The following is a 56,840-nucleotide window of genomic DNA, read 5'->3' as shown; positions in this document are numbered from 1 at the left end:
AGCTTCGGGAACCTCGACAGCGCAGCGGCGAGGAACTCAGTGAGGGCATCCGCAGCCGAGGTGTTGCTGGCCATCCTCACGTGGTCGGCCTGACCGTCGCGGTGATGGCGCAGCATGTCCACCAGCCCCTCGGCCTGAGCGAGGAGCTGGCCACCGCGCACGATGAAGTCCGCTCCGGCGGAAGTCGGCACGACTCCCCTCCGGCTTCTGATCAGCAGATTGACGCCCCGGCTCTTCTCCAGAGCCGTGATGCGGGAACTGGCCGCCGAGAGCGAGAGTCCGAGCGCCCGAGCGCCTTCGGTGATCGACCCGTGGTCCGCGACGGCGACCACGAGTGCCACATCCCGGAGGTCGAATGTCACTCTTTCACCTTTCGCTGTACCGAAGGGGCCTTCTGATTCTAGCAAGCTGAGAGGTGACATCTCCTGCCACTCTGGAGACGCCCCACGGTTCGCGAACGGGAAAGGCTGGCCGAGCATGCCGACCGACTGGCTTCAGGTGCTGGAATGGGCGGCTGTCGTCGGCGCCGGATTCCTCGCCGGTGGGGTCAACGTCATCGTGGGCGCAGGCACACTGGTGTCATTCCCGATACTGGTACTTCTGGGAATGCCGCCGCTGGCTGCGACGATCGCCAACACGATCGGCATCGTGCCCGGCAGCATCTCCGGCGCCATCGCCTACCGGCGTGAACTGCGCACCCATGCTTCTGCAGTGAGGGTGCTGCTGCCGGCGTCGGCCCTCGGCGCCATCGCAGGGGCCTCCCTGCTGCTCCACTTCTCCGCCGAGGTCTTCGCGAGAGTCATCCCCTGGCTCATCGGCATCGGCACGCTGCTGGTCATCGCCGGCCCGACCATCAGACGCCGCTTCATGCGGACACGCTCGGATGCGCTCGGCGAGCCCCTCCGGCCCAGCGGCGACAGGCCGTTCCCGACCCGGATGGCCACGGTCACCTCGCTCTCCGCCGCGTTCCTCCTGGGCGTCTACGGCGGATACTTCAGTGCAGCCCAGGGGATCCTGCTGATCGCGCTGCTCGGAATCACATCGTTGCTCCACATGCAGGAACTCAACGCGATCAAGAACCTCACGGTCGCTGTGGTGAACATCATCGCCGCGAGCATCTTCATCATCGTCTCCCCGGAGATGATCTCGTGGTCCACCGTCGCGCTGATCGCTGCAGGCTCGACCCTGGGTGGCCTCGTCGGTGGGCGCCTCGCCCGTCGGCTGTCGGCCGGTGTGTTCCGCATGTTCGTCGTCATCGTCGGTGCCGCCACCGTCATCGCCATGACGATGAACAGCTGATCCTCCTGCTCACGGGAACTCTGATAGACGGACCCACGTCAGTCCTGCACCCGCAGGCAGGAACAGACGAGTGATCAACGGACTCATGTCGCCTGACGCGACATCGTCGCAGGTCAGAGGCTTGTCAGGTATCGTCGCCGGGAGACGGAACATCCCGGACCGGACACTCCGCCGGGGCAGAACTCCGATCCTGGAGGAACCTATGACTGACCGAGGACGCGACGACGGCACACCTCCGTCGGCCGGCGAGAATCCGAACCTGGACCCTGAGCCGCAGGCCGACCCGGACCTCGACTCCGGCGGAGGCCTTCCGCCGGGCAGCACTCCCCCGGACTCCCAGTCGGCCACCGCGACCCCGCGCCATGAGCCGGTTCGTCGGCCTCCGAAGGTCTGGCTCGGTCTGGCGGCTGTGGGAGTCGGCGTGGCCTTCCTGCTGATGGTCTTCGTGGGGTACATCGTCGGCATCCTGAGCTGAGCACCGCACAGGCCGGTCCCGCCGGCGTAGACTGACTGCCCGTGACGACCAGCCCCGAGACGCGCTCCTGGCTCTGGGTCCTCATCGGGGCGGCGCTGCTGAACCAGATCACCGTGCATCTGGTCCGTCCCACCACCACGTATAAGCTCGTCGCCCTCGACGCCGACGCCACGACGGTCGGACTGGTCTCCGCCGCCTACTCGCTGCTCCCCCTGCTGGCGGCGATGAGCCTCGGCTCCCTCGCCCAGAGGCTCCCCAGCCTGACGCCGCTGCTGATCGGCGGCACCGTCGCCACCGGTTCGGGCGCCGCCGTGGTGTCCTCCGCCGAACACGTCATGGGCATCGCCGCGGGCACCACTGTCATGGGTGTGGGTCAGCTGGTGTTCATCATCGCCGGACAGTCCGCCGTCGCCCGATACTCAGCCGGTTCGGAGCTGGACAGGGGCTTCGGCTGGTTCACCGCAGGATTCGCCGGGGGCCAGCTCGTGGGACCGCTGGTCGGAGGCCTGCTCCTCGACGGCGCCACCGCCGGGGAGCCCGCCTCGCTGCCCACGATCGACCTCGCCCTGTGGCTCGGGACGGCCGCCTGCCTGCCCGCGGCGATCCTGCTGCTGCTCCTCCGCCCTCCGCACAGGGAGAGGCGGTCCGTGTCACGAGCAGAGTCCTCCGGACGGTCCCCCGACTCCACGAAGCCGAAGATCTCTGCGATCCTGGGGCGCCCCGGCATCGGCTCAGCCATGCTCGCCTCACTCTGCCTGGTGGCCACCGTCGACATCCTGACAGCGTTCCTGCCGCTGATCGGCGCAGAGGCGGGGGTCTCGCCGGCCTGGATCGGTGCGCTCCTCGCCGTCCGGGCGGGCACCACCATCGCCTCGAGGTTCCTGCTGCCCGCGCTCCGTCGCCGCGTCAGGCGATCGACCCTCGTCGTGGCGGCCCTGACGGGCTCCGCCCTCACGCTGGCCCCGATCCCGCTCACGATCACCTCGACCCTTCTCTCGGCGACGACGATGGCCGCCGCCGGGTTCTTCCTCGGCCTCGGCCAGCCCCTGACCATGTCCCAGGTCGTCGAAGCGGTCCCCCGCACCTGGCAGTCCTCGGCCCTGGCCCTCCGACTCTCGGGCAACCGTCTGGGCCAGGTCGTCGTCCCCCTCGCCGCCGGTGCCGCCGCCGCGCCGGCCGGTGCCGGCGGGGCGGTCTGGCTCTCCTGTCTGCTGCTGGCCGGCTCCGGGATCGAACAGCTCGCCCGGCGTCGGCACCGCTGACCGCCTCACACTCGTAGCGAACCGCCCGCACAGCGACGCCCCACCACGGTGCGATCGCTCTGACATGGGGCGATGCCGATATAGTGTCGTCGTCGGGGTCGTTCGCCCTCCCCGTCCGACTCCCGCCCGCGTCCCAGTCAGCATCTCCAGGAAGGTCCCCCATGCCCCTCACCGGTGCAGCCCGTCAGAGCACGCTGGCCGACATCGTGGACTACACGCTGCTGCTCATCCACGACACCGAGCTGCAGGAGCCCCGGACCGACCGCTACATCCGCTTCCTCCGCAACCGGGGCAGCTACTACGACGTGGTCGCCCTGTATCTCGACGTCTACGACTCGCTGAGCGGAGAGCATCGGGAACCCGTGGCCGAGGAGGAGCTCCACCGACGCGTCGAGGAGATCCTGTCCGACGACTCCGACGTCATTCCGACCTGGCTGACCCCCGGAGTGCTGACGGCCTGTCGGTACGCCGGGTGGACGATCGCGGCCTTCGTCGTACAGGCCGCGGAGGAGATCCTGCCCGACGGGCGCCGCCTGGAGATGCGGCGCCGCACGGAGGAGAGCTCGGACTGAGGCTCGTCCCATCCCGTGCATAGGCCGCTGACGAGGTGTTACGGTGAAGACATGAGCATTTCGCCCATCCACAGCGCCACTCCGGCGACGCTGGACAGACGTCACAGATGACACTGCGGAGTCGATGACTCCGGCGGACTCTCACCGCGCATCGAGCACAGGACTCTGCGCCCCCGGCACGCCCGCCGACCCGCTCTCACCGCATCCGACCCCCCCACGGGGCCTGATCGGCATGCCCACACCCCAATTCACGTCTTCCCGCCACGAAAGGAACCGACATGACGACACGCGACGACCTCCGCGCCTCCAAGGCCCTCCAGGGAGCCGACTTCCCGGCCTCCAAGCAGGCCCTCATCGACTACGCGCAGAGCCGCGGCGTCGACCAGAAGTCCCTGCAGGCCCTGCACGCCCTGCCGGACCGTGAGTTCGAGTCCAAGGACGACGTGACCGACGCGGTCCCCCAGGAGCCCGAGGGCGAGGACGCCCCCGGCGGCACCGCCCGCTGAACCGGGCGGAGCCCGGCTCAGTCCCCGGAGACGAAGCACAGACCGAGTACAGACCGAGTACAGACGACGAGACATACCTGAGGAGTACAGACATGCGTACCGACGAATTCATCGCCAGCGTGAGCGAACTGGGCGGACCGACCGACCGCCAGGAGGCGGAGAAGGTCACCCACGTGGTCCTCGAGGACCTCGGCAAGCGCCTCAAGGGCGGCGAGCCCGGCGACCTGGCGGCTCAGCTGCCCGAGGAGCTGAAGGCCACCCTGACCGCCCATGACGGCAAGCAGCCCGTGGACGACGACGTCGACACCTTCCTGCGTCGCGTGGCGGACCACTCCGGTCAGGACGTGGATCCCGACCAGGCCCGCCGGAACGTGCAGGCGGTGCTGTCCACCATCGCCCGGTCCATCTCCGACGGAGAGGTCCAGGCGCTGAGGTCTCAGCTGCCGGCCGGCTTCGGTCCGCTGTTCGAGGCCTCCGCCTGAGCAGCGCCCAACCCCTGATGTACTGATCGGGAACGTTGATCAATCGTGAGAAGGGCGGCTGGTTGCCGCAGGCCGTGTGGGGACGATGCTGGTTGTATTGGTGGAGCCAGGCTTCGAGAGAGTCGCGGCGTTCCTGCTCGCTGATGTAGCAGCGGGCGTAGGCCCACCCGTCGGCCATGGTGCGGTGGAACCTCTCGACCTTCCCGTTGGTCTGCGGCCGGTACGGACGAGTCCGCTTCGGGGTGATCGACAGTGCTTCGCAGGTGTCGCGCCAGAGGTGCGATCGGTACGCACCACCGTTGTCTGAAAGCACTCGCTCGATCGCGACGCCGCGGTCGGCGAACCAATCAACGGCCCGACGCAGGACAGCGACAGCGGTGAAGGCGGTCTCGTCGTCGTGGACCTCGGTGTAGGCGACTCTGGAATGGTCATCGATGACGGTATGCACGAATGCATATCCGAGCTTCGGATTGCCATAGACGTTGCGTGACTTGTCCTGCGTCGCGGCGCGGTTCTTCTCGCCTTGGTGGCGACCAACGTAACGCCAGCCGCCACCGTCGGGGATGTTGCCGAGCTTCTTCACGTCTACGTGCACCATTGATCCCGGATGATCGTGCTCGTAGCGGCGGACGGGCTCACCTGTTTCGCGGTCGACATGAGAGAGTCGGTTCAAGCGGGCTGATCGCAAGATTCGATGAACCGTCGACGGCGCGATGCTGAGTCTCGCAGCGAGCTGGACCGGACCTTCCCGCAGACGCATTCGTAGGCTGACGCACCTCTTAGTCACGGTCTTGGACGTCTTGCCAGGAGACCTCCGTGGCCGCGAGGAGCGATCCTGCATCGATTCGCCGGCGAGGTATCGATCGACCCAGCGCTTAACTGTCGGCCAGGACACTTGAAAGCGGGCCGCCACTTCACTGATCCGCCACCCCTGGTCGACAACCAGCCGGGCAACTTTCAGTCTGTGGCGCGGGGTGAGAGCCGCATTCGCATGGCTCATTGAGACACACCTCCAGGCGGGGGCTCGACGTCGCCGCTGGCCTCCCTTGCTGTGGTCCGCAAATCAGTGTCGCTCGCGAACAGGGGCCTGCAGGGTGACGTGTCCCGTCACGCTGTTGACCTGCCGATAGATGCCGAAACTGGTCAGGTGTCGCTTCTCTAGCTCGGCATCGATCAGGACCCAGGCATCCCCGATGCTCTCTGGCGGTCCATCGAAGGTGACCGTTACGCCTTCCGAGGCCTCCGGCACGACGATCCTGCTGACCGCCTCAGATTCGGGGCGCGTCGTAATCCCGGCTGAGACGGTGATCTGGTCGTCGTCCGTACCGTCATACAGAAGCACGATCTCTTCATCGGTGTGAGGGAGGTCCCGGTGCAACTGTTGGACGGCGTGACCGATCTCGGTCTCGTCAAGGACGGTGGTGCTCAGCCCCCAAATATTGAGGCTGGGCAGTGCGGTGATGGACAGATTCATGATGATCTCCATGGACTTGCTCTGGATGATGTCCAGCCGGTGCTGAACGTGGACCAGACGTGTTGAAGCCTCGGTGATCTGCCGCTGCAGGGCGTCTACCTGGTGAGTGAGAAGCACTTCCAGAGTGGACTGCTCAAGATGCGGATCGAGCAGCTGCCCGATCTCGGCCAAGCCGAACCCCAGCGCGCGCAGTTCCGCAATGGCACGCACGCGCCCAAGCTGGCTGTCCTGGTAGCGCCGATAGCCGGTTACAGGGTCGGTAGTAGCTGGGGTCAGCAACCCCTCGCCTTCCCAGTGCCGCAGCATGCGCCGCGAGACACCAGTGCTATGCGCGATCTCTCCGATACTCAACATGTCGACCCCCACCAGACCGCATCACACAGTGTCAAGGTCAATGCTCCCAGAGAGAGTCGCTCTACCAACGTCTCCGGTCAGTACACCTAGAGGAGGGGCTGGGCGGCGACCCCCGCCGACGACGAGGGGCCGGACACCTGTGAGGTGTCCGGCCCCTCTCTCCGTGCGGACGCTCTGCCGGGTCCCCGCGGCCAGGACCGCAGCGTGCGTCCATGGTGCTCCCAGACCGAGCACCTAGGATGCTCAGGTGCTCTCCGCCCATGCCCTGCCCCCGGCCGCCGGTTCCACCACGGATGCGTTCACCGGCTTCACCGGCTGGGTCGTCTCCGTGATGGAGGCCCTCGGCGTCGCCGGCGTCGGACTCCTGGTGGCGCTGGAGAACCTCTTCCCGCCCATCCCCAGTGAGGTCATCCTTCCCCTCGCCGGCTTCACCGCCTCCCAGGGTTCGATGAACCTCTGGCTGGCGATCGTCGGCGCCACGGTGGGATCGGTGGTCGGCGCGGCGGCGCTCTACTGGCTGGGCGCCGCCTTCGGCCTCGCACGGCTGCGCTCCTGGGGCGCGCGCGTCCCCCTGGTGGACGTGGCCGACATCGACCGGACCGTGGACTGGTTCCACCGGCACGGACGCCCCGCCGTCCTCTTCGGTCGCCTGGTCCCGATCGTCCGTTCGCTGATCTCGATCCCCGCGGGCATCGACCGGATGAACCTTCCCCTGTTCCTCATCCTCACGACCGTCGGTTCCCTGATCTGGAACAGCGTGCTCGTCGGGGCCGGGTTCGCCCTGGGTGAGAACTGGCACGTGGTGGAGCTGTACGTGGGACGGCTGCAGTACGTGGTCATCATCGGCGTCGTCCTGCTGGTGGCATGGTTCGTGGTCCGGAAGTTCCTCGCCCGACGCACCGCGTCCTGATCAGCCCCGGACGGGACGGATCGCCAGCTCCTCGACCATCGACTCCGGGGGCATCTCGATCGCCGTGCGCACGGTCGCGGCCACCGACGCGGGGGCGATGTAGCGTGCACCGTCGTAGTCGGTGTTCCCAGCCGCGGCCTGCAGGGCGACCTGCATGTCGGTGTCCACACGACCGGGGTGGATCGACGTCACCCGCACTCGACCGCGCTCTTCGTCCCGCAGGGCATCGGTGAGCGCACGGAGGGCGAACTTCGACGCCGAGTAGATGCCCCCGCCGCCGCGGGAGCTGTATCCGGAGCCCGAGTTCAGCGCGACGACCTGTCCCCCGGCGGCACGCAGGGCCGGCAGGAGCAGCCGATTGAGCTCGGCCACCGCGTAGACGTTGACGGTGAAGGTGTCCCGCCAGACCTCGGGGCCGGACTCGGCCATCGTCCCGGTCACCGCGACGCCGGCCGAATGCACCAGCACGTCGAGCCGCTCCGGAACGGACCGCGTCGCCTCAGCCAGGGCTTCGAGGTCCCCGAGGTCGGCGACGAACGGCTCTGCGCTGGGCAGCTGGTCCACCAGCTCCGCCACGCGTGCGGCGTCGGTGCCGCCGACCAGGATGTGATGGTCCTTCCCGAGGTCCTCGGCGATCGCGCGGCCGATCCCTCGGGTCGCGCCGGTGATCAGCGCGACCGGACGCTGTCCGGTCGCGGAGACGCTCTGGGTCATGGCTTGTCCTCCGTAGGACGCTCCTCCGCGAGGTCGCCCTCATCCTGAGCGTCATCAGCGTGTGCGTTGTCATCCTGAGCGTCGTCAGCGTGCGCGTCCTCGGCCGGGGCGTCGTCCTCCCGCTCCTCGGGGGTGGAGCGTCCCCGCGCGGCCCGGCGTCCGACCTGCAGGAACAGACCCAGTGCCAGGACGACCATCCCTCCGACGGAGATCATGATGTCGGGGTAGATCAGGAGCACCCCGCCGACGATCAGCAGGACCCGCTCGACCACGGTGGCACGGACCAGCAGCTGGCCGGCCATGCCGGCGGCGAGAGCCACCATGCCCACGATCACCGTCAGCAGGGACGTCGCGAGGTCCTGGAAGCTGCCCTCCAGCAGCAGCGCCGGCTGGAGGACGAAGACGTACGGGATGACGAATCCCGCGATCGCCAGTCTCATCGCGGTCACCCCCGTTCTGAGGGGGTTCGAATTGGCGATGCCCGCCCCGGCGAACGCGGCCAGACAGACCGGAGGAGTGATGTCGGCGAGGATGCCGAAGAAGAACACGAACATGTGGGCGGCGATCAGCGGAACGCCGAACTCCACGAGGATCGGGGCCGCGACAGTGGCGGTGACCACGTAGTTGGCCGTGGTCGGCAGACCCATGCCCAGGATGATGCAGGCCAGCATGGTGAACAGCAGCACCAGCAGGAAGTGGCCGCCGGCGAGGTCGATGATCCCGCGCCCCAGACGCTGTCCCAGCGGGGTGTTGGTCACGGTTCCCGCGACGATGCCCGCCGTCGCACAGGCCGCGATCACCGGCAGGGCGGTCCGCGCACCGGCGATCATCAGCTCCACGATGCCGCGAGGTCCCAGGCGCGTCTCTCGTCGCAGGAAGCTCAGCACGAATGCGGTGGCGATCCCCCACAGGGCGGCGCGGGCCGGAGAGCTGCCCTCGAGCAGCATGAACACGATGACGAAGAGCGGGAGGATCAGATCGGCGCGGGTGATCAGCGACAGCGCAGTGGGCAGCTCCTCCTTGGCCATCCCCCTGATCCCGTTGCGCTTGGCGTCGAAGTGCACCGAGAGCATCACACCGAGGAAGTACAGCACCGCCGGGATGATCGCGATGATGATGATCTCGCTGTACGGGATGCCGGTGTACTCGGCCATGATGAACGCGGCCGCACCCATGATCGGCGGCATCAGCTGCCCGCCGGTGGAGGCGGTGGCCTCCGTCGCGGCCGCCACGTGGGGGCGGAACCCGGACTTCTTCATCATCGGGATCGTGAACGATCCGGAGGCGACGGTGTTGGCCACCGACGACCCGGAGACCATGCCCTGCAGACCCGATGCCGCGACGGCGGCCTTGGCCGGACCACCCGAGTACCGGCCCGCGGCCTTGAACGCGAGGTCGGTGAAGTAGGTGCCGATGTTGGTCTGGATCAGCACCACGGCGAAGAGCAGGAACAGGAAGATGAACGTCGAGGACACCTGGATGGGTGTGCCGAAGATCGACCCGGTCTCCAGGAAGGTCGTCGCCGCGTAGGAGGTCAGATCATTGCCCGAGTGGGTGAAGAACGGGCTGTGGTTCCCCCAGACCCCGTAGGCGAAGGCCGTGGCCGCGACGATGACGATCGGCAGACCCACACACCGTCGAGTGGCCTCGAGGACCAGGACGATGCCGAGCATCGCGACCGCGTAGTCGATGTCGTCGTATCCGAAGATCCCCGGCTGCGGGCTGCGCAGGAAGTCGTACCGGTAGACGATGTAGAGGTTGGTGGCCAGTCCGAGGGCGGAGAGCACCACGTCGTACCACGGAACGCCTCTGCCGCGGCCGACGAGCAGGTCCTTCCACAGCACGCCCGTGGCCGGTCCCAGCGGCTTCTTGTGCGCCGGATAGAGCAGGAAGATGATCGACACCGCCGCGCCGACGTGGATCGCTCCCTGGATGATGGTGGGCCGAGACCCCGTGACCGCGGTGTAGAGGTGGAACAGCGTCAGCGCGACGGAGAGGCCCCCCACGAGCCAACCCCACCAGCCCAGATCCGTACGGAACCGGCTGGCGGTGTCATGCTCGCGGAGGACCTCGTCGACGCGCTCATCCGACTCTCCGGCGTTTCCGGCCTGAGTCACGGGCGAGGCGTTCACGGCAGTTCGACGTCCTGCTCCTCGTAGTACCGCTCGGCGCCCGGGTGCAGCGGAGCGTCCCCGATGCCCAGGAGGGCGTCCTCGTGGGAGATGAAGTCGCTCTGCGGGAGCGTGATGTCATCGGAGTGCTCGAAGATCGCGGCGGTGATCTCGTAGGCGAGGTCCTCGCTGATCTGTGTGGTCGAGCCCAGCACCGCGGCCGAGACCGAGAGGGTCTGGACGTCGTCCTCGAGGAAGTCGTAGGCGTCGGCCTCGATGGTGTACTCGTCGAAGTAGGTGTCGTCGGCGACGTCTGCGGCCACGTCCTCGTCCAGCCCGAGCAGGGTGACGTCGGTGGTCGCGGCCATCTCGTTCAGCGAACCGGTGGGCGTGCCGACCACGAAGATCGAGGCGTCGATGTTGCCGTCCTGCAGCAGCGACTGAGAGTCGTCGAACTCCTCCTCGTAGGCGTCGTAGTCGCCCTCCTCGATGCCGTAGGCGGCGAGGATCGCGTCCGAGACGGCACGGGTGCCGGATCCGGGGGCGCCCACGGCGATGTTGGCGCCCTCCAGGTCCTCCATGGACTCGATCCCGGATCCCTCGACCGTGACGATGTGCGCGGCCTCGGGGTACAGTCCGGCGATCCAGCCGACGTTGTCGATCTCCGCGTCCTCGAAGTCGTCCTCGGCGTTGATCGCGGTGATGAAGGTGTCGGACTGGGCCAGTCCGAGCTGCATCGACTCCTGGCTGATCTGACCGATGTTGTACACCGAGGCGTCGGTGGAGATCGCGTCGACCGAGATGTCATCGATGTTGTCCTCGAAGATCTGGGCGTACTCGCCGCCCAGCGGGTAGTAGACGCCCGCGGTGCCGCCGGTGCCGAAGGTCAGGTCGGTGACGAAGTCGTCCTCGTCGCCGATCTCCAGGTCCTCGTCCTCTGCGGCGTCACCGTTTCCGTTGCCGTTGCCGCAGGCCGCCAGGACCACCATGGCCGCGGCCGATGCTGCGGCTGCCGATGTACGACGGATGCCCATCGTGTCTCCTCCTCATGATGCGGGTGAATGCTGCGAACGCCGGTGCAGACCACAGACGGACTCGCCCGGACCCCCTCAGGCCCGTTCCCCACACCCTATGCAGGAGGTCACACCGATGCGGGCCGCCCGGCCTCTGCCGCACCGATCGTTACAGAATCGTCATAGGCATCACGTCCGAGGGCCGGACCCGGTCCGGAGGTCAGCCGAGCCAGCGTCGCAGGCCGGCGAGGCACTCCCGCAGCGCCTCCGCGGAGACGTGCTCGTCGTCCGTGTGGGCCAGCAGCGGGCTTCCCGGCCCGAAGTTGACCGCCGGGACTCCGAGGGCGGAGAACCGGGCGACGTCGGTCCAGCCGTACTTGGGCATCGGGGTGCCGCCGACCGCCTCGACGAAGGCGGCCGCCGCCGGATGGTCCAGGCCGGGACGGGCACCCGAGGAGGTGTCGGTGACCCGCATCTGCGCGTCGTCGACCCCGGCGCCGCGCATGACCTCCCGGACGTGCTCGTGGGCCTGCTCCTCGGTCTTGTCCGGGGCGAAGCGGTAGTTGACGGTGACCGTGCAGGAGTCGGGCACGACGTTGCCGGCGATGCCCCCGTCGATGCCGACCGCGCTGAGCCCCTCGCGATAGGCCAGACCGTCGACCTCGACGGTGCGCGCCCGGTACTGCGCCAGGGCGGTCAGCACCGGCGCCGCCGCATGGATGGCGTTCACGCCCTTCCAGGCGCGCCCGGAGTGCGAGGCGACGCCGGGGACGGTGACCTCGATCCGGCAGGTCCCGTTGCATCCGCCCTCGACCACACCGTCGGTCGGTTCGAGCAGGACGGCGAAGTCCGCCGCGAGCAGATCGGGGGTGTTCCGCAGCACCCGGCCGAGCCCGGACTTCGCGGCCTCGACCTCTTCGTTGTCGTAGAAGACCCATGTGACGTCGCGGGCCAGCGCCTCCCCCGGCCCCAGCTCGGCCAGGCGCGCGGCCACGTCGGAGGCGAGCACCAGCTGGACGGCCACACCGCCCTTCATGTCGGTGGCGCCGCGGCCGTACAGGGTCTCGCCCTCCCAGCTCGGCGGGACGGTGCCGCGGGAACCGGGCACCGTCGGCAGCGGGACGGTGTCGAGATGTCCGGCGAGCACGATCCGCTCGGGCGCCCCGGTCCGTGTGCGGGCCACGACGGTGTCGCCGTCGCGGTGCAGGTGCAGTCGTCGCGCGGAATCGGTCGACTCCCCCGGGTCGAGTCCGTGCAGGAACGCCTCGACGGCGTCGGCCAGCACCGCCTCCTCCCCCGAGACGGAGCGGATCGCGAGCAGCTGTTCGGTGAGGGCGACGACGTCGCCGGCCTCGAGGTCCGTGGGGCGCATGAGCCCCACTGTAGTCCGTAGGATGGGACCCATGAACGCTGCTGACACCACCGCTGAGAACGGCGCCCCCCGCATCGCCTCCGGCCACGGACTGGCCACCGTCACCGCCTCCGGCACCGTGCTGGACACCTGGTTCCCGAAGCCGGTGCCGGCGCCGCTGGCCGAGAACGGCGACGACGGACTGCTCGAGTCCCTGCGTGCGGCCGCCGGAGAGGACCCCGACCGCGGGGTGCGCACCGAGGTGGTCTCGGTGGAGGCCGACCTCGGCGCCGAGGCCGCGGGGACCTCGGACGTGTGGCTTCGGCTGCATCTGCTCTCCCACCGCCTGGCGCGGCCGAACAGCATCAACCTGGACGGCATCTTCGGACACCTCACCAACGTCGTGTGGACCAACTTCGGCCCCTGCGCCCTGGAGGACTTCGAGAGCACCCGCCTGCGGCTGCGCGCACGCGGCCACGTCACCGTCTACTCCATCGACAAGTTCCCGCGGCTGGTGGACTACGTCACCCCCCAGGGCGTACGCATCGGCGACGCCGACCGGGTCCGACTGGGCGCCCACCTGGCGGAGGGCACCACCGTCATGCACGAGGGCTTCGTGAACTTCAACGCCGGCACACTGGGCGCCTCGATGGTCGAGGGCCGCATCTCGGCCGGCGTCGTGGTCGGCGACGGCACCGACGTCGGCGGCGGCGCCTCCATCATGGGGACACTCTCCGGCGGCGGCAAGGAGCGCATCACCCTCGGCGAGCGGGTGCTGCTGGGCGCCAACGCCGGGGTGGGGATCTCACTGGGCGACGACTGCGTCGTCGAGGCGGGGCTCTACCTGACCGCCGGTACGAAGGTCACCGTGCTCCACGAGGACGGTGAGGTCTCCGCGACGACGAAGGCGGTGCACCTCTCCGGAGTCTCCGGCCTGCTCTTCCGCCGCGACTCGGTCTCCGGTCGTGTGGACGCCGTCCCGCGCCGGGGGCAGAAGGTCGCGCTGAACGAGGCGCTGCACAAGAACTGAACCTGGTCGACCGCAGAAGGGCGGCGTGACCCCTGCCGCTGCATGGGGTCACGCCGCCCTTCTGCGGTCGCGGCGGAGGTCCGCCTCAGACGCCGGGGTAGTTCCGCTCCGCGGCGCCGGTGTAGAGCTGACGCGGGCGACCGATCTTCGTCGAGGGGTCCTCGATCATCTCGCGCCACTGGGCGATCCAGCCGGGCAGCCGACCGAGGGCGAAGAGGACGGTGAACATCTTCTCCGGGAAGCCCATGGCCTTGTAGATGAGCCCGGTGTAGAAGTCCACGTTCGGGTAGAGGCGACGCTCGACGAAGTAGTCGTCCTCCAGGGCCTTCTGCTCGAGGCGCTGGGCGATGTCGAAGAGCTCGTCGTCGCCGCCCAGACGGCCGAGCAGGTCGTCCGCCAGCTGCTTCACGATGCGTGCCCGCGGGTCGTAGTTCTTGTACACGCGGTGGCCGAAGCCCATGAGGCGGATGCCCGCCTCCTTGTTCTTGACCTTCTCCATGAAGTCCTCGGGCTTCATACCCTCGGACTGGATCTCGCGCAGCATCTTCAGCACCGCCTCGTTCGCGCCCCCGTGCGCGGGACCGAAGAGCGCGTTGATGCCTGCCGAGATGGAGGCGAACATGTTCGCCTGGGAGGAGCCGACCAGACGCACCGTCGCGGTGGAGCAGTTCTGCTCGTGGTCGGCGTGGAGGACCAGGAGGGTGTCGAGCGCCTTCACGATCTCGGGGTCGAGCTCGTAGGGCTCGGCCGGCACGCTGAAGCAGCCGCGCAGGAAGTTCTCGACCAGGGTCAGCTCGTTGTCCGGGTAGAGCATTGGCTGGCCCATGGACTTCTTATAGGCGTAGGCCGCGATGGTGGGCACCTTCGCCAGCAGGCGGTAGGTGGAGCGCTCCACCTGGTCCGAATCGTACGGATCCAGGGAGTCCTGGTAGAAGGTGGACAGCGCCGAGACCGCCGAGGAGAGCACCGGCATCGGGTGCGCGTCCCGCGGGAACCCGCCGAAGAAGCCCTTGAGCTCCTCGTGCAGGAGGGTGTGCCGCCGGGTCAGGGTGTCGAAGTCCGAGAGCTCCTGGGGCGTGGGCAGCTCGCCGTAGATGAGCAGGTAGGTGACCTCGAGGAAGCTGGAGTGCTCGGCGAGCTGCTCGATCGGGTAGCCGCGATAGCGCAGGATGCCTTCGGCGCCGTCGATGTAGGTGATCGACGACTTGGCGTTCGCGGTGTTCATGAAGCCGGGGTCATAGGTGACCGTGCCGGTCTCCTTCAGCAGCGGGGCGATGTTGAGCCCCGAATTGCCCTCGACGGCGCCCTCGGCCGGGAGCTCCAGCTCCTGGTCGCCGAGCGTCAGGCGGGCAGATGGCTGCTCAGTCATGCGGACTCCTCTGAAGTGCCCGATCGTCTCGGCCGGATGCGCACCGGAACGGGGCACACGTCATGTGCGGTACACCGCAAACCTACCCGCTGGTCGGTGCCCGGTGCCACTTCAGGACAGGCGGGCGACGGCGGCGTCGATCCGCTCGTCCGACGACGTCAGCGCGATGCGGACGAATCCGTCTCCGCGCTCGCCGTAGAAGATGCCGGGGCCGACGATGATGCCCTGGTCGGCCATCCGTTCCACCTGGGCCCAGGAGTCGGAGACGCCGTCGGTGCACCACAGGTACAGGCCGGCCGCAGAGTCTCGGACGTCGAACCCGGCGGCTCGGACGGCGGGCAGCAGACGCTCCCGACGTCGACGGTAGACCTCCCGCTGGGCGGCCACGTGCTCGTCGTCGGACATTGCGACCCGCAGGGCCTCCTGCACCGGAGCCGGCATGATCATCCCCGCGTGCTTGCGGGTGTTCACTAACCCGGCGATCAGCCGCGGGCAGCCGGCGGCGAACGCGGCCCGATAGCCGGCGAGGTTCGACTGCTTCGACGCCGAGTAGACCGCCAGCAGACCCTCGTGGTCTCCCCCGCAGACCCGCGGGTCCAGCACGGAGGGGACTTCGTCCACCGTCCAGGCCAGCTCGGCGTAGCACTCGTCGGAGGCGACGACCGCGCCGATGCGGCGCGCGAGCCGCACCACCTCGCGCATGTGCTCCACGGAGTCCACCGCGCCGGTGGGGTTCGACGGGGAGTTCAGCCAGATGAGCCGCACCCCTGCCAGGCCGGCCTCGTCGAGGTCGGTCGGATCGTCGACCGCGAGCGGCGTCGCCCCTGCGATCCGCGCGCCGATGTCGTAGGTGGGGTAGGCGACCGTGGGACGCAGGACGACGTCACCGGGCCCCAGACCCAGCAGCGTGGGCAGCCACGCGACGAGCTCCTTGGAGCCGATGGTCGGCAGCACGGCCTCGGGGTCGACGTCGGGGGCGCTCCGGCGTCGCGCGAACCAGTCCGCCACCGCCTGCCGCAGCTCCGGCCGACCGTGGGTGGTCGGATATCCGGGGGCGTCGGCGGCGGCGGCCAGCGCCTCGCGGACGACCTGGGGCGTGGGATCCACCGGGGTCCCGATGGAGAGGTTCACCGCACCGTCGGGGTGGGCTCGGGCCCGCTCGACGTAGGTCGCCATCGCATCCCACGGGTATTCCGGCAGAGTGAGCATCAGGGGCTCGTCCTCAGTGTTCCTGGGGAGGCAGCGCCTCGACGATCTCGTGGTCCTTCTCGATCAGACCGAGCTTCGCCGCTCCGCCGGGCGATCCCAGGTCGTCGAAGAACTCCACGTTGGCGCGGTAGTACTCGGACCACTCTTCGGGGGTGTCGTCCTCGTAGTAGATGGCCTCCACCGGACAGACCGGCTCGCAGGCGCCGCAGTCGACGCACTCGTCCGGGTGGATGTAGAGCATCCGCTCACCCTCATAGATGCAGTCCACCGGACACTCATCGATGCAGGCCTTGTCCTTCAGGTCCACACAGGGAAGGGCGATGATGTAGGTCATGGCGTCAGTCTATCGGCCCGGTGCAGGGCCTCGTCGCGTGCGACGATCCACTTGACCAGCACCATGGTGATCAGGGTGACCGCCGCAGAGCCCAGCCACCAGATCAGTGAGGCGATGGTGGGTCCGGGGAGCATCTCCATGGCCTCGGGGCTGTAGGGCACCACCAGCTGGTCGGGTCCGGGCCACAGGTAGGCCGCTGTGGCGACGGTGAAGGTGGTGATCCCCATGACCGCCGTATCGACGAGCGACCCGCTGCGCAGTCCGACCCACAGCTGAGCGAGCAGGCAGATGAGCAGCGCCAGGGCGGCTCCCCACGGGAGGACGAATCCGTCGCGGACGTCGCCGATCATCCAGATGCTGCCGTGCAGGGCGGTGCCGATGACCCCGAGGACGGCGCCGAAGGAGAAGGCCGCCCCGAGCAGGGCCGCACGTCTCACGCGTTGATGCTCTTCCTCTTGCGGGCCTCCTTCAGCCGGTCGGAGGAGGAGAGGGTGACCTTGCGGATGCGGATCGACTCCGGAGTGACTTCGACGCATTCGTCGCCTGCGGCGAATTCGAGGGACTCCTCGAGGGTCAGCTTGGTCGGCGGAGTGAGGCCCTCGAAGTTCTCGGCGCTGGCGGCGCGCATGTTCGTGAGCTTCTTCTCCTTGGTGATGTTGACCTCCATGTCCTCGTTGCGCGAGTTCTCACCCACGACCATGCCCTCATAGACCTCGTCCTGCGGGTCGATGAAGAAGGTGCCGCGCTCCTGGAGGTTGATCATCGCGAAGGGGGTGGCCGAGCCGGACCGGTCGGCGACCAGGGACCCGGAGATCCGGTACTCGATCTCGCCCTTCCAGGGCTCGTAGCCGGCGGCGTAGGAGGAGGCGATGCCGGCGCCGCGGGTCTCGGTGAGGAACTTGGTGCGGAAGCCGATCAGTCCGCGGGCCGGGACCATGAACTCCATGCGGACCCAGCCGGTGCCGTTGTTGGTCATCGTGTTCATCAGCCCGCGGCGCGCGGCCATGAGCTGAGTGATCGCGCCCATGAACTCCTCGGGGGCGTCGATGGTCATGTTCTCCATGGGCTCGCACAGCTGGCCGTCGATCTCCCGGGTCACGACCTGGGGCTTTCCGACCGTCAGCTCGAAGCCCTCGCGACGCATCTGCTCGACGAGGATCGCCAGGGCGAGCTCGCCGCGTCCCTGGACCTCCCAGGTGTCGGGGCGCTCGGTGGGCAGCACCTTGATGGAGACGTTGCCGATGAGCTCCTTGTCCAGGCGGTCCCTGACCTGTCGGGCGGTGACCTTCGCGCCCTTCACCCGTCCGGCCATGGGGGAGGTGTTGATGCCGACGGTCATGGAGATGGCCGGGTCGTCGACGACGATGTTCGGCAGCGGCTTCGGGGCATCGAGGTCGGTCAGCGTCTCCCCGATCATGATGTCGGCGATGCCGGCGACGGCGACGATGTCCCCCGGGCCCGCCTCGTCCGCGGAGACCCGTTCGAGTCCGCGGGTGGCCAGCAGCTCGGTGATCTTGACGGTCTTGGTGCTCCCGTCCTTGCGGGCCCAGGCGACCTGCTGATTCTTGCGCAGGGTGCCGTTGAAGATGCGCAGCAGCGCCAGACGACCCAGGAAGGGAGAGGCGTCGAGGTTGGTGACGTGGGCCTGGAGCACCTCGTCGGCGTCGTACCGGGGTGAGGGGACGTGCTCGAGGATGGTGGAGAACAGCGGCTCGAGGTCCTCGTCCTCGGGCAGGCCGCCGTCGTCGGGCTGGGTGGTCGAGGCGCGTCCGGCCTTGCCCGAGGCGTAGACCACCGGGACGTCGAGCACGGCGTCGAGGTCCAGGTCCGGGTGGTCCTCGGCCACGTCGGAGGCCAGTCCGAGGAGCAGGTCCATGGTGTCGGAGACGACGCCGTCGATGCGGGCGTCGGGGCGGTCGGTCTTGTTGACGACCAGGATGACCGGCAGCTGGGCGCTCAGCGCCTTGCGCAGCACGAAGCGGGTCTGCGGCAGGGGCCCCTCCGAGGCGTCGACGAGCAGCACGACGCCGTCGACCATGGACAGTCCCCGCTCGACCTCGCCGCCGAAGTCGGCGTGCCCGGGGGTGTCGATGACGTTGATGGTGACATGGTCGGAGCCGGCCTTGTCGGCCGCGGAGGGTCCGGAGTAGAACACGGTGGTGTTCTTGGCGAGGATCGTGATCCCCTTCTCCTTCTCCAGGTCCCCGGAGTCCATGACCCGGTCCTCGAGGTCACCGTGGCCGCCGACGGCGGCGGTCTGGCGGAGCATGGCGTCGACCAGGGTGGTCTTGCCGTGGTCGACGTGGGCGACGATGGCGACGTTGCGCAGATCGCGGCGCTGATCGGTGCCGGTGGTCACGCGTGCGGCGGCTGTGGTCATGAGGGTCTACGACGCCTTCCGGGTAGTGCAGGGACAACCTGTCCAGTGTACTGGCACTCCCCCACGCATCGAGTCCCCGATCTCCGGCGCACTTTGGACCGTTCATGGCCCGACACGCGGCAGAGATCGGGGACTCGATGTCCCTGGTGGTGGGTGGGGACCTCAGTCCAGGTTCAGTCCCTGTGCGGCCAGCAGCTGACGACGGGCGTCGCGCCGCTCGGCCTGCTCCTGCGGATGCGGCACCGGAGCGGCGGCCAGGAGCCGCTGGGTGTAGTCCTCATGCGGGTGACGCAGGATCTCATCGGTGCTCCCCTGCTCCACCGCGCGGCCGTTCTGCATGACCAGGACCTTGTGGGCCAGGGTGTCGATGACGGCGAGGTCGTGGCTGACGAACAGGCACGCGAAGGAGTACTCCTCCTGCAGCTCCTTGAACATGTCCAGCACGGCGGCCTGCACGGAGACGTCGAGCGCGGAGGTCGGCTCGTCGGCGATGAGCAGCGTCGGGCTGAGCGTCAGGGCGCGTGCGATGCTGATGCGCTGGCGCTGACCGCCGGAGAGCTCGTGCGGGAAGCGGTTGACCACGCTGCGCGGCAGACGCACCGCGTCCAGCAGCTCCTGCGCACGGTTAAGCCGCGACCTCTTGTCCCCCACCTTGTGCACGACCATGGGCTCGGTGATGATGTCGCCGATCGGCATCCGCGGGTCCAGCGACGCCGCCGGGTCCTGGAAGACTACGCCGATCTCACGCTTCAGGGCCTTGCGCTCCCGACCCTTCAGCGCCGGCATGTTCTTCCCGCGGACGTAGAGCTCCCCCTCGGGGACGTCCAGCAGGCCGAGGACGGCCTTGGCGACGGTGGACTTGCCCGATCCGGACTCACCCACCAGGCCCATGATCTCGCCGGGCTCGACCTGGAAGCTGACGCCCTCGACCACCCGGGTCGCCTTCCGGCGGAACTTGTACTCCAGGGCGATGTCCTTGGCCTCGAGGGCGAAGGGGTCGCCGGAGGCGGTCCGCCCCGGGCCGGACTCCGTCGTCTCCGAGGCTGACGTTCCGGGACGGGCGTCCGTCTCCGGCTCGGTCACCGAGACGGTCGCACCGTCGGGGTCGACGTGCTCGCCGTGGACCTCCTCGGCCTCGTGGACCGTCTCCTCGAGGTCGTGGGAATCCTGCCGCAGCTTGGGCATGGCGTCCAGCAGCCGCTGGGTGTAGGGGTGTCGGGGGCTGAGCATGACCTCACTCACGGGGCCCGTCTCGACCACCTCACCGTGGAGCATGACCACCACACGATCGGCCATATCGGCGACCACGCCCATGTTGTGCGTGATCAGCAGGATCCCGGTGTTCAGCTCGCCCTTCAGGGTGCGCAGCAGGTCGAGGATCTCGGCCTGCACCGTGACGTCGAGGGCCGTGGTCGGCTCGTCGGCGATGATCACCTTCGGTCCGCACGCGATCGCCATGGCGATGACGATGCGCTGACGCTGACCGCCGGAGAACTGGTGCGGGTACTCCCGCACACGTCGCTCCGGATCGGGGATCCCGACCTGACGGAGCAGGTCCACGGCCTTCCGCAGCGCCTGCTGCCCGTAGGCGATGTCGTGGACCTGCAGCGCCTCGACGAGCTGGTCGGAGACCCGAAGCACCGGGTTCAGCGCCGTCATCGGCTCCTGGAAGATCATCGAGATGTCCTGGCCGCGCAGCCGACGCCGCTGTCCGGGGGTCATCTTCGAGACGGGCTGGCCGTCGAACTCGACCTCACCGTCGATGGTGGCGTTGCCCGGGAGCAGACCCATCGCCGTCGAGGAGGTCACCGATTTTCCGGAGCCGGATTCGCCGACCACGGCGACGACCTCGCCGGGGGCGACGTCGAAGCTCACGCCCTTGACCGCATCGACCTCTCCGAACTCGGTGGTGAAGCTGACGCGGATGTCCTTGTAGCTCAGCACGGGACGGCTCATCGTCCGCCCTCCTTCTCCTGGGTCGTGGTCGAGGCGTCCGCGGCGTCGGTCTCGGGACCCTCGGTGCGCTCGTCGGCCGCCTGCTTGCCTCGGAGGCCCAGGACGGCGCGGATGCCCGGGCGACGCGAACCCTTGCGCTGCTGACGCGGGTCGATCGCATCCCTGAGCCCGTCGCCGATGAAGTTCACGCAGAGGGCGATGATGATGATGAACAGGCCCGGGAACCAGAAGAGCCACGGGCGCGTCTGGAACGCGTTCTCATAGTTGGAGATGAGCAGCCCCAGGGACGCCTCCGGGGCCTGGATGCCCATCCCCAGATACGAGATGCTCGTCTCGAGCAGGATCGCGGCGGCGACGGCGAACGTCGCGTTGACGATGATCACGCCGACCGCCGAGGGCAGCATGTGCTTGATGATGATGCGTGCGGGGTGCGCCCCCATGGAGATCGCGGCGGCGACGAACTCCTTCTCCCGCAGGGAGAGGATCTCGGCGCGCACCAGTCGGGCCATGCCCGTCCAGGTGACCAGACCCAGCAGGATCGCCAGGGTGAGGGTCCCGCCCGGGAGGTTCTGCGCGTATCGGCCGAAGACCGCGGCGAGGGCCACCAGCGGGACCACGATGACCATGTCGGTCAGACGCATGAGGATCGCCTCGAGCCAGCCGCGGAAGTAGCCGGCCAGCGCCCCGATGAGCACTCCGAGGATGGTCGAGGTGATGGCGACGCCGAAGGCGACGATCAGGGACTGCTGGGTCCCGCGCATGACCAGCGCGAAGTAGTCGCGGCCGTTGTTGTCCTGGCCGAAGGGATGCTCACCGAGGAGTCCGTCGGAGAGGATCGTGGGGACTCCTCGGTCCACGACGGGTCCGGTCTGCAGATAGGTCTTGTCCCACCAGCCGCCGGTGCCTGTGAAGCCGAGCGAGCTGAAGGCGAGGATGATCACCGAGATCAGCAGGATCATCGAGACGAGCGCGGGCTTGTGCGCGAAGAATCGGCGCCGGACCATCTGTGCCTGGGAGAGGGAGCGCTCGCTCTTCTTGAGCTTCGCGTCCTCGATCTCGGCCAGGTCCGTCATCTCGTCGCCCTCCGGGCCGTCCGTGTCGGGACGTCCGCCCGGGAGCCTCTGGGGGTTCTCATCCTGGGTACTCATACTCGGATCCTCGGGTCCAGGACCGCGTACAGCAGGTCCGCGATCAGGTTGAACAGCACCGCCGCCGTGCCCGCCACCAGCAGGTAGGCCATGACCGGTGCGGGGTCGGCGTTCTGCAGCCCCTCGATGAACATATTGCCGAGCCCTCGCCATCCGAACACGCGTTCGATGATGATCGCCCCGCCCAGCAGGGCGGCGAAGTCGAAGGCCACGATGGTGGTCACCGGGATCATCGAGTTGCGGAACGCGTGCTTGAAGACGACGGTCCGCTCATTGACGCCCTTGGCCCGGGCGGTCCGGATGTAGTCCTGGTGGATCGCCTCCAGCATCGACGCGCGCATGTACCTCGTGTAGGCCGCGACCGAGACCAGCATGAGGATCATCGTGGGCATGACCAGCTGGGTCAGCTGGTCCAGAGAGACCTCCCAGAAGTCTCCGGTGAAGTTTGGCGAGACCGAGCCGATGGTGGCGATGGGGCGAGGCTTGATGGCCAGGAAACCGGGCCAGGCCCGGATGAAGTGGTCCAGCAGGACGAGCACCGAGACGATGATCGCCGTCAGGACGCTGACCGTGGTGGCGAGGTTCTTGGCGTGTCCGCCCATGAGCCTGGCCACGAGTACGGAGAGTGCGATCGCGAGCAGGAACAGCCCCGCGATGAGCAGCCATCCTCCCGGAGGGTCGATCAGCAGCCAGAAGGTCGCGTAGTAGGAGACCAGGCCCAGGCCGACGACGATCAGTGCCGAATACAGGACCCGGCGGTTCTTCATCCCGGCCAGCAGTGCGGTGAGCCCGACGGCGAAGAGGACTCCGATGATCGCGATGGCGGCCGGTCCGAGCTGCGGGTACCGGGCGAAGTTCAGCCAGTCCAGGTACGGCAGGGCGATCATCACGAAGACGAAGGTCATCGCAGCGGTGATCAGGCGCCGCTTGGGCGGTCCGCCGATGATCGCGGGTATGACGACGGCTCCGATCACCGCCAGGGTGATGGTGGTGGGCCAGGTGACCCCGGGGTCCGCCATCCAATTGTTGAAGCGGATGCCCATCCAGTCCTTGGCCAGTACCGCGGCCCAGAACACCGGAAGGGAGAAGAAGAGGAAGACGATGAAGGAGACGACGTAGTCGAAGGTCGAGTACTGGCGGATCGCCGAGACGATCCCGGTCAGCACTCCGAGGATGATGGCGAAGACGGTGGCGATGAACACCAGGCGCAGGGACGCGCCGGCGGCCTGCTGGGTCAGCACTCCGACGTCCTGACCGGAGATGTTGGTGCCGAAGTCGCAGGCACCGCCCAAGCAGCCGAGCACGCCGGAGAGCCAGATCCAATAGCGGCTGTACCAGGGCTCATCGAGGTTCATGAACTCGATGCGCTGCTGGATGAGGAACTCGACGTTGTCCGCGTTGGACTCCCGCAGCTCCTGCAGCGGGTCCCCGGAGTTGATCACGAGGATGAAGACCAGGAGGGTCGACGCCAGCAGCACCAGTGCGGAGCTGCCCATGCGTTTCAGAACATATGAGAGCACGAGATCCGTTCGCCTTCTCTTCTCAGGTTCGGTGGTCACCGGTGGCACTGTCGACGATCGGTCCTCTATCGATGTGATGGACCGTCGGTCGGAGTGAGTCCGATCACTCAGCCCGCTGCCACTGCTCGGCGTTCCAGGTGATCTGGGACTGCGAGGCGGTGTGGCGCACGTTCTGGATCGAGGCGTCGGAGCCCGTCAGGTCCGGGTGCACGAACAGCGGAATGCCGTGCAGGTCGTCCCAGAGCTCGGTCTCGATGTCGACGATGATGTCCTGCTGCTCGTCCTCGTCCTCGGACGAGGCGAGGTCGCTGAAGAGCTCATCGACGGTGTCGTTCGAGTACTCGCCGTAGTTCTGCGGGCGGTCGGTCGAGTAGATGTTCTGACCCGAGGCGACCTGACCGGAACCGGCCCACGCGAAGAGCGCGACCTCGAAGTCACCGCTCTCCTGCGCACCGCCCGGTGCGAAGAAGTCCTCGGAGCCCTCATCGATGATCTCGAAGCCGGCGTCCTCGCAGGAGGCCTGGATCTCGGAGACGATGTCGGTGCGGCGCGGGTTGGGCGCCTGGTAGCCGATGCGCACCTCGGTGCCGTCGGCGTCCTCCTCCTCGATGAGCTCCTGGGCACCTTCGATGTCGACCTCGTCGTACTGGCCCTCGTAGCTCTCATCGACCACGTCGTCGTAGTGGTCCTCGAAGTTCAGCACCTCGCGGGCGTCGAGCACCTCGGCGTCCGGGAAGATCGGCTCGATGAGGTTGTCCACGATCTGCTGACGCGGCACGCACTTGGCGAACGCCTCACGCAGCTCGGGGCTGTCGGCGAACGGGGAGCCGTCGGCGAAGTTGAAGTCCAGGTGCTCCCATGTGGCCGCCTCGCCCTCGTGCATGACGAACTGGTCCTCGCTGAGGCCGTCGAGCTGCTCGCGGGTGTCGACGGTGGCCTGGGGACGGATCACGTTGATGTCGCCGTTCTCCAGCGCCTGGACGTGCTGTCCGTCGTCGACGAAGCGGAACACCAGCTCGGAGACTCCCGGAGGGGTGCCCCAGTAGTCCTCGTTGGCCTCCAGGGTCACGGACTCTCCGGCCTCCCAGCTGCTGAGCTTGTACGGTCCCGAGCTGGGGATCAGCTCCTCGTCCGGCAGGCTCCCGGGGTCGCTGAACCACTCGCCGTCGTTCCAGAACTCGGCGACCGGCTCGAGGGCGTCGGTGTCCTCGTCGCGGATCGCCTCCACGAGCTCCTCGACGTCCATGTCGTTCTGCTCGGCGACCACGTGAGCGGGCATCGGGCTTCCGACACGGATCTCGGCGTCCGCGTCCGGCTGCGGGAACTCGATGGTGAAGGTCTTCTCGTCGGGCTCACCCTCGGGGCCGTCCGGCACGTTCTCCCCGTAGGTGTGGGACACCTGGTTGAACATCGGCGAGTCGTCGCCGTCGCTGAGCTCAGGGTTCTGGGTCGCCCAGTCGAGGATGAAGTCCGCGTTGGTGATGGGGGTGCCGTCCGACCATTCGGCGTCGTCGCTGATCGTGTACTCGATGGTCATCGGGTCCTCACCGGTGACCTCCCACTCGCCGAACTCCTCGTTCGGGTACTGGACGTTGTCGGTGCCCCAGTACCAGAAGCCGCCGAGGACCTGGTCGATGATGGTGGAGTTGTAGACGTTGTAGGTCTCCGGGGTGAACCCGTTGTAGCTGACGAACTCCGTCTCGCCCATGGAGACCGAGATCGAGTCGTCGGCCGTCTCGAAGTCGTCCTCCATCTCGGCCTTGCCGGTGTCATCGGGCTCGACGCTGAACTGCTGGCCCTCCGCCTGTCCCGGGTCCTCGCCCCCGTTTCCGTTGTCGTCCTCGCCGCCGGGGGTGCAGCTGGACAGGATGAGTGCGCCGGAGGCCGTGATCGCCACGGCGGCTGAGAGTTTCCTCAGTCGCATTGAGTTCTCCTCTTGGTGATGCGGTGATGTGAGGTGTCAGGCCCCTGCATCTTGTGATCGCAGATCTCCCTCGATGAGTGATGCAGGTAACAGTCACCTGAGCGCTCCCCACCATACGTGGTGGAGACGCAGAACACATCTTAGTCACTGGCGAGTAACCGAACTGTTACATCTGCCGCTGGTCGGAAACGGCATTCCCAGGGATGGAAGGCGGCACGGCTGTGCCGGTGCCCACGCCTCATCGGCGGGGCACCGGCACAGTGCTCAGACAGGGGTCAGACGAGCGTCATGCCGTCAGATCCTCGCGCACCTCGGCGTGGTGACATGCGACGTCATGCGGCACACCAGGGCGAGGCGTCAGTGCGGGCTCCTCCTCGGCGCAGATCTCGGTCGCCTTCCAGCAGCGGGTCCTGAAACGACAGCCCGACGGGGGGTTCGCCGGACTCGGCGGGTCGCCCTGGAGCACGATCTGCTCGCGCTTCCCACGCAGCGTCGGGTCCGGCACCGGTACGGCCGAGAGCAGCGCCTGGGTGTACGGGTGCCCCGGAGCCCCATAGATCTCGTCCTCGGTCCCCAACTCCGCGAGTCGTCCCAGATACATCACCCCGACCCGGTCGGAGATGTGTCGGACCACCGAGAGGTCGTGGGCGATGAAGATGTAGGAGAGTCCGAACTCGGCCTGCAGGTCCTCCAACAGATTCATCACCTGCGCCTGCACCGAGACGTCCAGCGCCGAGACCGGCTCATCGCAGATGATGACGTCGGGATTGAGCGCCAGGCCGCGTGCGATGCCGATGCGCTGCCGCTGCCCGCCGGAGAACTGGTGAGGGTACCGATTGATGTGGTCCGGGTTCAGGCCCACGACGTCCAGGAGCTCCTTCACCCGCGGGCGGATGCCCTGCTGCGGCTTCGCATCAGGATGGAGCTTGAAGGGTTCGGCGATGATGTCGCCCACCGACATCCTGGGGTTCAGCGAGGTGTAGGGGTCCTGGAAGATGATCTGGATCTTGCGGCGCAGCCGTCGCAGCTCCTCCCCCCTGACCGCGAGGAAGTCCTCACCGCGGAACCTCACGCTCCCCTCATCGGGCGACTCGAGACGCATGAGCAGCTTGGCCAGGGTCGACTTGCCGCAGCCGGACTCACCCACGATGCCCAGGGTCTCCCCCTGCCGCAGCTGGAAGCTGACGCCGTCGACGGCCTTCACGGCCCCGACCCTCTTCTGGAAGATCACTCCCTGAGTCAGGGGGAAGTGCTTGACCAGGCCGTCGACGTCGAGGACGACCTCGGCGTCGGCGAACGGATCGGCCCCCGCCGCTGTGTTCAGGTCTGGGCGGCTCATGCCGCACCTCCTCGCAAGTCGTCGTAGATCTGAGCGGAGTAGTGGCAGGCGGAGTAGTGTCCGTCGACCACCCTCTCGAGCTCGGGCCTCTCCGTGCGGCAGAGGTCGGTGGCCATCGGGCAGCGCGGGCTGAACGGACACCCGGCTGGCAGGTTGGTCAGCATCGGGGGCAGGCCTTCGATGGCCTTCAGCCGCTCTTCGCCGCCGTCGATGCGGGGGATGGAGTCCAGGAGCCCGCGCGTATACGGATGTGACGGACTCGCGTAGATCTCGTAGACGTCGGCCGACTCCATCACCCGTCCTGCGTACATCACGGCGATCTTGTCGGCGACGTCGGCGACGACTCCGAGGTCATGGGTGATGAGGATCAGACCCATGTTGTATTCCTTCTGAAGGTCCAGAAGGAGGTCCATGACCTGCGCCTGCACCGTGACGTCGAGGGCGGTGGTCGGCTCGTCGGCGATGAGGAGGTCGGGGTCCAGGGCGATGGCCATGGCGATCATGATGCGCTGGCGCATCCCGCCGGAGAACTCGTGCGGGAAGTCCCACACGCGCTTCTCGGCGGCCGGGATGCCGACGCGCCTCATGAGCTCGACGGCCTCCTGCTTGGCCTCCTTCTTCTTCATCTTCCGGTGGATGCGGAACATCTCCGCGATCTGCCACCCGACGGGGAACACCGGATTCAGGGACGACAGCGCGTCCTGGAAGATCATGGAGATGCTGACGCCGCGCAGCTTCCGCCGCTTCTCCTCGGGCATGGTCAGCAGGTCCTCGCCCCGATAGCGGATCTCCCCACCGGCGATCTTCCCCGGGGGCATGTCGAGGATCCCCATGATGGTCTGCGCCGTCACGGACTTCCCCGACCCTGATTCTCCGAGGATCGCGAGGGTCTCCCCCGGATGCACGGTGAAGTTGAGCCCGTTGATCGCCTGGGCGACTCCGGCCTTGGTGTGGAACTCGACCTGCAGGTCCCGGACCTCGAGCAGCGGGGCGGAGGTGCTGTCGGGTGCGGTCCGCGCCTGCTCTGCGGCGTCAGTCGTCTCTGTCACGTCCTGCGACCTCACTTCTTGGCCTTGGGGTCGATGGCATCCCGGATGGCGTCACCCATGATGGTGAACGCGAACACGGTCAGCGCCACGAAGATCAGCGGGAAGACCATCAGGTGCGGGTATGTCTGGATGTAGTTCTGGGCGTTGGAGAGCTGCAGGCCCCATGAGATGGAGGGCAGCTGGAGACCGACGCCGAGATAGGTCAGGGCGGCTTCCGCGGAGATGATGATCCCGACCAGGATCGCGGAGTAGCCCAGGATCGGCGCCAGGGAGTTCGGCAGGATGTGGCGCCGCATGATGGTCAGATTGCCTGCGCCCAGCGCACGGGCCGCCATCACGTACTCGTTGTTCACCACAGACATCACCGCGCCCCGCATGAGTCGCATCGTCATCGGCCACATGAAGATGGTCAGGATGAACGAGACCTCCAGGATCCCCCGGTCATCGATGACGTTGAGGAACACGATGGCACCCAGGACGTACGGCACGGCGAAGATCATGTCGCCGATGCGTGAGATGACTGCATCTACGACCTTGCCGTAGAAGCCGGCGAGGGTGCCGAGGACGATGGAGATGACCACGGTTCCCAAGGCGACCAGGAGGCCCACAGCGATCGACGTCCGAGCACCGTAGATGACCCGGGTGTAGTAGTCACAGCCCTGGACGTCCGTGCCGAACCAGTGCTCGGCCGACGGCTCCTGTCTGCTGCGTCCGAGGAGGCACTCTCCGGGGCTGGTGTTGGTGAAGAGCTGCGGGAAGAGCGCCATGACGATCATCACGACCAGGATGGCGCCGGACACGATGAACCACGGATTGCTGCGGAGGCTCCGCCAGGCGTCGGCCCAGAGACTCGCCTCAGCCTCCTTCGTCGTCCTCCCCGTCGTCGAGCCCTCTGACTGCTCGGTCTGTGCACGCGAGATCTCACTCATAACGGATCCTTGGGTCGAGGAAGGCGTAGGCGATGTCGACGATCAGGTTGACCACCACGAAGAACAGGACGAGCAGCGTCACGATCCCGACGACGACCGTGCCCTCCTGCGCCTGGATGGCTCGGAAGACCTCTTGGCCGATCCCCGGCAGATTGAAGATGGCCTCAGTCAGGATGGCCCCGCCCAGCATGGTCGCAAGGTCGGCTCCGATGAAGGTCACCACCGGGATCATGGCGTTGCGCATCGCATGGCGTCCCACGACGCGACTCCGCTTCAGACCCTTCGCCGTGGCGGTCCGGACATAGTCGGACTGGAGAGTCTCGACCAGGGAGTTGCGCAGGAGCCTCGCCACCAGTGCCGTCGACACGGATGCGAGGACGAACCCGGGGAGGATGTAGCTGTAGAAGCCGGAGCCGATGCCGGCGATGGGGAACCATCCCAGCTGCAGTCCGAACACGAACTGCAGGCCGAACGCGATCGCGAGGATCGGCACTGCCACGACGAGGACGCTCGAGACCTGCACCAGACGGTCGATGAAGCGGTCCCGGAAGATCGCCGCCAAGGTTCCGGCGATGACGCCGATGATGATCTGAATGATCACGGCGACGAAGGCCAGATAGAGCGTGACGGGCAGGCGCTGGACGATGATGTCGGTGACCGGGCGACCTTGGAACGTGGTGCCGAAGTCCCCCACGGCGACGCCCGCCATGTACTTGAAGTACTGGATGAGCAGCGGGTCGTCCAGGTTGTACTGGTCGCGGAGGGTCTGCTGGACCGCCTCGGACATCGGACGGTCCCCGCCGAGGGCACGGATGGGATCACCCGGGATGGCGAAGACCATCGCATAGATGATGAACGTCGCGATCAGGATGACCGGGATGAACTGGAGCAGACGCCGAAGGATGTATCGCGTCATCGTGGTCCTTTGCGGTGTCCGATCTGGGTGCGATCTCAGAACTGAGCTCCGAGACCGAGGTGATGGGCCGTCCCGGAGGGATGGACTGGTGACGAACGTCCGGTTCCGCAGGGGGTCGCCCCGCGGAACCGGACGTTCACCGTGTGACAGTGTGACTCAGAATACTCCGGAGCACAAAACTCTCCGAGTCAGGTGATCACGACGGTGTGTGTCGGCCGTTCCGTCACTCCTCGGTGACGGTGACCTGGTCGACGGTGATGTACGTCCGCAGATCCATCTCCGCGTCCTCCACCCGGTCGCTGTGGACCACGAAGTAGTCCTGGAACCACAGCGGGATGACCGGCATGTCCTCGAGGAGGATGTCCTCGGCCTCCTGGTAGAGACCGTCGGCCTCCTCACCCTCATCGGCCCGGTTCGCCTCGTCGATCTTGGAGTCGAACTCCTCAGAGGCGTAGCCGGCCCGGTTGGAGGGCGCCCCTGAGGTGTACAGCGGCTCCATCGCGTACTGCGGACTCGGGTAGGCCAACAGCCATCCCAGTCGGTACGGACCGCCGATGTCCTCCTCCTCGAGGAGGTCCAGGTACTGGGCGAACTCCAGCATCTCGAAGTCGACCGAGTCGATGCCGAGGTTCTGCTGCCACTGGTTGGCCAGAGCTTCGACGTACTCCTCATTGCCCACTCCGGTGTCCGTCCACAGCGTCAGCTCGGACGGTCCGCCGGCCTCCTCGTAGAGTTCGGCGGCGGCGTCGGCGTCGAACTCACAGTTCTCACCGCAGGCATCCTCACGGCCCTGAGGGATCGTCGGCGGCAGGATGCTGCGAGCTGGGGTGTAGGTGCCGTCGAAGAGCTCCTCATTGAGCTCATCGCGGTCCAGCGCCATGGAGAGTGCACGGCGCATGTCCGCGTCCGCGAAGTCGTCGTCGTAGGTCGGCAGACCCATGTAGACGAAGCGCGAGGTCTGGTACCGCTCGAAGTTGTCGCCGAAGTCGTCCTCGAGGTTCTCGATCCGGTTCGGCGGCACCTCCCCCAGCAGGTCCAGGTTGCCGGCCTGGACGTCCTGGTAGGCGGTGTTGGTGTCGGAGTAGATCTGCCATTCGATGCGCTCCGGCTTGCCCGGGTCCTCACCCGGCCAGTCCTCGTAGCGGTTCATGTTGATCTCGGTGTCGCGCACCCACTCGCCGTCCATCTCGTACCGGCCGTTGCCGATCGGCGCGTCCTGGAAGGCGTCCATGTCCTCGAAGGCCTCCGAGGGCATGGGATAGAACGCCGAGTAGGTGAGCATCTGGGGCAGCTGCCCGAACGGCTCCTCCAACTCGATCTCCAAGGTGTGGTCGTCCACCGCAGTGACGCCCTCGAGTTCGTCGGCGTCGCCGTCGACGACGTCCTGGAAGCCCGCGATCTTGTCGAAGAACGAAGCACCCTGCTGCGCATTGTCCGGGTCGACCACCCAGTTCCAGCTCTCCACGAAGGTGTTCGCATCGACGGGGTCGCCGTTGTGGAACGTGTACTCGTCGCTGAGCTCGAGCGTCCAGGTGACGTTGTCGTCCGACTCCCAGCTCTCGGCCACTCCCGGGACGACCTCGACGTCGTCGCTGTAGTCGACTTGGGTGAGACCGGTGTACAGCTGGTCCAGGATGCGGGACCCGCAGTTCTCGGTGCTGTTTCCCGGCTGCAGATTCTGCGGCTCGCAGTTGTGTGCAGAGACGGTGCCGCCGCCGTCGACGGCCTCCGCCTCCCCGTCATCGCCGCCGTCGCCTCCGCCTCCGCAGGCGGAGAGCACCAATGCGGCGCTCATCCCCGCGGCGGCCATTCCGGCGCCCCGGCGCCGGTGGTTCGTCGTTCTCATGGGTCTGCCTCTCAGGTGTGTTCGGGTGGTGAGTGATGGTGACTGGTGTCTCGGGCGTCAGTCCTCGGTGACTTCGACCCGCTCGACCTGAAGCAGGCCGCGCGGCGTGACGCCCAGGTTGTCGACCCTGTCGCTGTGGACCACACGCTGGTCCTCGAACCAGAGCGGGATCGAGGGCATGGCGTCGATGAGCACGTCCTCGGCGTCCTGGTAGGCGGTGACCGCGTCCTCCGGGTCCGAAGCATTGGCCTCAGCCATGAGGTCGTCGAACTCATCGGTGCCGTAGCCGGTGTAGTTGCGCGAGGCGGTCGAGGAGTACATCGGCTCCAGAGACTCCTGGGCGCTCGGGTAGGACAGGGTCCAACCCAGGCGGTACGGTCCGGCGGCGTCGAGCTCAGCCAGGTCGTCCAGGTACTGGGCGAACTCCATCGACTCGAAGCTCACGTCGTCCACGGGGAGGTGCTGCTGCCACTGGTTGGTGACGGCCTCCACCCATTCGTCGTGCCCGGCGCCGGAGTTGAAGAGCACTGTCAGCTCGGACGGGCCGCCGGCCTCCTCATAGAGGTCCGCAGCGGCGTCGGGATCGAACTCGCAGTACTCGCCGCAGGCATCCTCACGGCCCTCTTCGAGGACCGGCGGGAGGAAGGAGCGGGCCGGCGTCATCGTGTCGCTGAAGATCGACTCCAGGATCTCTTCGCGATCGATGGCCATGGACAGTGCGTGCCGGACGTCCTCCTCGGCGAAGTCGTCGAGATACGTCGGGAAGCCGAGGTACGTGAGGGTCCCCGTCTCGAAGAACTCGTGGGTGTCCGGGAAGTCGCCCTCCATGGTGTCGATGTTCTCCGGCGGCACATCCTCCAGGATGTCGAGCTCGCCGGCCTGGACGTCCATATAGGCGGTGGAGACGTCGGAGTAGATCTTCCACTCGATGTTGTCGGCCAGGCCCGGGTTCTCCCCAGGCCAGTCGTCGTACCGCTCGACGTGGATCTCGGTGTCGTGCACCCAGTCGCCGTCCATCTGATAGCGGCCGTTGCCGATCGGCGAGGACTCGAAGGCGTCCATGTCGTCGAAGGCGACCTCCGGCAGCGGCGAGAAGCCGACGAGGCTGAGCATGTTCGGCAGCTGGCCGAAGGGCTCCTCCAACTCGATCTCGAGCGTGTAGTCGTCCGGAGCCGACACGCCCTCCAACTCGTCGGTCTCTCCGTCGACGACGTCGTCGTAGCCGACGAAGTTCTCGTAGTACTCGGCGTTGGCCTGCGCATTGTCCGGGTCGACCGTGTAGTTGAAGGCGTCGACGAAGGACTGTGCGGTGACCTCGTCACCGTTGTGGAAGGTCCAGTCCTCCCCCAGGGTGAAGGTCCAGGAGACGTTGTCCTCGGACTCCCAGTCTTCAGCCACGCCGGGGATGGCCTCCATCTCCTCGTAGTCCATCTCGGTCAGTCCGGTGAAGACCTGCTCGAGCACGCGGGCGCCGCAGACCTCGGAGGAGTCTCCGGGCGTCAGGGACTGCGGCTCACAGTTCCAGACGGTGAAGCTGCCGCCTTCGGAGCCGCCCTCGTCGGCGGCGGGGCTGTCATCCCCACCGCCGCAGGCGGAGAGGACCAGCGCGGATGCGGCGGTGAAGGCCATGGGAAGGGTGAAGCGGTTCCTGTGTGACACGGTGTCGTGCCACCTCCTCAGTCTCTTGTGAAGCGTGCGGTGAGTCTCGTAGGGATTCCGATACACGTCGGCCGGGCCCTCCTCCCCCTCAGGAATCTGGGCCCGGCCGTCGTGATCAGGCGGTCGGCATCGTCACTCCTCGGTGACGACGATCTGCTCGGCACGCAGGAAGGTGCGCGGGTCGACGGTGACCGAGTCGCCGTCGATCCTGTCGGAGTACACCGTATTGAAGTCCTGGAAGAACAGCGGCACCGCCGGCATGTCTTCGAGGAGCACATCCTCGGCCTCCTGGTAGAGCGAGTCGGCCTCGTCCTCCTCCGTCGCCGAGTTCGCGTCCTGGATCAGACCGTCGAACTCGTCCGAGGAGTATTGGAAGTAGTTCGAGTCGGCGTCGGTGGTGTAGATGGGCTCCATCGCGTACTGCGGGCTCGGGTAGGAGAGCACCCATCCCAGACGGTAGGGGCCCGTGATGTTCTCCTCCTCGTGGAGGTCGAGGTACTGCGCGAACTCCAGGGACTCGAAGTTCACGTCCTCGACCCCGAGGTTCTCCTGCAGCTGATTGGCGATGGCCTCGACCCACTCCTCGTGTCCGGCCCCCGAGTTGAAGTAGAAGGTGAGCTCGGAGGGGCCGTCCGCGTCCTCATACATGTCGCGGGCCGCGTCCGGGTCGTACTCGCAGTTCTCACCGCAGGCGTCCTCACGGCCCTGCGGCAGGGTCGGCGGGATGATGTTGTAGGCCGCAGTGTTGCGGTCGTCGAAGATGACCTCCATGAGCTCTTCACGGTCGATGGCCTTAGAGATCGCATGACGCACGTCGACGTCTTCGAACTCGTCCTGATACATCGGGAATCCGAGATAGGTGAATGAGGACGTCTCGGAGGCCACCCAGTTGTCGCCGAAGTCGGAGTCCAGGCTTTCGAAGCGGTTGGGGGGCGCATTGTCCAGGACATCGAGGTCGCCGGCCTGCACATCCATGTAGGCGGTGTCCACGTCCGAGTAGATGCTCCACTCGATGCGCTCCGGCTCGCCCGGCTCATCACCGGCCCACTCCTCGAAGCGGTCCATGTTCACTGCGACGTCGTGCTCCCACTCGCCGTCCATCTGATACCGACCGTTGCCCACAGGGGCCGACTCGAAGGCGTCGATGTCGTCGAAGGCCTCGTCGGGCATGGGGTAGAACGCGGTGTAGGACACCATCGTGGCGAACGGCGAGAACGGCTCGTCCAGCTCGACCTCGAGGGTGTGGTCGTCGACCGCCGTGAGACCCTCCATCTCGTCGGCGTCGCCGTCGACGACCTCGTCGTAGCCCTGGATCTTGTCGAAGAATCCAGCGCCGCCCTGAGCATTGTCGGGGTCGACCGTCCAGTTCCAGGTGTCGACGAAGTTCTGCGCGGTGAGCTCGTCGCCGTTGTGGAACGTCCAGTCCTCCCCGAGCGTGAACGTCCACGTGATGTTGTCGTCGGTCTCCCACTCTTCGGCGACGCCCGCGGCGGGCTCGTTGGTGTCATAGTCAACGGTCGTCAGGCCGGTGAAGAGCTGCTCCAGGATCTTCGAACCACACACCTCCGAGGAGTTGCCCGGCGTCAGCTCCTGGGGTTCACAGTTGTAGATCGAGACGGTGCCGCCGCCTTCGACGGCCTCAGCTTCGCCGTTTCCGTCGTCACCGTTGTCGTCGGTGGGGGCGCAGCTGGATAGGATCAGTGCGCCGGCGGCCGTCAGTGAGACGGCACCGGCAAGCTTGCGGTGGGCCACTAGGGGTTCCTCCCGGTCGGTGCGGATCGGTGCTCCGCAGATCGACGGAGACATCGCCGCATGTGACCTGCATTACACCGGAGTGAATGTATCCAGCATAATCCAAGCCCCCATTACCGACGCGTTTCGTGACACGGCCACCGTCCTCAGCGCCGCCAGAGGTCGTCGGGGTCCGAGGACTCCCCGCCGCTGAGGCGGAGGGCCTCGCCGCGACGTACGACCTCCTCATAGGCCTTCGCCTTCTTGTCCAGGGCGGAGTCGTCGCGGACCGGCAGCAGGATGGTCCGCTCCGCGGGGAAGCCCGCCTGGAGCTGACGGCTGCGCTCCAGCTCGGAGTCCAGCTCCGCACCGAAGAGCAGCACGGCGTTCATCACGTAGAGCCAGAACAGCGCCATGATGACGCCGGCGAGCGCCCCGTAGGTGGCGTTGTAGTTGCCGAAGTTGCTGAAGTAGAAGCCCAGACCGGCGGTGGCCAGCAGAGCCACGACGATCGTCACCACAGCACCGACGGTGATCCACGAGACCCCCGGCTGACGGACGTTCGGGGTCCCGTAGTAGAGGAGCGCGACGACGATCACCGCGGTCAGCAGCATCATCGGGTAGACGGCGTACTGCCAGACGGCCAGCACCGTGTCGCCCAGGCCGAGGGTCTCACCGACGGCCTCTGCGATCGGCCCGGAGGTCACCAGCAGCAGACCTGTGGCCGCGATGAGCACGATGATCACCACGGTGATCAGGTACAGCAGAGGACGCAGCTTGAGTGCGGACCGACCCTCGGGCACCTCGAAGATGCGGTTCATCGCCCGGGAGAAGGCGTTGACGTAGTTCGACGCCGTCCACAGGGCGGTGAGGATACCGATGGCCAGACCGAGGCCGGCGCCTCCTGCGGAGGTGATGTTCTCCAGCACCGAACGGGCGCCCTCGATCATCTCCTCGTCGAGGAGGTTGTCGAGGGTGTCCAGGAAGAACTCCTGCACGTTCTCCGCCTCGCCCACCAGCGACAGGATCGAGACCAGCGCGATGAGCGCCGGGAAGACCGCCAGGACAGCGTAGTAGGTCAGGGCCGCCGCAAGGTCCGTGCACTGGTCCTTGCCGAACTCGGCCACCGTGCGCTTCAGGGTGTAGCCCCACGACGCCTTCGTCAGCTTCAGCGGCGTCTTGGGCTTCTCCGTCCGCTCGGCGAGCCGCGACTCGGCGAAGTGGTTCCGCTCCTGAGCCTTGACCGTGTGCGGCTGGTCCGCCGCCGCGCTGGCCGACGGGGTCAGCCGGCCCTGCTGCGGCACTCCCGCCTCGTCGTCCTCGGTCGGACGGTCTCCGATCTCATGCGGCGCCAGCGCCGCCTCGTCGGTCTCCGACGCCTGCCAGGGGTTCTCGCGCACCTCGTCCGGGTGCTTCGTGGGCTCGTCGTTCATGCAGACCACAGTAGCCCAGCGTCACCCCTTCAACGAGGGATCTCCCCCTGATCGTGCAGGTCACGTCGCGTCAGCCGCAGATCGTCGATCCACGTGATGTCGGCCGGCAGCGAGTTGTTCTGGTACCCGGACCGGGCGATCGCCATCGACCCGACCGCCGAGGCCAGCATCTGTGCCAGCACGGCGATCAGCGCCTTGATCAGATTCATCCAGGAGAAGTCGATCAGCAGGGCTCCGACCACGATGCACGCCACGCCGAGTCCGGCGGAGGTCCCCACCGCGGAGGCGCGCAGGTACAGGTCCGGGAACCTGAAGAGACCCACGGCGGAGACGAGCAGGATGAAGATCCCCAGGAAGATCGCCCCGACACCGATGATCATCGACACGTCGTTCATCGTTGACCTCCTGAACCGAGTCGTGCCATGGAGATGGCGGCCATGAAGCCCAGCAGCGTCGCGATGAGGATGATGTCGAACAGCGCGTCGGCTCCGATGCGCAGGCTGATCAGCGTGATGAAGCCGATCACGGAGAAGAACATCAGGTCCGAGGCGACCGCACGGTCCGTGGTCCTCGGACCCATCAGCCCGCGGAGTCCGGCGATCGCCATCGCCACACCCAGGCCGATCATCGCGATCTCCAACGTCAGGACGGGGATCACCGACGACCACCCCCTCCGCCGGATTCCCCTTCGGGCGCCACGATCGGCGCCATCACGGGTCGACTCAGATCTCCGGGCTCCCGGCGCATCGCCCGCAGCAGACGGTCCTCCATCTCCTGGATCTCAGCCACCAGCTCCTCACGGCCCTCCACGAACATCCCGTGGACGTAGAGGATCCCGTGCTTCCGAGAGATCGTGATGGTGAGGGTCCCCGGGGTCAGGGTGATCAGCGAGGAGATCAGCGTCCACTCGCTGTCCGACCGGGAGGCCGCGGGCACTGCGATGATCGCCGGAGTCATCTTCATCCGGGACGCGGGGCGCAGCACGTCCAGGGTGACGTGGACGTTGGCCATGATGAACTCCTTGGCGTACCAGAACAGGAAGCTCACGATGCGCACCGGCCAGCTCAACCAGCTGCTCATGCTCCGCTCACCGCCTCCACATAGTCGCTCGGGTCCATCAGCTGTTCCGCCGCGGTCTCCGAGAGCATCATCAGCAGCTCGGCGCCGAGGCCGAAGAAGACGGTGATCGCCGCGAGGATGGCCCCGGGGATGATCAGCTTGATCGGCACCTTCACCGCCTGACGGCCTTCCCACACGGCCGTCGTCGTCGCGGTGGGCGGCCCGATGCTCAGCGTCGGCGTCTCAGCCTGCGCCTCGACGCGCAGGTACCGCTTGCCGTGCATGCGTGCCTGCGACTCCAGGGCGTCGGCCTCGAGGTTCTTCGGCTCCGGGCCCATGAACACCCCGGTCCAGATCTTCAGCATGGACAGGAGGGTGAACACCGAGACGACGACGGCGACGATCGCCACCCAGTAGTGGCTCTCCTGCAGCGTGGCCTGGATGATGGTGAACTTCGCGACGAACCCGGAGAACGGCGGCAGCCCGGCCAGCGAGAGCGCCGCGACCATGAAGGTGACCGCGACCAGCGGCTCCCGGCGGAGCATCCCGCCCAGCTTGGAGATCTCACCGGTGCCGTAGGTCTCCTCGATCGCGCCGGTCGACAGGAACAGGGAGGCCTTCACGATCATGTGGTGCAGCAGGTAGAAGATCGCTGCGGTGAGGCCGAAGACCGTGAACAGGCCTGCTCCGATGAGGATGTAGCCGATCTGACTGATCATGTGGAACACCAGGATCGACCGCGTCGTCTTCTCCCCCATCGCTCCGAAGACGCCGATGGCCATGGTCAGGGAGGTCACCACGAGCGCCACCCAGAGGAAGGTCGGGTCGCCGTCGAAGAGGACTGAATAGATGCGATAGATCGCGTAGATCGACACCTTGGTGTGGATCCCGGAGAACAGGGCGGTGACCGCCGGCGAGGTCATCGGGTAGGTGCGCGTGAGCCATCCGTGCACCGGAACGACAGCGGCCTTGATCGACAGGGCGACCAGCATCACCCCGCCTCCGATCGCCACCGCCGGGTCCTCGGCGGCCGCGCCGTGGAGCTCGGCCAGGTTCACCGAGCCCGCCGTGCCGTAGACCAGTGCGATGCCCGCCAGCAGCATGGTCGAGGCCAGCAGGTTCACCGTCACATAGATGCGCGCACCGTTGGCGCCGAGCTTCGCGCCCATCATGGCCAGCAGCCCGTAGGAGGGCAGGAGCATGACCTCGATGAAGACGAAGAGGTTGAAGATGTCTCCGGTCATCAGCGCCCCGGAGACGCCGGCGAAGAGGATCAGCACGAAGGGGTGGTAGAAGCGGGCGCGCGCCTCATGGGTCCCCATGGCGAACATGACCGAGGTGATCCCGAGGATCGAGATGATCATCAGCACCAGTGCGGCGATGGCGTCCACCACGAACGGGATCGCGATGCCGTAGTTCCACAGGCCGACCTGGTGGGCGAGGACCGTCCCCTGGGCCGTCACCACCACCATCAGCACGGAGAAGACGAGGATCCCGGTCAGGGTCGCCAGACTGATCACGTGGCGCAGCGTGCGGCGCTTCCGGAAGGCCGCGGCCAGCGCCCCGGTCAGCAGCGGGACGCCTGCCAGCATCGGCATCAGCGGCGGGAGGACCTCGGCGAGGGTGTCGATCACGGCCGTCCCCCCTCACCGTCGCGGCGCTCCTCGGCGCGGGAGTGTTGGGCCGGCAGCTGCGAGGTGCGCGGCTCCGGGGCATCGGCGTCGCCGTTGGTGCTCCGAGGCGCGGCGACGGTCGGCATCGAGCTGGTCAGCACCTTCACCGGCGACTCCTCCTCAGTCTCAGTGTCGTCGTCGGTCGTGGTGGTGATGGCCAGAGTGACCATGAACATGGTGATGGAGAAGGCGATGACGATGGCGGTCAGCACGAACGCCTGCGGCAGGGGATCCGCCTGATCGTCCGGCGCCGCCACACCCACGTAGGGGATCTCTCGGAAGGCCGGGTTCCCGGCGGCGAAGATGATCAGGTTGGCCGCGTGGGACACCAGGACGAAGCCCAGCACGATGCGGACCATCCCGCGCTGCATGAACAGATAGACCGACGCTGCGGTGAGCAGCCCGACGGCGACGGCGATGCTCATCGGTCCACCTCCTCGTCTCGTTTCGATGACCCCGGCCGTCCCGGCGGCTCCGTGAGACCCCAGATCGCAGAGTCGATGCCGATGGGGACGTCACCGGGATCCCGGCGCTGACCGCTGGGCACGGCGGCGGTGATCCCCTCGGGGACGTCGCTGTGGCGCCGCCGGTGCGCCTTGAGCAGCTCGGCCGGGTAGCGCTGGGCCTGTCCGAGCCGGTCCAGAGCCACCAGGACCGCGCCGATCACGGCCAGGTAGATGCCGACGTCGAAGACCAGCGCAGTGGTGAATGCGTACTCCCCGCCCCACGGCAGCGGGATGTCGACCATGATCGGCCGCAGGAACGAACCGTCCAGGTAGCCGACCAGACCGGTGATCGCACCGGTCATGATGCCGCCCACGATGACCAGCGCGTAGTCGAAGCGCAGCTTCACCGAGGCGTCGGAGTCGGCCACCAGGTAGCGCAGGGCGAAGAAGCCGCCGGCGACCAGGGCGGAGATGAATCCGCCGCCCGACTCGTAGTGACCGCGGACCAGCAGCACCAGGGAGAGCAGGACGATGAACGGCGCGACCCAGTTGAACACCATCCGCATGGCCACGGTGTTCTCCCGCGGATCGGCGATCGGCGTGCCCTCCCACAGCTTCGAGAACACCGGCTGGTTGTCGGAGGTGGAGAACGCAGAGTTCAGCAGCGCGAGGATCGCGAATCCGGCCACGCCCAGCACGGTCAGCTCGCCGAAGGTGTCCAGGGCTCGGAAGTCGACCAGGATCGAGTTGACGATGTTCTCCGCGCCGACGGTGTCGTAGGTCTGCTCCAGGTACCACTGCGCGGCGTCGGACTGGCCGCGGCGGCCCATCAGGGCGAAGGTCGCCAGGAACGCCATCACACCGAAGCCGATCGCCACCGTCGCGCTGACCACGGTCCGGGTCTTCGAGACCCGGTGGAAGCGGCGGGGCAGCTTGCGCAGCACCAGGACCAGGACCACGACGGTCAGCATCTCGACCAGCAGCTGGGTCATCCCGACGTCGACCGCGCCCAGCAGGAAGTACCAGGCGCCGACCATGAAGCCGGCGCCGCCGGCCAGGACCACCGCGGCAGTCCGGCTGAGCGTGAGGACCGCTCCGAGCAGGAAGAGGAACATGATCCCGTTGAGCACCCAGTCGGTCCCTCGGGTGTTGCCGGGGTCCAGCTCTCCCACATGAGGGGCTGCGACGAGCCCGGCCACGCAGAGCACGGCGAGCATCGCACCGGGCAGCCCCAGGTGCAGGCCGTGCGTATCGGTGCGGGTCAGGTCGCCGACGCGCCGCCCGAAGTCGATGGCACCGCTGCGCATCCCCTCGACGACGCCCACACCGGTGAACGGCAGGATCGTGCGCGGGACGACGTCGTCGACCCTCGCGCGTCCCAGCACCGCCGCGGTGCCGAGGACGACGATGACCGCCGAGAGGGCCAGATCCGCGGTGAGCCCGTGCCACAGGGCGAAGTGGGCGTCGTACTCGGTGGTGGAGGAGGCTGAGACGGTGGCGGTGACCAGCCCGTCGAAGACGCCCGGGACGAACCCGAGCACCAGGCCCGCCGCAGCCGGGAGCATCGCCGGCATCCAGAACGTGGCCGACGCCTCGTGCGCCTGATCCGCCGGCATCGGTTCCGGTCGTTCGTCGCGGCGCCCGGCTCCGGTGTAGTCGGTGAAGGAGCCCAGCACGATGCGGCCGCAGTAGGCGAAGGTGCCCACCGCCGCCACCACAGCCAGGGCGGCCAGCGTCCAGGCGAGCACCGGACTCTGCGCGGAGAGGAAGCCGGCGAGCAGGTTCTCCTTGGAGACGAATCCCAGCAGCGGAGGGACTCCGGCCATCGACAGCGAGCCGAGGAGGGTGATCACCAGGGACACGCGCATCGTCCTGGACAGTCCGCGCAGCACGCGGATGTCCCGTGAGCCGGACTCGTGCTCGATGATGCCGACCATCATGAACAGCGAGGACTTGAACAGCGCGTGTCCGATGACGTGGATGGTCGCCGCGGCCAGCGCGGTGGGGGTGCCCACCCCGATCACGGCGACGAGGAAGCCCAGCTGCGAGACCGTGGAGTACGCCATGATCTCTTTGATGTCGTGGCGCTGCAGGGCGAAGAGCGCGCCCATGAGCGCGGTGGTGAGTCCTCCCGCGATCAGCAGCAGGTGCCAGACCGCAGTGTCCTCGAAGGCGGGGGCGAAGCGCAGCAGCAGGTAGATCCCGGCCTTCACCATCGCCGCGGCGTGGAGGTACGCCGAGACCGGCGCGGGGGCGACCATCGCGTCGGGCAGCCACAGGTGGAAGGGGAACTGGGCGGACTTGGTGAACGCGGCGAAGATGATCAGGACCGCGATGACTGCGGTGAAGCCGCCGTCGGTCTGCCAGACCTCATGGCCCAGCGCCTCATGGAGGCTGGTGGTGCCGGTCCGCACCATGATCATCAGCACAGCCGTGAGCAGACCCAGGCCGCCGGCCATGGTCAGCAGCAGCGTCCGCTGGGCCGGGGCCGCGGCCTTGTCCCCCGAACGGTTGATGAGGAAGAAGGAGCACAGGGTCGTGAACTCCCAGAAGACGAACAGCAGGATGAGGTCGTCGGCGAGGACCATCCCCGACATCGCGAAGACGAACAGCAGCATCCAGACGTAGTAGTCCCCGGTGCGCTTCTCGGGACCGAAGTACCGGGCGCTGTATGCCATCACCAGGGCCCCGATGAACAGCACCAGCAGGAGGAAGACCATGCCCAGACCGTCGAGCCGGAGCGACAGGCCCACGTCGGCGGTCGGGATCCACGGCAGGTGCTCCGACTTGGTGCCGCCGGCGACGACCGGGGCGATCCACGGCAGCGTGGTGACCCCCAGCAGCGTCAGCGCCCCGGCGGCGACCCAGCCGGTGTCCCGACCCAGCATGGCGTGGACGGCTGCGGCGATCGGTGCCAGGACGAGGGTCAGGAAGAGGAGGACGATGAGCGTCACGGGCGGGCCTCTCCGCGGACGAGGCCACGTCCGGAGCTCCGGAGATCGGCGCTGCGGATGCGGCGCATGTGGCCTCCTTCAGGGTGCGGGTCGGTGCGGTCGCGGTGCGTCGCCCGAACGCGTGACGCGCTCGGGGTCGCCGACCAGACTTCCCGGCACACCGCAAGTGACTATATCGCGCAGATCACATCCGCTCCAAAGCCGACACGTCAGTCCCCTTCGGCGCCGTCGGCGTCCTCGTCATCGTCGGCGTCCCCGGCATCTTCGGCGTCGTCGGGGTCGACCACGCCGCAGGCGCTGCGCTCTCCGGCGTCGCCGTCGGCCAGCGTCTCGGCGTCGGGGCCCTGCGGCGCGTACCGCTCGGGGATCCCGCCGTGGTTGTCCGGACCTGCGGAGACGATGACCGAGACTCCCTCTTCGACGTCGTCACGGGTGAACCGGTCGGTCACCACGGTGAGCGTCCCGGTGCCCTCCTCGGTGATGAGGATGTTCGGCAGGTCGCCCGCATGGTCGGGGTGGGAGACGCCGTCGTCGTCGGCCTCCTCAGTCGCGGGCTCGGGGTCCGGCTCGGGCTCAGGCTCAGGCTCCGGTTCGGGTGCCGGCTCGGGTTCGGGTGCCGGTTCAGGCTCCGGCTGAGCAGGCTGAGCCGGGGCCTGGGGCTGGGCCGGCTGCTGCTCGGGCGCCGGGGCCTGCGGTTCCTGCGAGGGCTGCACCGGGGCGAACCGTCCCGCCTGTCCGGCGGTGTCCTCCTCCTCGCCCTCGCCCTGCTCCTCGGCGTCCGTCTCTTCCGCGTCAGTCTCGTCGGCGGTGGATTCGGGCGACTCCTCGCCCTCGGCGAGGCCGGAGTCCTCGGACTCACCCTCCAAGTGTCCCCCGGCGGACATGAAGTCGCCGACGACGCCGTCGTCGTCCTCGGACTGGGCCTCGCAGACCGGCTCCTCATGGACGGCCAGGCCCCGGAACCCGGCTTCGAAGCTCTCGACGTCCACCTCGACCCGCACGCCGCCGTCGACGTCGGAGAACTCGACGGTTCCGACGTCGTTGTCCGCCGCATCGGTGAGCTCGGCGACGGCGAACACCTCTCCGGACGGGGAGTCGTCGCCGTCGCCCCCGTCTTCCCCGTCGGCGGCCTGCGCCTCGTCGTCGGCCCCGTCCTCGACCTCGTTCGGCCCGTCGCCGTCGCCCCCGCAGGCACTCAGCATCAGCGTCAGTGCGAAGGCGGAGGCGACGATCGGTCGGGCGTGCGGGCGGCTGGGTCGCATGGTCATGGGAACACGATACTTCTGCGGCGGCAGGCCGCGCGTGACCACAGGTGGGACGCGGATGAGATCTGCCCCTCAGACCCGTGTCACCGCGGGGATCCGGACGTATGATGGAGAAGCTATGAACGGACACGCCTCCACCTCCTCCGCCCGCCGCTCGGTCTACCGCCCGGCCGCCCGTCGGCGCTCGGTGAAGCCGTGGCCCACAGAGATCGCCGACTTCATCCCGCAGCGGTCCTCGTCGTCCCTGCTGTCGGTCGGTCACCTCTCCGCGGTCGCCCGGGCCGCTTACTACGGTCTGATGGCGATCACCGCGGTGACGGTGCTGTTCCTGCTGCCGACGTTCCTGATCTACCTGACCGGACTGCAGTCGATCGCTCGGACCGGCGGACTCATCGCCGCGACGATCAGCCTGGCGGCGCTCATGTTCTCCATGGCGCTGAGCCTGCTGCAGATCGTGCTGGTGCTGAAGCTTCCGGAGCAGATCGCCTGGGTGCGCACCCTGCTCACCGGCGTGCTGGTGCTGGCCGGCGCCGAAGCCGTGATGCGCGACTGGCTCTACCCCTCGGTCATCGGCCTCGGATTCCGGTGGGATCTGCTGATCGCCGGCGCGATGGTCCTGCTGCTGTGGCTGCCGCAGGCCGGCCCATGGCACAGGGGCGAGAGCCCCACCCACAGCTGAGCCCGAGCGCTCCCTCCCCTCCCTCACTCCCCCGTCGATCCATCGGTTGGGCGTTCCGCGTCGCTCAGATGCCGAAATCCCGCCGCTGAGCGACGCGGAACGCCCAACCGATGGGGAGAGCGGCGACGCGACGATGCCTGAGGTGCTCCGTCCGCGTCAGGCGCGGCCCATGAGCCTGCGGATCTGCTCGACCACGGTGCGGAAACCGTCCCGGTGGTCCTCCACGTTCACTCGGACCACCGTCCAGCCGGCGGCGAGGAACACGTTGTCGCGTCGCTGGTCCTGCCGCGCCCGCTCGGCCGAGAAGTGCGCAGATCCTTCGTACTGGATCACGATCCGGAGCGCGCGGTAGCCCATGTCCGCGCGGGGGCAGCGCGGGTCCTCGGACACCGCGGCCACCTGCAGAGCCGGCTCCGGCAGGCCCGCATCGACCAACGCCAGCCGCAGCCGCGTCTCCTGCGGCGAATCCGCGCCGACCCGTACTCGTGTCAGTGCCCGCTGAGCGCGGCGACGCCCCGGCACCCCGCGTGTCCGCTCCACGACGACGCCGAGCGCCCGCGTCGTGGCGAAGGGCTCCGTCCGCCGTTCGAACTGCGGATAGGGGTGACGCACCAATTCGTCCCCGAGGATGACGAGCTCGGCCTCCGTCAGGACGCCCGCCAGGTCCAACCACGTCCGCGACGCCGACGTGGCGGTGACGCCCTCGACGTCGACGAGGTCGTCAGGATGCACCTTGCGGCGATGGCCGGAGAGCCCCGGACGCCGGATCCGACGAGTCGTCCCCGCAGGCTGGGTCAGGTGCACCCGGTCGTCCCGATCGAGGCGTGACGGCAGGCGCCATCCCCTCAGTCGCGCGGCGGTGACGTCCGAGAGCCAGCCGTCGGGGATCTCCTGGGCCAGGGCCACGGCACGACGCCGGTACGACACCCCGAACGGATCGTCCAGGTGGACTCCCCCGACCCCCTCGACGCTGTCGTGGAGGTGGATGCCTCGAGCGATCGGCACGACGTCCCACCGCCTCAGGCGTTCCGGGCTGCGACCTCTCTGCCGGAGCAGGTCCGGCGTGAGGACTCGGGGCCTCAGGTCAGCAGGAAGGGGTGCTGGAGAGCTTCCGGTCATAGAGAGGATGCTCTCGCGACCACAGGATCTGGCGCTGACGTCATCCACAGGCTTCGGGAGTTCTCCACAGCCCGACGCCTCGGCCGCGACTCTCCCCGTCCATCGGTTGGGCGCTCCGCGTCGCTCAGATGCCGAAGTCCCGCCGCTGAGCGACGCGGAGCGCCCAACCGATGAAAGTGGGTGGGAGGAGCAGGGTCAGTCGGGCCACAGGCCGGAGGCTCCGCGGCGGTGTGAGGCCATCAGGTGGGTGTCGACCATGCCCACCGCCTCCATGAGCGCATAGGCGGTGGTGGGTCCGACGAAGCGGAACCCCTCCCGGCGCAGACTCGCCGCGAGCGCCTCCGACTCGGCCGATCGGGTCGGCACCTCGTCCACCGTGCGCGGTCGGGGTGTGTCCTCGGGACGGTGGGACCAGATCAGATCTGCGAGCCCTCCACGGGCCCGCAGATCCTTCGTCGCCCGGGCGTTGCCGATCGCGGCAGTGATCTTCCCACGATGTCGGATGATGCCCGCGTCACCGAGGAGACGCTCGACGTCGGCGTCGTCGAAGGCGGCCACCGCATCGACGTCGAACCCGACGAACGCCGCACGGAAGTTCTCCCGCTTGGCGAGGATGGTCGCCCAGGACAGACCCGACTGGAACCCCTCCAGGGTGAGGCGCTCGAACAGTCCACGCTCGTCGGTGACCGGCAGACCCCACTCCTGGTCGTAGTACCGGAGCATCATCTCGCTTCCGTACGCCCACGGGGTGCGCGCGAGCCCGTCCTCCCCCATGACGGTGCCGTCGTGCGCGTGAGCCATGCGACCACACTAGCCGGCTCGGGTCCGCGCACGTCCGTGCTTCTACCGTGGTCACACGCGTACGCGCTGCGCGAATTCCGTTGTACTCAGCAACGAAAGCAGCGCCTGCGGTGGTAGACAGGTCCTATGACGCAGAACACACCAGAGGACCGCACCCTGACAGACATCGGCCGGTACATCACCTGCCCCCGGATCTCCGGACTGTCGATGAGCCCCGACGGATCACGCCTGATCACCCAGGTCTCGACGCCGAACGCCGACGCCACCGCCTACACCTCCCACCTGTGGGACGTGGACCCCGCCGGCGAGCGTCCCGCCCGGCAGCTCACGCGCAGCACGGACGGGGAGTCCGGTGCCGTGTTCTCCGGGGACGGCGCGCTCTGGTTCCTGTCCAAGCGCCCGGGCGACCCGGCCGAGACTCCCTCGTCCTCCGAGGCCGAGTCCGAGGGCTCATCGTCCGGAGGCGGAGGTTCCGACGACGCCTCCGGCGAGGTCGCCCTGTGGCGACTGCCGGCCACAGGAGAGGCGCAGCGCATGGCTGTGTGGCCCGGCGGCGTCACGGCGGCGATCGCCTCGGCCGGATCCGAGACCGTGTTGGCGACTGCCGCCATGATGCCCGGCGCCCGGGATGCCGCCCATCATGGGCGCCTGCATCGGGACCGGAAGGCCCGGAAGGTCAGCGGCATCCTCCACGACACCGCCTCCATCCGCTTCTGGGACCACGACCTCGGTCCCGCGCGCCCCCAACTGATGCACCTCTCCTCCGACTCCGGGTCCCTGCGGCCGCTCACCCAGGACTCGACCTACGAGTTCGGCGGCGACGCCCGCCTGAGTCCGGACGGGTCCACGGCCCTGATCACCGTCACCGTCCGCGAGGCGAAGGCCGACCAGCGCTGGGCCCTGGCGACGGTCGACCTCGGCTCCGGCGGGATCACCGTCATCGACGACGGCGACAGCATGTGGTCGCTGGGGCCGATCAGCGGCGACGGCCGTCGGGCCGCCGTCGTGCGCGGCCGCCGCGGCACCCCGGAACTGGCCCCGCGGCCGGTGCTCGAGGTGCTCGACCTCACCTCCGGGGACCTGCACCCGATCAGCACGTCCTCGGAGCTGTGGTTCACCCCTCTCGACTGGACGGCCGACGGGCGCCGCGTCGTGGCTCAGGCGGATCAGGACGGCCGCGGTCCGCTGTTCCTGATCGACGCCCAGTCCGGTGTGGTCGAGCAGCTCACCGACGACGACGCCGCATACTCCGAGGCCAAAGCGTCTCCGGACGGCTCAGCCGTCTTCGCCGTGCGCAGCAGCTACGAGTATCCGAGCGAGGTCGTGCGCGTCGACGTCGCCTCGGGCGAGGTCACGCGCCTTCCGAACCCCGTGGAGCGACCCGCCCTGCCCGGACGGCTCACCGAGATCGAGACCCTGGCCGACGACGACGTCCGGATCCGGTCGTGGCTGGCCCTGCCCGAAGGAGCCGAGTCCGAGCCGGCACCCCTGCTGCTGTGGATCCACGGAGGACCGCTCAACTCCTGGAACGCCTGGTCCTGGCGGTGGAACCCCTGGCTGATGGTCGCCCAGGGGTACGCAGTCCTGCTGCCGGACCCGGCGCTGTCCACCGGCTACGGTCAGGACTTCGTCCAGCGCGGCTGGAGCTCCTGGGGGGCGAAGCCCTACACCGACCTGATGGCGATCACCGACGCCGCTGAGGCCCGCGACGACGTCGACGGCTCCCGCACGGCGGCGATGGGCGGGTCGTTCGGCGGCTACATGGCCAACTGGATCGCCGGCCACACCGACCGTTTCGACGCCGTCGTCACACACGCCTCGCTCTGGGCGCTGGACAACTTCTCCGGCAGCACCGACGCCCCGTTCTTCTGGTGGCGACAGTTCGACGAGGAGACGGCCCTGGAGAACTCCCCGCACCGGTACGTCGGAGACATCCGCACCCCGATGCTCGTCATCCACGGGGACAAGGACTATCGGGTGCCCATCAACGAGGGCAATCGGCTGTGGAACGACCTGCTCCACCGGTCGGGGCTGCCGATGGACGAGGAGGGCCGCACCGACCACCGGTACCTGTACTTCCCGGACGAGAACCACTGGATCCTCTCGCCGCAGAACGCCAGGATCTGGTACGAGGTGGTCTGGAGCTTCCTCGCCGAGCACGTCCGCGGGGCGGAGCGCCCGCTTCCCGAGGAGCTGGGTCTCAGCGACGGACGCTGAACCCGGCCGAGTCGTCCGCGGACTCGGCGCCGAGTTCGGCGAGCTGGGCCGCGGTCGGCTCCTGCTCGTCGACGGCGTCGACCCGGGCGCCCCGCGGTCCCCTGCCGCACCAGGAGACGAACTCCTCCACCGACTCGGGGTCCCCGACCGCGAGGGCCTCGACGTCGCCGTCGTCGGTGTTGCGCACCCAGCCGGAGATGCCGAGCTTCCCGGCCTTCCGCGCAGCCGAGGCGCGATAGGTGACTCCCTGGACGCGGCCGCTGATGCGCAGGAGCCGGGCGTCGGAGGATGAGCGGGCTGCGGAGGGGTCCGATGTCGACGAAGTCATATCCACAGTTCACCAGAGCGCGGCACGCCTGACCAGGGGCAGAGCCGGAGGCCGGCGAGCCGGACCTCGGCTCGCCGGCCTGCGGGGCCTCACCGGTCGGCGACGATCCCCCGGCGGGAGGCCTCGTCGTAGGTGTAGACCTCGCGGCCGCGGATCAGGGTGCGCAGGACCCGGTTGCGGGTGTCCAGCGGGTCCCCGGACCACAGGACGACGTCGGCGTCCTTGCCGACCTCCAGGGATCCGATGCGGTCGGCCAGACCCAGGACCTCGGCGGGGTTGATGGTGATCGACCGCAGCGCCTCCTCCGGGTCCATCCCCTCGCGCACGGAGAGTGCCGCCTGGTGGATCAGGAAGTCGATCGGCACCACAGGGTGATCGGTGATCAGCGAGACCTTGGCTCCGGCCGCGGACAGGATCCCCGGAGCCTCGGCCGTGCGGTGACGGACCTCGACCTTGACCCGGGAGACGATCAGCGGCCCGCACAGCACCGGGATGCCGCGTTCGGCCACGACGTCGGCGAGCTTGTACGCCTCGGTGCCGTGGTCGAGGACCAGGTCGTAGCCGAACTCCTCGGCCAGCCGCATGGCCGTGGCGATGTCGTCGGCGCGGTGGCAGTGCTGACGCCACGGGATCTCACGGTCCAGGACCTTGGCGAGGGCCTCGGAGACCAGGTCCGCATCGCGGTCCTCCTCGGGCTTGGACTTCCACTTCTGTGCGGCGGCGAACGCCTTGCGGATCGTCAGGGCCACACCGAGCCGGGTGTTCGGCGTCCGGTTGTGGTTGCCGTGGACGCGCTTCGGGTTCTCCCCGAGGGCGGCTTTGAGCCCCGACGGCGCGCGCATGACCATCTCGTCGACCATGCGCCCGTGGGTCTTGATCGCCGCGGTCAGGCCGCCGATGGGGTTGGCCGATCCGGGGTTGACGTTGACGCTGGTGATGCCGCCGGCCAGTGCGTCGTCGAATCCGGAGTCGGCGGGGTTGATGGCGTCGATCGCGCGGACCGCCGCGGTGACGGGATCGGTGGTCTCATTGGTGTCGTCGCCGGCCCAGCCGTCGCCTTCCTCGTGGACTCCGAGGTGCACATGGGCGTCGACGAATCCGGGGAGCAGCCAGCGGCCCTCGGCGTCGACGACGTCATGTCCTTCCGGCACGTCGACGTCGGGGCCGAGCGCGGCGATCTCGCCGTCGGTGACGACCAGGGTCCCGTCGAAGGGCTGACCGGAGATCGGGACGATGTGGGCATTGGTGAAAGCACAGTTCCTCGGAGCAACCATGTTCACACCCTATCGTCCCCATAGGAGGATTGTGTGCCGGGATCAGCGCCGGGAGGACTCTCGGGCGGATCGCGCCAGAGCATGAGGAACGGTGACGGCGACGAGTCCGACGGCGGCCGCCACCCACAGCAGTGTGATCCACACAGAGAACGTGAACTCTCCGCCGGACTCCGTGAGCCGCGTCCACAACGCCACTGATGCCAGCACGACGAGGGTCAGGTGCAGCACGAGTCCCCGACGTGCCAGCACCTGGTGCCGGGGCGTGAACGTGGTGGCGTACGCCGCCGGCGGACCTAGCCGTTCAGCGAGCCTCTCACCAGTGCCCCGCACTGAGTCATGCGCGTCGCCGATTCGCTCGTCGACGTCCCGCCGAGTCATGTCGTTGCGCAGCCTGAGTTCTGCCCGGAACGCAGCCGTCCAATCGTCGTCATCGAGCGCTGAGTTCTCCTCGCGTCGGTCTTGGGTCGATGTCGGCCTCCACAGCAGGCCCGCGCCGACTGCCGACAGACACCAGACGGCGGCGACGGCGAGCCACGCGCCTACCCCCTCGGCCTCCCAAGGAAGGCGATCGAGCGCGGAAATCAGGATGCCGGCGACACTGACGGACACGACGATGAGTGCGGCGGTCGAACCTGCGGATCGGAACCCACCTCTGGCCATGCCTCGCCTGTATCCGAGCACGGTGCACATCACTCCGAACGGCACCAGCAGCGAGAACGCCGCCGTCCCTGCCGTGACATCAGGCGGCGTGGGATCGACAAGTGCGATTCCGGCGAAGCCCAGGCTCAGAAGGGACGCTCCGCCGAAGGTCCCCACCACCAGGTCTCGCTGAGAGTACCGCGTCAGGCCTATGCCGTACTGTGCCACGTCGGTCGGTGTCATCCTCCCTCTGCGCCGCCGAGACCTTTCGGCGACATCGCTGAGCTGTCGACACTCTTCAGGCTACAGGGCCTGACAAGGTCGTCTCGCGAGACTCCGGATCGAATGCACACCAGAGTTCGACGTCAGCACCGGCTTCACTCCCGCCGACTGAGCGGTCCCGGGCTCAGCGGGGGCGCTGGAGGGCGATGACGGCGTCCATGTCGTCGTCGGGGGCCAGCCGGTTCCGGTCCTCGCTCCCGCAGGCGGTGCAGCGGTGGACCAGGACGAAGCCCTTCTTCCCCGAATGGTCCACCGCCACCGGGGCCATGACGGCACCGCAGCCGGCGGCCCGGTCCCCCGGCGTCATATCCACGTGGCAGGAGTGCAGGCACACGGGGCAGTGGTTCCGATAGCTGCCTCCGGACTGGGCGCGGACCTCGGTCCCGCAGCTGAGGCAGGTGAAGCCCGTGTTCTCGGCGGAGCGGCTCATGCGGCGTCGCCGTCGGAGGGCTCGGCGTTCTGCGCCATCGCGGAGGCGTACAGGCATACGGTGGCGGCGGTGGCCACGTTCAGGGACTCCGCACGTCCGTAGAGCGGTATGGAGACCCGATCGTCGGCCAGCTCCTGCTCCTCGGCGGAGAGGCCGGCACCCTCGTTGCCGAAGAGCCAGAGGGTCGGCGCCCCGAGCCGCAGTCCGCCGTCGGTCAGGGAGGTCGGCCCCTCCCCCGCGGCGGCGAGGACCTGCACTCCGGCTGCGCGGAGCTCCGAGACCTGCTCGGTCAGCGCGGCGGCCGGGACCAGCGGCAGGTGGAAGTGCGAGCCGGCGGCGGAGCGGACGACCTTGGGGCTGAAGACGTCCACAGTCCCCTCGCTCAGCAGCACGACGTCGGCCCCGGCGGCATCGGCGGTCCGGATCACGGTGCCGACGTTCCCCGGATCCTGCAGGCGGCACAGCGCCGCTCCCAGGCGCAGCCCCTGAACGTCGAACCCCGTGCCGCGACCCCGACCGGGGATGCGGCACACCGCGACGATCCCCTGCGGAGCGACGGCGTCGCACATCGCGGCGATGACCTCACCCGAGGCTTCTCGCAGGAAGATCCGGTCCTCCCGCGCGAGCTCCCGGGCGGGGTCGAAGAGGACCGTGCGCAGCCGTTCGACGAGCGCGGCCACGTCCGCGTGGCGGGAGAGGACGTCGTCGTCGAAGTAGACCGCGTCGAGCTGGGACGCTCGGAACCGAGCGCCGTGGGCGGAGGCGTCGTCGCCGGGACTCTCGTGCTCCGCCAACCAGGCCAGCAGGGCCTCTCGGACGGCCTGAGGTCCCTCGACGAGGAAGAGACCGGTGCGCTGACGCGCAGAACGCCCCGCCAGGGAGGCGACCTTCCTGACCCGGTCGGCCCGGGGGTTGGTCAGCCTCTCGGCGGGGCGTTCTGCGACCGTCATCGCGCGGTCAGTCCGTGGTGTCGAAGCCGGAACCGGCTCAGGCTGCGGACTTCGGAGCGTTGACGTCCTGCGGCAGAGCAGCACGGGCCTGCTCGACGAGGGCCTTGAAGGCCTCGGCGTCGGAGACGGCCAGCTCGGCCAGCATGCGACGGTCCACCTCGACCTCAGCGGCCTTCAGGCCCTGGATGAAGCGGTTGTAGGTCATGCCGTGGGCGCGCGCGGCGGCATTGATGCGCTGGATCCACAGGCGACGGAAGTCGCCCTTGCGCTTGCGGCGGTGCTGGTAGTTGTAGGTGTACGAGTGGAGCAGCTGCTCCTTGGCCTTGCGGTACAGGCGCGAGCGCTGTCCGCGGTAGCCCGACGCGCGGGACAGGACCACCCGGCGCTTCTTGTGGGCGTTCATCGCCCTCTTCACACGTGCCATGTGCGATCTCCTCGAGTCTCGAAGTCTTCGTCTGTCGCTCGGCCGACGACGGCGGGCGCCGTCGGCGCATCGGTCCCCCGAAGGGTGATCAGATGCCCAGCATCCGCCTGATGCGGTGCTCGTCGGCCTTGGTGACGATGCGGTCACCGGCCAGACGGCGCGTCAGGCGCGAAGACTTGTGCTCCAGGTAGTGCCGGCGGTTGGCCTGCTGGCGCTTGATCTTGCCGGAGCCGGTCAGCTTGAACCGCTTCTTGGCCCCGCTGTGGGTCTTCATCTTCGGCATGGTGCCGTTCTCCCTTGTCTTTCGTGCGGACCTGCAGCACCTGTGCGCGGCGGACCCGGGGGACCGGCTCGGAGCCGACCCACGTGGTCCTGCGCGGCGGCGCAGAGGTGGGGCCGATCAGCCCGTCGACCGGCGGCTCCGTCGCACGGCGACGATGCTGCGGTGCCGGACTGCGGCCCCCTTGTACGGGTGAGGCGGATCCCTGGGCGCCCCTGTTTGGGACGCGACGACGTCGTCGTCTCAGCCCGGGGGCGCGGATCCGCCTCGAACCCGACGACCCATCCTACGCCATCGGGCGCAGGATGGGGAGCCGGGCGGTGCTCAGAGGTTCTTGAGCTCGTCCGGAAGGTAGTCCGCCATCGAGTTCGACAGCGGCTTCTTCTCGGTGGAGACCTGCGGCTTCTGCTCCTGGTTCTTCCGCTGGCGGCGGGAACCCTGGCTCTTCCGCTCGTCCTTCTCCTCGGAGGCCTGCGCAGCCTCCTCCTTCTTGGCCTCGGCCTTGGTCTTCAGCGGGCCGACGACCATGACCATGTGACGGCCGTCCTGGCGCGGAGCGGATTCGACCGAGCCCAGGTCCTCGACGTCGGCCGCGAAGCGCTGCAGCAGCCTCACGCCCATCTCCGGGCGCTGCTGCTCACGGCCGCGGAACTGGATCATGGACTTGACCTTGTCGCCGGCCGCCAGGAAGCGCCGGGCGTGACCGACCTTGGTCTCATAGTCGTGGTCGTCGATCTTCAGTCGGAAGCGGACTTCCTTGAGGGTGGTGGTCGTCTGGTTCTTCCGCGACTCGCGGGCCTTGACCGCCGCCTCATACTTCCACTTGCCGAAGTCCATCAGCTTGCAGACCGGAGGCTTGGCCCTCGGCGCCACCTCCACGAGGTCCAGATCCGCCTCTGCCGCGAGCCGCATGGCGTCCTCGACTCGCACGATGCCGACCTGCTCGCCCTGCGGGCCGACCAGTCGGACCTCCGGGACTCGGATCCGTTCATTGATGCGTGGTTCGCTGATCTTGCTGACTCCTGTGAATGAGTGGATATGACGAGTGATGCGTCTGCCGTCCGGGTGCCGGGCGCTCTGGCCGGGAGCCCCTCCGCACCTCGGACGAGAGATCCGGGCGGAGGCATGCCGACTTGCGGCGACTCACTGCACACGCTGGACAGGGACTGTGACAAGCTTACCAGCATGGAGAGTCAGCAGAACAGCCGCCCCGAAGCGGCCCGGGAGCCCGCCGGCACTGTCGGTGCAGACGCCGACGAGGCCCGGCAGGACCAGGTGCGGGAGGCCGTGGACCAGCAGTCTCGCGACATCGCCGAAGTCCCGGCGGTGGAGCTGATCAACACCGTCTGCGTGCACCTGATGAGCGCCGCCGCGGTGAAGACCGGACTGGCCGACGACGAGCGGGCCGATGAGCTCCAGGACCTCGACGAGGCGCGGAAGCTCATCACCGCTCTGGCCGGACTGGTGACCGCGGCCGCCCCCGAGGTGGGCGGGACCCATGCCGCTCCCCTGCGGGACGGGCTCCGCTCCCTGCAGCTCGCCTTCCGGGAGGCCTCGTCGGTCCCCGATGCTCCCGGCAGGGGCCCGGGCGAGAAGTGGACCGGCCCCGTCAGCTGAGCCGCTCGGCCCTGCCCGGGTCAGGCTCCCGCGGAGTCCTCGGGCAGGCCGGAGTCCTGGTCCAACCACTTCTGAGTGGGGCGGATGAAGGCCAGCAGCAGCGCCGTCGCGGCCGGGACCAGGAACAGCATGCCGACCAGCGGCGCCCCTCCGGCGAAGAAGCTGAAGGACAGCACGACGATCATGAACTGCGCGAGCACGGTGGGGGTACGCGCACCGGGATGGCCCAGGAACAGGCGGAAGCCGAGGACGATCAGCAGGATCCCGACGGCGACGTAGAGCCCGATCAGCATGATCTGACCGACGGCGTCGAGCACCTCGGCCTCCCCGGCGACGACGGAGCCGACCGTCGTCCACAGGACCGCGACGCCCTGGACGAACAGGATCAGGAAGAGCACCCAGACGGCGACGGGGCGCGGTCGGGCCTGCGTGAAGCGGCGGGGCTGCTGAGGCCTGTTGAAGTCTGGGGTGAGATCCTCCCCGGAGCCGGTTGCCATGGCCCCATTCAACCACCCGTCCGACCACACGACCGTCGTCGCGCCGGGCCGGCGGACCCCGGTGACGCCGGAAGCGGCCCACACAGGTGATCAACGCCACAGGTCTGGGCGACGAGCTGTGACGAACACCCCTTGTTCGCCCACTGTTCACGTGACACGCTTGAGTGAACAGCAAGACAGGTGCGTCCTGACCCCTCCCCACCCGCACACAGCCGGACGGATCGTCCGAGATCCGTGACCGGCCCTGTCGGGGCCCGGACACGACGCCCCTGACCGCATCATCCCGGACCGGTCGCGGGACGACATGCCCACCGACGCCGGATGCGGCCCCCGACGGCACCGGTGCTCGAACAGCACGAGGAGTAGTGATCACGATGGACTGGCGCAGCCGCGCAGCATGCCTGGACAAGGACCCCGAGCTCTTCTTCCCGGTCGGCAACACCGGCCCCGCCCTTCTTCAGATCGAAGAGGCCAAGAGCGTCTGCCGCCGGTGCCCGGTGATGGACACCTGCCTGCAGTGGGCCATGGAGACCGGCCAGGACGCCGGAGTCTGGGGCGGGATGAGCGAGGACGAGCGCCGCGCCCTCAAGCGTCGCGCCGCCCGGGCGCGCCGGGCCTCCTGAGGCGACTCACCTCAGACCTTCAGCTCTGCACGGAGAGGATCGGAGCGCGCAGCAGCACGCGCGTACCGGTCCTCTCCGTCGTCTGTCCGGAGGTTCCCGCAGCCGCCACCGCAGCCGCCTCCGCAGCCCCCGAGGCGTCCCCGGTGACCGGCGCCGTCCACTCGATGGTCCCGGACAGTTCGCCGCGCACCAGGGTGCGCACGATCTGCAGTCCGAGCCCCGGAGTCCACTCCCCCTCGGGGACTCCGACGCCGTCGTCGACGATCTCCAGCTCCAGGCTCTGACGGCCCGCGGCGTCGGTGCGACGGCGCACCCTCATCACCACCTCGATCTCCGCGCGGTGCGGATCGTCGCCGAAGCCGTGCTCGACCGCATTGGCCACCACCTCGGTGATCACCAGCGCCAGCGGGGTCACCATGTCGGGAGGGAGGTGGCCGAAGGATCCGTCGAGCACCGTGCGCGCCCGATGCCCCGACTCCGCCATCTCGGCGGCCAGGCGCAGCTGCCGGCCCATCAGCTCGTCGACGTCGACGCTGTCCTCCAGGCCCTTCGACAGCGAATCATGCACGATCGCGATCGTCTCCACCCGGCGCATCGCCCGCGCCAGTCCGCTGCGCCCGTCCTCGGACTCCATCCGTCGAGACTGCATGCGCAGCAGGGCGGAGACCGTCTGCAGGTTGTTCTTGACCCGGTGGTGGATCTCCTTGATCGTGGCGTCCTTGCTCATCAGCTGCTTGTCCCGACGACGCAGCTCGGTGATGTCCCGGCACAGCACGATCGCGCCGAACCGCTCACGCCCGCGGTACAGCGGCAGCGATCGCAGGGCGACGGTCGCACCGTGGGCCTCCACTTCGGTGCGCATCGCCCGGCGCCCGGTCAGCGCCAGGGGCTCGGACTCATCGACCATCCCGCCCACCGCACGGCGCAGCTCGGCACAGATCCCGGCCAGCGACCGACCCTCCAGCGCCTCGGACACTCCCAGGCGGGA

Annotated in this window: 54 protein-coding genes and 1 pseudogene (2 of these 55 cut by a window edge); 12 read left to right on the top strand and 43 right to left on the bottom strand. The window is 68.1% G+C overall.

What is annotated here, in order from left to right:
* Positions 1-362: the 5' end (the start) of a LysR family transcriptional regulator gene (locus N7E59_RS08695; RefSeq protein ID WP_261624534.1), read on the bottom strand. It extends 541 nt beyond the left edge of the window; the window shows 362 of its 903 coding nt (coding positions 1-362); the start codon lies at positions 360-362; the stop codon falls past the left edge of the window.
* A gap of 115 nt (positions 363-477) precedes the next feature.
* On the opposite strand from N7E59_RS08695, the gene N7E59_RS08690 reads away from it, so the two are divergent.
* The 6 genes from N7E59_RS08690 (at position 478) to N7E59_RS08665 (ending at position 4,596) form a co-directional block, all read left to right on the top strand.
* Entirely contained in the window at positions 478-1,299 is an 822-nt protein-coding gene (locus N7E59_RS08690) for a sulfite exporter TauE/SafE family protein (RefSeq protein ID WP_261624533.1), read from the top strand.
* 202 nt (positions 1,300-1,501) lie between these two features.
* Positions 1,502-1,774 (top strand): DUF6480 family protein, encoded by a 273-nt coding sequence (locus N7E59_RS08685; protein ID WP_261624532.1) that lies wholly within the window; start codon positions 1,502-1,504, stop codon positions 1,772-1,774.
* Positions 1,775-1,815: 41 nt separating this feature from the next.
* Positions 1,816-3,036, top strand: a complete 1,221-nt coding sequence (locus tag N7E59_RS08680) for an MFS transporter (protein WP_261624531.1) — start codon at positions 1,816-1,818, stop codon at positions 3,034-3,036.
* 161 nt (positions 3,037-3,197) lie between these two features.
* On the top strand, positions 3,198-3,608 hold the full coding sequence (locus tag N7E59_RS08675) for a hypothetical protein (RefSeq protein ID WP_261624530.1): 411 nt from the start codon (positions 3,198-3,200) through the stop codon (positions 3,606-3,608).
* A gap of 278 nt (positions 3,609-3,886) precedes the next feature.
* Entirely contained in the window at positions 3,887-4,114 is a 228-nt protein-coding gene (locus N7E59_RS08670) for a DUF2795 domain-containing protein (protein ID WP_261624529.1), read from the top strand.
* 92 nt (positions 4,115-4,206) lie between these two features.
* Positions 4,207-4,596, top strand: a complete 390-nt coding sequence (locus N7E59_RS08665) for a DUF2267 domain-containing protein (RefSeq protein WP_261624528.1) — start codon at positions 4,207-4,209, stop codon at positions 4,594-4,596.
* A 19-nt stretch (positions 4,597-4,615) separates the two neighbouring features.
* Here N7E59_RS08665 and N7E59_RS08660 read toward each other — a convergent pair.
* Together N7E59_RS08660 and N7E59_RS08655 are read right to left on the bottom strand one after the other, a co-directional pair.
* A pseudogene (locus tag N7E59_RS08660) lies at positions 4,616-5,596 on the bottom strand (IS481 family transposase); the annotation flags it as partial.
* Positions 5,597-5,659: 63 nt separating this feature from the next.
* Positions 5,660-6,436, bottom strand: coding sequence for a MerR family transcriptional regulator (locus tag N7E59_RS08655; RefSeq protein WP_261624527.1), 777 nt, complete (start codon positions 6,434-6,436; stop codon positions 5,660-5,662).
* A 235-nt stretch (positions 6,437-6,671) separates the two neighbouring features.
* Here N7E59_RS08655 and N7E59_RS08650 point away from each other — a divergent pair, with 235 nt between their 5' ends.
* Positions 6,672-7,334, top strand: a complete 663-nt coding sequence (locus N7E59_RS08650) for a DedA family protein (protein ID WP_261624526.1) — start codon at positions 6,672-6,674, stop codon at positions 7,332-7,334.
* Here N7E59_RS08650 and N7E59_RS08645 read toward each other — a convergent pair whose 3' ends face one another.
* The 4 genes from N7E59_RS08645 to dapE form a co-directional block, all read right to left on the bottom strand.
* The gene (locus tag N7E59_RS08645; protein WP_261624525.1) at positions 7,335-8,048 is read right to left on the bottom strand and encodes an SDR family oxidoreductase; all 714 of its coding nucleotides are present in this window, start codon (positions 8,046-8,048) and stop codon (positions 7,335-7,337) included.
* The gene (locus N7E59_RS08640; protein ID WP_261624524.1) at positions 8,045-10,180 is read right to left on the bottom strand and encodes a TRAP transporter permease; all 2,136 of its coding nucleotides are present in this window, start codon (positions 10,178-10,180) and stop codon (positions 8,045-8,047) included. Before N7E59_RS08640 ends, N7E59_RS08645 begins: the two co-directional genes overlap by 4 nt.
* Entirely contained in the window at positions 10,177-11,193 is a 1,017-nt protein-coding gene (locus N7E59_RS08635; protein WP_261624523.1) for a TAXI family TRAP transporter solute-binding subunit, read from the bottom strand. Before N7E59_RS08635 ends, N7E59_RS08640 begins: the two co-directional genes overlap by 4 nt.
* A 199-nt stretch (positions 11,194-11,392) precedes the next feature.
* A complete protein-coding gene (gene dapE / locus N7E59_RS08630; RefSeq protein WP_261624522.1) occupies positions 11,393-12,544 on the bottom strand; it encodes a succinyl-diaminopimelate desuccinylase in 1,152 nt (383 codons plus the stop codon).
* 31 nt (positions 12,545-12,575) lie between these two features.
* Here dapE and dapD point away from each other — a divergent pair, with 31 nt between their 5' ends.
* A complete protein-coding gene (gene dapD / locus N7E59_RS08625) occupies positions 12,576-13,553 on the top strand; it encodes a 2,3,4,5-tetrahydropyridine-2,6-dicarboxylate N-succinyltransferase (protein WP_261624521.1) in 978 nt (325 codons plus the stop codon).
* A gap of 85 nt (positions 13,554-13,638) precedes the next feature.
* Here the strand turns inward: dapD and N7E59_RS08620 are convergent, their stop codons facing one another.
* The 24 genes from N7E59_RS08620 to N7E59_RS08505 form a co-directional block, all read right to left on the bottom strand.
* Positions 13,639-14,922: a citrate synthase gene (locus N7E59_RS08620; protein ID WP_261624520.1), complete on the bottom strand. Its 1,284-nt coding sequence runs from the start codon at positions 14,920-14,922 to the stop codon at positions 13,639-13,641.
* 111 nt (positions 14,923-15,033) lie between these two features.
* Positions 15,034-16,131, bottom strand: coding sequence for a succinyldiaminopimelate transaminase (gene dapC, locus N7E59_RS08615; protein WP_261624519.1), 1,098 nt, complete (start codon positions 16,129-16,131; stop codon positions 15,034-15,036).
* A 13-nt stretch (positions 16,132-16,144) separates the two neighbouring features.
* Positions 16,145-16,465: a ferredoxin gene (fdxA, locus tag N7E59_RS08610; protein ID WP_261624518.1), complete on the bottom strand. Its 321-nt coding sequence runs from the start codon at positions 16,463-16,465 to the stop codon at positions 16,145-16,147.
* The gene (locus N7E59_RS08605) at positions 16,462-16,902 is read right to left on the bottom strand and encodes a hypothetical protein (RefSeq protein ID WP_261624517.1); all 441 of its coding nucleotides are present in this window, start codon (positions 16,900-16,902) and stop codon (positions 16,462-16,464) included. The genes fdxA and N7E59_RS08605 overlap by 4 nt, the downstream gene beginning before the upstream one ends.
* Positions 16,899-18,845 (bottom strand): translational GTPase TypA, encoded by a 1,947-nt coding sequence (gene typA / locus N7E59_RS08600; RefSeq protein WP_261624516.1) that lies wholly within the window; start codon positions 18,843-18,845, stop codon positions 16,899-16,901. The genes N7E59_RS08605 and typA overlap by 4 nt, the downstream gene beginning before the upstream one ends.
* Before the next feature lie 162 nt (positions 18,846-19,007).
* On the bottom strand, positions 19,008-20,801 hold the full coding sequence (locus N7E59_RS08595) for an ABC transporter ATP-binding protein (RefSeq protein WP_261624515.1): 1,794 nt from the start codon (positions 20,799-20,801) through the stop codon (positions 19,008-19,010).
* Positions 20,798-21,949 carry an ABC transporter permease gene (locus N7E59_RS08590; RefSeq protein WP_261624514.1) on the bottom strand — a complete coding sequence of 384 codons (1,152 nt, stop codon included), beginning with the start codon at positions 21,947-21,949 and terminating at the stop codon, positions 20,798-20,800. The genes N7E59_RS08595 and N7E59_RS08590 overlap by 4 nt, the downstream gene beginning before the upstream one ends.
* On the bottom strand, positions 21,946-23,445 hold the full coding sequence (locus N7E59_RS08585; protein WP_261624513.1) for an ABC transporter permease: 1,500 nt from the start codon (positions 23,443-23,445) through the stop codon (positions 21,946-21,948). The genes N7E59_RS08590 and N7E59_RS08585 overlap by 4 nt, the downstream gene beginning before the upstream one ends.
* A 127-nt stretch (positions 23,446-23,572) precedes the next feature.
* Entirely contained in the window at positions 23,573-25,393 is a 1,821-nt protein-coding gene (locus N7E59_RS08580) for an ABC transporter substrate-binding protein (protein ID WP_261624512.1), read from the bottom strand.
* 286 nt (positions 25,394-25,679) lie between these two features.
* On the bottom strand, positions 25,680-26,732 hold the full coding sequence (locus N7E59_RS08575) for an ABC transporter ATP-binding protein (protein WP_261624511.1): 1,053 nt from the start codon (positions 26,730-26,732) through the stop codon (positions 25,680-25,682).
* The gene (locus tag N7E59_RS08570) at positions 26,729-27,781 is read right to left on the bottom strand and encodes an ABC transporter ATP-binding protein (RefSeq protein WP_315943008.1); all 1,053 of its coding nucleotides are present in this window, start codon (positions 27,779-27,781) and stop codon (positions 26,729-26,731) included. The genes N7E59_RS08575 and N7E59_RS08570 overlap by 4 nt, the downstream gene beginning before the upstream one ends.
* A gap of 11 nt (positions 27,782-27,792) precedes the next feature.
* Complete coding sequence (locus N7E59_RS08565; protein WP_261624510.1) at positions 27,793-28,710, bottom strand: ABC transporter permease; 918 nt, start codon at positions 28,708-28,710, stop codon at positions 27,793-27,795.
* Positions 28,703-29,626 carry an ABC transporter permease gene (locus N7E59_RS08560; protein ID WP_261624509.1) on the bottom strand — a complete coding sequence of 308 codons (924 nt, stop codon included), beginning with the start codon at positions 29,624-29,626 and terminating at the stop codon, positions 28,703-28,705. Before N7E59_RS08560 ends, N7E59_RS08565 begins: the two co-directional genes overlap by 8 nt.
* A gap of 223 nt (positions 29,627-29,849) precedes the next feature.
* A complete protein-coding gene (locus tag N7E59_RS08555; protein WP_261624508.1) occupies positions 29,850-31,472 on the bottom strand; it encodes a peptide ABC transporter substrate-binding protein in 1,623 nt (540 codons plus the stop codon).
* Between the two features lie 57 nt (positions 31,473-31,529).
* Complete coding sequence (locus N7E59_RS08550; RefSeq protein ID WP_261624507.1) at positions 31,530-33,131, bottom strand: peptide ABC transporter substrate-binding protein; 1,602 nt, start codon at positions 33,129-33,131, stop codon at positions 31,530-31,532.
* Positions 33,132-33,263: 132 nt separating this feature from the next.
* On the bottom strand, positions 33,264-34,937 hold the full coding sequence (locus N7E59_RS08545) for a peptide ABC transporter substrate-binding protein (RefSeq protein ID WP_261624506.1): 1,674 nt from the start codon (positions 34,935-34,937) through the stop codon (positions 33,264-33,266).
* A 92-nt stretch (positions 34,938-35,029) separates the two neighbouring features.
* Positions 35,030-36,295, bottom strand: a complete 1,266-nt coding sequence (locus N7E59_RS08540; protein WP_261624505.1) for a YihY/virulence factor BrkB family protein — start codon at positions 36,293-36,295, stop codon at positions 35,030-35,032.
* 29 nt (positions 36,296-36,324) lie between these two features.
* On the bottom strand, positions 36,325-36,690 hold the full coding sequence (mnhG, locus tag N7E59_RS08535; protein WP_261624504.1) for a monovalent cation/H(+) antiporter subunit G: 366 nt from the start codon (positions 36,688-36,690) through the stop codon (positions 36,325-36,327).
* Entirely contained in the window at positions 36,687-36,953 is a 267-nt protein-coding gene (locus N7E59_RS08530; protein ID WP_261624503.1) for a monovalent cation/H+ antiporter complex subunit F, read from the bottom strand. The genes mnhG and N7E59_RS08530 overlap by 4 nt, the downstream gene beginning before the upstream one ends.
* Positions 36,950-37,375, bottom strand: a complete 426-nt coding sequence (locus tag N7E59_RS08525; protein WP_261624502.1) for a Na+/H+ antiporter subunit E — start codon at positions 37,373-37,375, stop codon at positions 36,950-36,952. Before N7E59_RS08525 ends, N7E59_RS08530 begins: the two co-directional genes overlap by 4 nt.
* Positions 37,372-38,988 carry a monovalent cation/H+ antiporter subunit D family protein gene (locus N7E59_RS08520; protein ID WP_261624501.1) on the bottom strand — a complete coding sequence of 539 codons (1,617 nt, stop codon included), beginning with the start codon at positions 38,986-38,988 and terminating at the stop codon, positions 37,372-37,374. Before N7E59_RS08520 ends, N7E59_RS08525 begins: the two co-directional genes overlap by 4 nt.
* Positions 38,985-39,452 carry a sodium:proton antiporter gene (locus N7E59_RS08515; protein WP_261624500.1) on the bottom strand — a complete coding sequence of 156 codons (468 nt, stop codon included), beginning with the start codon at positions 39,450-39,452 and terminating at the stop codon, positions 38,985-38,987. Before N7E59_RS08515 ends, N7E59_RS08520 begins: the two co-directional genes overlap by 4 nt.
* Complete coding sequence (locus N7E59_RS08510; RefSeq protein ID WP_261624499.1) at positions 39,449-42,427, bottom strand: DUF4040 family protein; 2,979 nt, start codon at positions 42,425-42,427, stop codon at positions 39,449-39,451. The genes N7E59_RS08515 and N7E59_RS08510 overlap by 4 nt, the downstream gene beginning before the upstream one ends.
* A gap of 209 nt (positions 42,428-42,636) precedes the next feature.
* Entirely contained in the window at positions 42,637-43,695 is a 1,059-nt protein-coding gene (locus tag N7E59_RS08505) for a superoxide dismutase family protein (protein ID WP_261624498.1), read from the bottom strand.
* Positions 43,696-43,810: 115 nt separating this feature from the next.
* On the opposite strand from N7E59_RS08505, the gene N7E59_RS08500 reads away from it, so the two are divergent.
* Entirely contained in the window at positions 43,811-44,371 is a 561-nt protein-coding gene (locus N7E59_RS08500) for a hypothetical protein (RefSeq protein ID WP_261624497.1), read from the top strand.
* 156 nt (positions 44,372-44,527) lie between these two features.
* On the opposite strand, the gene N7E59_RS08495 is transcribed toward N7E59_RS08500, so the two are convergent.
* A complete protein-coding gene (locus N7E59_RS08495) occupies positions 44,528-45,376 on the bottom strand; it encodes an endonuclease domain-containing protein (protein WP_261624496.1) in 849 nt (282 codons plus the stop codon).
* A 309-nt stretch (positions 45,377-45,685) separates the two neighbouring features.
* Positions 45,686-46,291, bottom strand: a complete 606-nt coding sequence (locus N7E59_RS08490) for a DNA-3-methyladenine glycosylase I (RefSeq protein WP_261624495.1) — start codon at positions 46,289-46,291, stop codon at positions 45,686-45,688.
* A 126-nt stretch (positions 46,292-46,417) separates the two neighbouring features.
* Between N7E59_RS08490 and N7E59_RS08485 the strand changes: the two genes are divergently transcribed.
* Positions 46,418-48,508 carry a S9 family peptidase gene (locus N7E59_RS08485; RefSeq protein ID WP_261624494.1) on the top strand — a complete coding sequence of 697 codons (2,091 nt, stop codon included), beginning with the start codon at positions 46,418-46,420 and terminating at the stop codon, positions 48,506-48,508.
* Here N7E59_RS08485 and N7E59_RS08480 read toward each other — a convergent pair.
* The 8 genes from N7E59_RS08480 to infC form a co-directional block, all read right to left on the bottom strand.
* Entirely contained in the window at positions 48,492-48,836 is a 345-nt protein-coding gene (locus N7E59_RS08480; RefSeq protein ID WP_261624493.1) for an acylphosphatase, read from the bottom strand. The two genes, N7E59_RS08485 and N7E59_RS08480, sit on opposite strands and share 17 nt — an antisense overlap.
* A gap of 89 nt (positions 48,837-48,925) precedes the next feature.
* Positions 48,926-50,110, bottom strand: coding sequence for an amidohydrolase (locus N7E59_RS08475; protein WP_261624492.1), 1,185 nt, complete (start codon positions 50,108-50,110; stop codon positions 48,926-48,928).
* Between the two features lie 42 nt (positions 50,111-50,152).
* Positions 50,153-50,977 carry a hypothetical protein gene (locus tag N7E59_RS08470; RefSeq protein WP_261624491.1) on the bottom strand — a complete coding sequence of 275 codons (825 nt, stop codon included), beginning with the start codon at positions 50,975-50,977 and terminating at the stop codon, positions 50,153-50,155.
* Positions 50,978-51,155: 178 nt separating this feature from the next.
* Positions 51,156-51,461 (bottom strand): RNHCP domain-containing protein, encoded by a 306-nt coding sequence (locus N7E59_RS08465; RefSeq protein ID WP_261624490.1) that lies wholly within the window; start codon positions 51,459-51,461, stop codon positions 51,156-51,158.
* Entirely contained in the window at positions 51,458-52,411 is a 954-nt protein-coding gene (locus N7E59_RS08460; protein ID WP_261624489.1) for a TrmH family RNA methyltransferase, read from the bottom strand. Before N7E59_RS08460 ends, N7E59_RS08465 begins: the two co-directional genes overlap by 4 nt.
* A gap of 37 nt (positions 52,412-52,448) precedes the next feature.
* Positions 52,449-52,835 carry a 50S ribosomal protein L20 gene (rplT, locus tag N7E59_RS08455; RefSeq protein WP_261624488.1) on the bottom strand — a complete coding sequence of 129 codons (387 nt, stop codon included), beginning with the start codon at positions 52,833-52,835 and terminating at the stop codon, positions 52,449-52,451.
* Positions 52,836-52,923: 88 nt separating this feature from the next.
* Positions 52,924-53,118 carry a 50S ribosomal protein L35 gene (gene rpmI / locus N7E59_RS08450; RefSeq protein WP_261624487.1) on the bottom strand — a complete coding sequence of 65 codons (195 nt, stop codon included), beginning with the start codon at positions 53,116-53,118 and terminating at the stop codon, positions 52,924-52,926.
* Positions 53,119-53,439: 321 nt separating this feature from the next.
* On the bottom strand, positions 53,440-54,126 hold the full coding sequence (gene infC / locus N7E59_RS08445) for a translation initiation factor IF-3 (protein WP_261624540.1): 687 nt from the start codon (positions 54,124-54,126) through the stop codon (positions 53,440-53,442).
* 174 nt (positions 54,127-54,300) lie between these two features.
* Between infC and N7E59_RS08440 the strand changes: the two genes are divergently transcribed.
* Complete coding sequence (locus N7E59_RS08440; RefSeq protein WP_261624486.1) at positions 54,301-54,732, top strand: DUF1844 domain-containing protein; 432 nt, start codon at positions 54,301-54,303, stop codon at positions 54,730-54,732.
* Between the two features lie 20 nt (positions 54,733-54,752).
* Here the strand turns inward: N7E59_RS08440 and N7E59_RS08435 are convergent, their stop codons facing one another.
* Positions 54,753-55,229, bottom strand: a complete 477-nt coding sequence (locus N7E59_RS08435) for a hypothetical protein (protein ID WP_261624485.1) — start codon at positions 55,227-55,229, stop codon at positions 54,753-54,755.
* A 374-nt stretch (positions 55,230-55,603) separates the two neighbouring features.
* Here N7E59_RS08435 and N7E59_RS08430 point away from each other — a divergent pair, with 374 nt between their 5' ends.
* Positions 55,604-55,852 carry a WhiB family transcriptional regulator gene (locus N7E59_RS08430; protein WP_261624484.1) on the top strand — a complete coding sequence of 83 codons (249 nt, stop codon included), beginning with the start codon at positions 55,604-55,606 and terminating at the stop codon, positions 55,850-55,852.
* A gap of 19 nt (positions 55,853-55,871) precedes the next feature.
* Here N7E59_RS08430 and N7E59_RS08425 read toward each other — a convergent pair whose 3' ends face one another.
* Positions 55,872-56,840, bottom strand: partial view of a sensor histidine kinase gene (locus N7E59_RS08425; RefSeq protein ID WP_261624483.1) — the 3' portion only. It continues 618 nt past the right edge of the window; the window shows 969 of its 1,587 coding nt (coding positions 619-1,587); its start codon lies beyond the right edge, outside the window; it ends in the stop codon at positions 55,872-55,874.

Origin of the sequence: Nesterenkonia marinintestina (assembly GCF_025420485.1) — a bacterium.
GTDB classification, from domain to species: Bacteria; Actinomycetota; Actinomycetes; order Actinomycetales; family Micrococcaceae; genus Nesterenkonia; species Nesterenkonia marinintestina.
The sequence above is the reverse complement of the archived record's forward strand: the minus strand, read 5'-3'. Positions and strand labels throughout refer to the sequence as shown.

Coding starts and splice junctions, on each gene's coding strand:
- N7E59_RS08690 (WP_261624533.1), top strand. CDS start 478: ATGCCGACCGACTGGCTTCAGGTGCTGGAATGGGCGGCTGTCGTCGGC.
- N7E59_RS08685 (WP_261624532.1), top strand. CDS start 1,502: ATGACTGACCGAGGACGCGACGACGGCACACCTCCGTCGGCCGGCGAG.
- N7E59_RS08675 (WP_261624530.1), top strand. CDS start 3,198: ATGCCCCTCACCGGTGCAGCCCGTCAGAGCACGCTGGCCGACATCGTG.
- N7E59_RS08670 (WP_261624529.1), top strand. CDS start 3,887: ATGACGACACGCGACGACCTCCGCGCCTCCAAGGCCCTCCAGGGAGCC.
- N7E59_RS08665 (WP_261624528.1), top strand. CDS start 4,207: ATGCGTACCGACGAATTCATCGCCAGCGTGAGCGAACTGGGCGGACCG.
- N7E59_RS08645 (WP_261624525.1), bottom strand. CDS start 8,048: ATGACCCAGAGCGTCTCCGCGACCGGACAGCGTCCGGTCGCGCTGATC.
- N7E59_RS08635 (WP_261624523.1), bottom strand. CDS start 11,193: ATGGGCATCCGTCGTACATCGGCAGCCGCAGCATCGGCCGCGGCCATG.
- dapE (WP_261624522.1), bottom strand. CDS start 12,544: ATGCGCCCCACGGACCTCGAGGCCGGCGACGTCGTCGCCCTCACCGAA.
- dapD (WP_261624521.1), top strand. CDS start 12,576: ATGAACGCTGCTGACACCACCGCTGAGAACGGCGCCCCCCGCATCGCC.
- N7E59_RS08620 (WP_261624520.1), bottom strand. CDS start 14,922: ATGACTGAGCAGCCATCTGCCCGCCTGACGCTCGGCGACCAGGAGCTG.
- dapC (WP_261624519.1), bottom strand. CDS start 16,131: ATGCTCACTCTGCCGGAATACCCGTGGGATGCGATGGCGACCTACGTC.
- fdxA (WP_261624518.1), bottom strand. CDS start 16,465: ATGACCTACATCATCGCCCTTCCCTGTGTGGACCTGAAGGACAAGGCC.
- typA (WP_261624516.1), bottom strand. CDS start 18,845: ATGACCACAGCCGCCGCACGCGTGACCACCGGCACCGATCAGCGCCGC.
- N7E59_RS08595 (WP_261624515.1), bottom strand. CDS start 20,801: ATGAGCCGTCCCGTGCTGAGCTACAAGGACATCCGCGTCAGCTTCACC.
- N7E59_RS08590 (WP_261624514.1), bottom strand. CDS start 21,949: ATGAGTACCCAGGATGAGAACCCCCAGAGGCTCCCGGGCGGACGTCCC.
- N7E59_RS08585 (WP_261624513.1), bottom strand. CDS start 23,445: ATGGGCAGCTCCGCACTGGTGCTGCTGGCGTCGACCCTCCTGGTCTTC.
- N7E59_RS08580 (WP_261624512.1), bottom strand. CDS start 25,393: ATGCGACTGAGGAAACTCTCAGCCGCCGTGGCGATCACGGCCTCCGGC.
- N7E59_RS08575 (WP_261624511.1), bottom strand. CDS start 26,732: ATGAGCCGCCCAGACCTGAACACAGCGGCGGGGGCCGATCCGTTCGCC.
- N7E59_RS08565 (WP_261624510.1), bottom strand. CDS start 28,710: ATGAGTGAGATCTCGCGTGCACAGACCGAGCAGTCAGAGGGCTCGACG.
- N7E59_RS08560 (WP_261624509.1), bottom strand. CDS start 29,626: ATGACGCGATACATCCTTCGGCGTCTGCTCCAGTTCATCCCGGTCATC.
- N7E59_RS08555 (WP_261624508.1), bottom strand. CDS start 31,472: ATGAGAACGACGAACCACCGGCGCCGGGGCGCCGGAATGGCCGCCGCG.
- N7E59_RS08545 (WP_261624506.1), bottom strand. CDS start 34,937: ATGTCTCCGTCGATCTGCGGAGCACCGATCCGCACCGACCGGGAGGAA.
- N7E59_RS08540 (WP_261624505.1), bottom strand. CDS start 36,295: ATGAACGACGAGCCCACGAAGCACCCGGACGAGGTGCGCGAGAACCCC.
- mnhG (WP_261624504.1), bottom strand. CDS start 36,690: ATGAACGACGTGTCGATGATCATCGGTGTCGGGGCGATCTTCCTGGGG.
- N7E59_RS08525 (WP_261624502.1), bottom strand. CDS start 37,375: ATGAGCAGCTGGTTGAGCTGGCCGGTGCGCATCGTGAGCTTCCTGTTC.
- N7E59_RS08515 (WP_261624500.1), bottom strand. CDS start 39,452: ATGAGCATCGCCGTCGCCGTCGGGCTGCTCACCGCAGCGTCGGTCTAT.
- N7E59_RS08505 (WP_261624498.1), bottom strand. CDS start 43,695: ATGACCATGCGACCCAGCCGCCCGCACGCCCGACCGATCGTCGCCTCC.
- N7E59_RS08500 (WP_261624497.1), top strand. CDS start 43,811: ATGAACGGACACGCCTCCACCTCCTCCGCCCGCCGCTCGGTCTACCGC.
- N7E59_RS08490 (WP_261624495.1), bottom strand. CDS start 46,291: ATGGCTCACGCGCACGACGGCACCGTCATGGGGGAGGACGGGCTCGCG.
- N7E59_RS08485 (WP_261624494.1), top strand. CDS start 46,418: ATGACGCAGAACACACCAGAGGACCGCACCCTGACAGACATCGGCCGG.
- N7E59_RS08480 (WP_261624493.1), bottom strand. CDS start 48,836: ATGACTTCGTCGACATCGGACCCCTCCGCAGCCCGCTCATCCTCCGAC.
- N7E59_RS08475 (WP_261624492.1), bottom strand. CDS start 50,110: ATGGTTGCTCCGAGGAACTGTGCTTTCACCAATGCCCACATCGTCCCG.
- N7E59_RS08465 (WP_261624490.1), bottom strand. CDS start 51,461: ATGAGCCGCTCCGCCGAGAACACGGGCTTCACCTGCCTCAGCTGCGGG.
- N7E59_RS08460 (WP_261624489.1), bottom strand. CDS start 52,411: ATGACGGTCGCAGAACGCCCCGCCGAGAGGCTGACCAACCCCCGGGCC.
- rplT (WP_261624488.1), bottom strand. CDS start 52,835: ATGGCACGTGTGAAGAGGGCGATGAACGCCCACAAGAAGCGCCGGGTG.
- rpmI (WP_261624487.1), bottom strand. CDS start 53,118: ATGCCGAAGATGAAGACCCACAGCGGGGCCAAGAAGCGGTTCAAGCTG.
- N7E59_RS08440 (WP_261624486.1), top strand. CDS start 54,301: ATGGAGAGTCAGCAGAACAGCCGCCCCGAAGCGGCCCGGGAGCCCGCC.
- N7E59_RS08435 (WP_261624485.1), bottom strand. CDS start 55,229: ATGGCAACCGGCTCCGGGGAGGATCTCACCCCAGACTTCAACAGGCCT.
- N7E59_RS08430 (WP_261624484.1), top strand. CDS start 55,604: ATGGACTGGCGCAGCCGCGCAGCATGCCTGGACAAGGACCCCGAGCTC.